Origin of the sequence: Duganella sp. BJB476 (assembly GCF_003416895.1) — a bacterium.
In the GTDB taxonomy this organism is placed as follows: Bacteria; Pseudomonadota; Gammaproteobacteria; order Burkholderiales; family Burkholderiaceae_D; genus Rugamonas.
On record NZ_QVIO01000008.1, the window covers coordinates 1 to 56,159 of the forward strand.

The 56,159-nt window shown below is 62.3% G+C and carries 61 protein-coding genes (1 of these 61 running past the window's edge); 52 read left to right on the forward strand and 9 right to left on the reverse strand.

Annotated elements, in window-relative coordinates:
* The 5 genes from D0T21_RS25790 to D0T21_RS25810 all read left to right on the forward strand — a co-directional run.
* The coding region (locus tag D0T21_RS25790) for an elongation factor Tu (RefSeq protein ID WP_116992814.1) at positions 1-312 on the forward strand (312 nt) is incomplete at its 5' end.
* Positions 313-440: 128 nt separating this feature from the next.
* Complete coding sequence (gene rpsJ / locus D0T21_RS25795) at positions 441-758, forward strand: 30S ribosomal protein S10 (protein ID WP_005663509.1); 318 nt, start codon at positions 441-443, stop codon at positions 756-758.
* 305 nt (positions 759-1,063) lie between these two features.
* On the forward strand, positions 1,064-3,895 hold the full coding sequence (locus D0T21_RS25800) for a TonB-dependent siderophore receptor (RefSeq protein WP_199538576.1): 2,832 nt from the start codon (positions 1,064-1,066) through the stop codon (positions 3,893-3,895).
* Between the two features lie 124 nt (positions 3,896-4,019).
* The gene (locus D0T21_RS25805; RefSeq protein ID WP_116992812.1) at positions 4,020-4,865 is read left to right on the forward strand and encodes a DUF817 domain-containing protein; all 846 of its coding nucleotides are present in this window, start codon (positions 4,020-4,022) and stop codon (positions 4,863-4,865) included.
* A gap of 62 nt (positions 4,866-4,927) precedes the next feature.
* Positions 4,928-6,508, forward strand: coding sequence for a sigma-54 dependent transcriptional regulator (locus tag D0T21_RS25810; RefSeq protein ID WP_116992811.1), 1,581 nt, complete (start codon positions 4,928-4,930; stop codon positions 6,506-6,508).
* Here D0T21_RS25810 and D0T21_RS25815 read toward each other — a convergent pair.
* Positions 6,442-7,032 (reverse strand): hypothetical protein, encoded by a 591-nt coding sequence (locus D0T21_RS25815; protein ID WP_116992810.1) that lies wholly within the window; start codon positions 7,030-7,032, stop codon positions 6,442-6,444. The two genes, D0T21_RS25810 and D0T21_RS25815, sit on opposite strands and share 67 nt — an antisense overlap.
* 27 nt (positions 7,033-7,059) lie before the next feature.
* Positions 7,060-9,237, reverse strand: coding sequence for a protein kinase (locus tag D0T21_RS25820; protein ID WP_158568053.1), 2,178 nt, complete (start codon positions 9,235-9,237; stop codon positions 7,060-7,062).
* Between the two features lie 307 nt (positions 9,238-9,544).
* Between D0T21_RS25820 and D0T21_RS25825 the strand changes: the two genes are divergently transcribed.
* From D0T21_RS25825 to dsbD, 30 genes are all read left to right on the forward strand, one after another.
* Positions 9,545-9,952, forward strand: a complete 408-nt coding sequence (locus tag D0T21_RS25825; RefSeq protein ID WP_116992830.1) for a DUF1842 domain-containing protein — start codon at positions 9,545-9,547, stop codon at positions 9,950-9,952.
* A 202-nt stretch (positions 9,953-10,154) separates the two neighbouring features.
* Complete coding sequence (gene rplC / locus D0T21_RS25830) at positions 10,155-10,811, forward strand: 50S ribosomal protein L3 (protein WP_020704370.1); 657 nt, start codon at positions 10,155-10,157, stop codon at positions 10,809-10,811.
* 3 nt (positions 10,812-10,814) lie between these two features.
* Entirely contained in the window at positions 10,815-11,435 is a 621-nt protein-coding gene (gene rplD / locus D0T21_RS25835; protein ID WP_026334873.1) for a 50S ribosomal protein L4, read from the forward strand.
* Positions 11,432-11,746, forward strand: coding sequence for a 50S ribosomal protein L23 (rplW, locus tag D0T21_RS25840; RefSeq protein ID WP_008444291.1), 315 nt, complete (start codon positions 11,432-11,434; stop codon positions 11,744-11,746). The genes rplD and rplW overlap by 4 nt, the downstream gene beginning before the upstream one ends.
* On the forward strand, positions 11,746-12,573 hold the full coding sequence (rplB, locus tag D0T21_RS25845; RefSeq protein ID WP_020704372.1) for a 50S ribosomal protein L2: 828 nt from the start codon (positions 11,746-11,748) through the stop codon (positions 12,571-12,573). The genes rplW and rplB overlap by 1 nt, the downstream gene beginning before the upstream one ends.
* Before the next feature lie 10 nt (positions 12,574-12,583).
* Positions 12,584-12,859: a 30S ribosomal protein S19 gene (rpsS, locus tag D0T21_RS25850; RefSeq protein WP_008444295.1), complete on the forward strand. Its 276-nt coding sequence runs from the start codon at positions 12,584-12,586 to the stop codon at positions 12,857-12,859.
* Positions 12,856-13,188, forward strand: coding sequence for a 50S ribosomal protein L22 (gene rplV / locus D0T21_RS25855; RefSeq protein ID WP_173595008.1), 333 nt, complete (start codon positions 12,856-12,858; stop codon positions 13,186-13,188). Before rpsS ends, rplV begins: the two co-directional genes overlap by 4 nt.
* 10 nt (positions 13,189-13,198) lie before the next feature.
* Positions 13,199-14,002 (forward strand): 30S ribosomal protein S3, encoded by an 804-nt coding sequence (rpsC, locus tag D0T21_RS25860; RefSeq protein WP_116992808.1) that lies wholly within the window; start codon positions 13,199-13,201, stop codon positions 14,000-14,002.
* A 2-nt stretch (positions 14,003-14,004) separates the two neighbouring features.
* On the forward strand, positions 14,005-14,424 hold the full coding sequence (gene rplP, locus D0T21_RS25865; protein WP_020704376.1) for a 50S ribosomal protein L16: 420 nt from the start codon (positions 14,005-14,007) through the stop codon (positions 14,422-14,424).
* A gap of 12 nt (positions 14,425-14,436) precedes the next feature.
* The gene (gene rpmC / locus D0T21_RS25870) at positions 14,437-14,628 is read left to right on the forward strand and encodes a 50S ribosomal protein L29 (RefSeq protein ID WP_020704377.1); all 192 of its coding nucleotides are present in this window, start codon (positions 14,437-14,439) and stop codon (positions 14,626-14,628) included.
* Complete coding sequence (gene rpsQ / locus D0T21_RS25875; protein ID WP_008444314.1) at positions 14,625-14,894, forward strand: 30S ribosomal protein S17; 270 nt, start codon at positions 14,625-14,627, stop codon at positions 14,892-14,894. The genes rpmC and rpsQ overlap by 4 nt, the downstream gene beginning before the upstream one ends.
* Positions 14,895-15,157: 263 nt before the next feature.
* Positions 15,158-15,526: a 50S ribosomal protein L14 gene (gene rplN / locus D0T21_RS25880; protein WP_008444317.1), complete on the forward strand. Its 369-nt coding sequence runs from the start codon at positions 15,158-15,160 to the stop codon at positions 15,524-15,526.
* A gap of 9 nt (positions 15,527-15,535) precedes the next feature.
* Positions 15,536-15,850, forward strand: coding sequence for a 50S ribosomal protein L24 (gene rplX, locus D0T21_RS25885; RefSeq protein WP_008444319.1), 315 nt, complete (start codon positions 15,536-15,538; stop codon positions 15,848-15,850).
* 6 nt (positions 15,851-15,856) lie between these two features.
* Entirely contained in the window at positions 15,857-16,396 is a 540-nt protein-coding gene (gene rplE / locus D0T21_RS25890) for a 50S ribosomal protein L5 (RefSeq protein ID WP_008444321.1), read from the forward strand.
* A 7-nt stretch (positions 16,397-16,403) separates the two neighbouring features.
* Positions 16,404-16,709 carry a 30S ribosomal protein S14 gene (gene rpsN, locus D0T21_RS25895; protein WP_008444324.1) on the forward strand — a complete coding sequence of 102 codons (306 nt, stop codon included), beginning with the start codon at positions 16,404-16,406 and terminating at the stop codon, positions 16,707-16,709.
* Positions 16,710-16,723: 14 nt separating this feature from the next.
* A complete protein-coding gene (rpsH, locus tag D0T21_RS25900) occupies positions 16,724-17,119 on the forward strand; it encodes a 30S ribosomal protein S8 (protein WP_008444325.1) in 396 nt (131 codons plus the stop codon).
* Positions 17,120-17,129: 10 nt separating this feature from the next.
* Entirely contained in the window at positions 17,130-17,663 is a 534-nt protein-coding gene (gene rplF / locus D0T21_RS25905; RefSeq protein ID WP_116992807.1) for a 50S ribosomal protein L6, read from the forward strand.
* 13 nt (positions 17,664-17,676) lie between these two features.
* Positions 17,677-18,039: a 50S ribosomal protein L18 gene (rplR, locus tag D0T21_RS25910; RefSeq protein ID WP_020704378.1), complete on the forward strand. Its 363-nt coding sequence runs from the start codon at positions 17,677-17,679 to the stop codon at positions 18,037-18,039.
* Positions 18,040-18,048: 9 nt separating this feature from the next.
* On the forward strand, positions 18,049-18,567 hold the full coding sequence (rpsE, locus tag D0T21_RS25915) for a 30S ribosomal protein S5 (RefSeq protein ID WP_026334874.1): 519 nt from the start codon (positions 18,049-18,051) through the stop codon (positions 18,565-18,567).
* Positions 18,568-18,577: 10 nt separating this feature from the next.
* Positions 18,578-18,760, forward strand: coding sequence for a 50S ribosomal protein L30 (gene rpmD / locus D0T21_RS25920; protein ID WP_036623375.1), 183 nt, complete (start codon positions 18,578-18,580; stop codon positions 18,758-18,760).
* 27 nt (positions 18,761-18,787) lie between these two features.
* Positions 18,788-19,219, forward strand: coding sequence for a 50S ribosomal protein L15 (gene rplO, locus D0T21_RS25925; RefSeq protein ID WP_116992806.1), 432 nt, complete (start codon positions 18,788-18,790; stop codon positions 19,217-19,219).
* 32 nt (positions 19,220-19,251) lie between these two features.
* A complete protein-coding gene (gene secY, locus D0T21_RS25930; RefSeq protein WP_116992805.1) occupies positions 19,252-20,586 on the forward strand; it encodes a preprotein translocase subunit SecY in 1,335 nt (444 codons plus the stop codon).
* An 18-nt stretch (positions 20,587-20,604) separates the two neighbouring features.
* Entirely contained in the window at positions 20,605-20,823 is a 219-nt protein-coding gene (infA, locus tag D0T21_RS25935; RefSeq protein WP_005663428.1) for a translation initiation factor IF-1, read from the forward strand.
* Positions 20,824-20,855: 32 nt separating this feature from the next.
* Positions 20,856-20,969 (forward strand): 50S ribosomal protein L36, encoded by a 114-nt coding sequence (gene rpmJ, locus D0T21_RS25940; protein WP_005663407.1) that lies wholly within the window; start codon positions 20,856-20,858, stop codon positions 20,967-20,969.
* A gap of 27 nt (positions 20,970-20,996) precedes the next feature.
* Positions 20,997-21,362, forward strand: coding sequence for a 30S ribosomal protein S13 (gene rpsM / locus D0T21_RS25945; RefSeq protein WP_020704383.1), 366 nt, complete (start codon positions 20,997-20,999; stop codon positions 21,360-21,362).
* 14 nt (positions 21,363-21,376) lie between these two features.
* Positions 21,377-21,781 carry a 30S ribosomal protein S11 gene (gene rpsK, locus D0T21_RS25950; protein WP_008444339.1) on the forward strand — a complete coding sequence of 135 codons (405 nt, stop codon included), beginning with the start codon at positions 21,377-21,379 and terminating at the stop codon, positions 21,779-21,781.
* A 225-nt stretch (positions 21,782-22,006) separates the two neighbouring features.
* The gene (gene rpsD, locus D0T21_RS25955) at positions 22,007-22,630 is read left to right on the forward strand and encodes a 30S ribosomal protein S4 (protein WP_008444341.1); all 624 of its coding nucleotides are present in this window, start codon (positions 22,007-22,009) and stop codon (positions 22,628-22,630) included.
* A gap of 110 nt (positions 22,631-22,740) precedes the next feature.
* Positions 22,741-23,718, forward strand: coding sequence for a DNA-directed RNA polymerase subunit alpha (locus D0T21_RS25960; RefSeq protein WP_008444343.1), 978 nt, complete (start codon positions 22,741-22,743; stop codon positions 23,716-23,718).
* A 180-nt stretch (positions 23,719-23,898) separates the two neighbouring features.
* A complete protein-coding gene (gene rplQ / locus D0T21_RS25965) occupies positions 23,899-24,297 on the forward strand; it encodes a 50S ribosomal protein L17 (RefSeq protein WP_008444345.1) in 399 nt (132 codons plus the stop codon).
* Positions 24,298-24,439: 142 nt separating this feature from the next.
* Positions 24,440-26,398: a protein-disulfide reductase DsbD gene (gene dsbD / locus D0T21_RS25970; RefSeq protein ID WP_116992804.1), complete on the forward strand. Its 1,959-nt coding sequence runs from the start codon at positions 24,440-24,442 to the stop codon at positions 26,396-26,398.
* 5 nt (positions 26,399-26,403) lie between these two features.
* Here the strand turns inward: dsbD and D0T21_RS25975 are convergent, their stop codons facing one another.
* Positions 26,404-26,889 carry a Spy/CpxP family protein refolding chaperone gene (locus D0T21_RS25975; protein WP_116992803.1) on the reverse strand — a complete coding sequence of 162 codons (486 nt, stop codon included), beginning with the start codon at positions 26,887-26,889 and terminating at the stop codon, positions 26,404-26,406.
* Positions 26,890-27,085: 196 nt separating this feature from the next.
* Between D0T21_RS25975 and D0T21_RS25980 the strand changes: the two genes are divergently transcribed.
* The 8 genes from D0T21_RS25980 to D0T21_RS26015 all read left to right on the forward strand — a co-directional run bounded on the left by D0T21_RS25980 (position 27,086) and on the right by D0T21_RS26015 (position 41,279).
* The gene (locus tag D0T21_RS25980) at positions 27,086-27,814 is read left to right on the forward strand and encodes a response regulator (RefSeq protein ID WP_116992802.1); all 729 of its coding nucleotides are present in this window, start codon (positions 27,086-27,088) and stop codon (positions 27,812-27,814) included.
* Positions 27,811-29,166: an ATP-binding protein gene (locus D0T21_RS25985; protein WP_199538575.1), complete on the forward strand. Its 1,356-nt coding sequence runs from the start codon at positions 27,811-27,813 to the stop codon at positions 29,164-29,166. Before D0T21_RS25980 ends, D0T21_RS25985 begins: the two co-directional genes overlap by 4 nt.
* 139 nt (positions 29,167-29,305) lie before the next feature.
* On the forward strand, positions 29,306-30,454 hold the full coding sequence (locus tag D0T21_RS25990) for an efflux RND transporter periplasmic adaptor subunit (RefSeq protein ID WP_116992800.1): 1,149 nt from the start codon (positions 29,306-29,308) through the stop codon (positions 30,452-30,454).
* Positions 30,455-30,456: 2 nt separating this feature from the next.
* Positions 30,457-33,603: an efflux RND transporter permease subunit gene (locus tag D0T21_RS25995; RefSeq protein ID WP_116992799.1), complete on the forward strand. Its 3,147-nt coding sequence runs from the start codon at positions 30,457-30,459 to the stop codon at positions 33,601-33,603.
* Positions 33,604-33,674: 71 nt separating this feature from the next.
* The gene (locus D0T21_RS26000) at positions 33,675-35,570 is read left to right on the forward strand and encodes an FAD/NAD(P)-binding protein (protein ID WP_116992798.1); all 1,896 of its coding nucleotides are present in this window, start codon (positions 33,675-33,677) and stop codon (positions 35,568-35,570) included.
* A 252-nt stretch (positions 35,571-35,822) separates the two neighbouring features.
* Positions 35,823-36,659 (forward strand): hypothetical protein, encoded by an 837-nt coding sequence (locus tag D0T21_RS26005; protein ID WP_116992797.1) that lies wholly within the window; start codon positions 35,823-35,825, stop codon positions 36,657-36,659.
* A gap of 131 nt (positions 36,660-36,790) precedes the next feature.
* A complete protein-coding gene (locus tag D0T21_RS26010) occupies positions 36,791-37,681 on the forward strand; it encodes an ABC transporter ATP-binding protein (RefSeq protein WP_116992796.1) in 891 nt (296 codons plus the stop codon).
* A 10-nt stretch (positions 37,682-37,691) separates the two neighbouring features.
* Entirely contained in the window at positions 37,692-41,279 is a 3,588-nt protein-coding gene (locus tag D0T21_RS26015; protein ID WP_116992795.1) for a M1 family aminopeptidase, read from the forward strand.
* A 97-nt stretch (positions 41,280-41,376) separates the two neighbouring features.
* Here the strand turns inward: D0T21_RS26015 and hemB are convergent, their stop codons facing one another.
* Positions 41,377-42,393 (reverse strand): porphobilinogen synthase, encoded by a 1,017-nt coding sequence (gene hemB, locus D0T21_RS26020; RefSeq protein WP_116992794.1) that lies wholly within the window; start codon positions 42,391-42,393, stop codon positions 41,377-41,379.
* Between the two features lie 25 nt (positions 42,394-42,418).
* Positions 42,419-43,147 carry a ribosome biogenesis GTP-binding protein YihA/YsxC gene (yihA, locus tag D0T21_RS26025; RefSeq protein WP_116992793.1) on the reverse strand — a complete coding sequence of 243 codons (729 nt, stop codon included), beginning with the start codon at positions 43,145-43,147 and terminating at the stop codon, positions 42,419-42,421.
* Between the two features lie 137 nt (positions 43,148-43,284).
* Here yihA and D0T21_RS26030 point away from each other — a divergent pair, with 137 nt between their 5' ends.
* From D0T21_RS26030 to D0T21_RS26055, 6 genes are all read left to right on the forward strand, one after another.
* The gene (locus tag D0T21_RS26030; RefSeq protein ID WP_116992792.1) at positions 43,285-43,965 is read left to right on the forward strand and encodes a cytochrome c; all 681 of its coding nucleotides are present in this window, start codon (positions 43,285-43,287) and stop codon (positions 43,963-43,965) included.
* Positions 43,966-44,087: 122 nt separating this feature from the next.
* Complete coding sequence (locus D0T21_RS26035) at positions 44,088-46,181, forward strand: cytochrome c biogenesis protein ResB (protein ID WP_116992791.1); 2,094 nt, start codon at positions 44,088-44,090, stop codon at positions 46,179-46,181.
* Positions 46,182-46,206: 25 nt separating this feature from the next.
* The gene (gene ccsB, locus D0T21_RS26040) at positions 46,207-47,361 is read left to right on the forward strand and encodes a c-type cytochrome biogenesis protein CcsB (RefSeq protein ID WP_116992829.1); all 1,155 of its coding nucleotides are present in this window, start codon (positions 46,207-46,209) and stop codon (positions 47,359-47,361) included.
* Positions 47,362-47,453: 92 nt separating this feature from the next.
* Positions 47,454-48,431, forward strand: a complete 978-nt coding sequence (gene msrP / locus D0T21_RS26045; RefSeq protein WP_116992790.1) for a protein-methionine-sulfoxide reductase catalytic subunit MsrP — start codon at positions 47,454-47,456, stop codon at positions 48,429-48,431.
* A gap of 4 nt (positions 48,432-48,435) precedes the next feature.
* The gene (locus tag D0T21_RS26050; RefSeq protein ID WP_116992789.1) at positions 48,436-49,065 is read left to right on the forward strand and encodes a sulfite oxidase heme-binding subunit YedZ; all 630 of its coding nucleotides are present in this window, start codon (positions 48,436-48,438) and stop codon (positions 49,063-49,065) included.
* A 198-nt stretch (positions 49,066-49,263) separates the two neighbouring features.
* Positions 49,264-50,004 (forward strand): PEPxxWA-CTERM sorting domain-containing protein, encoded by a 741-nt coding sequence (locus D0T21_RS26055; RefSeq protein WP_116992788.1) that lies wholly within the window; start codon positions 49,264-49,266, stop codon positions 50,002-50,004.
* Positions 50,005-50,103: 99 nt separating this feature from the next.
* On the opposite strand, the gene lysA is transcribed toward D0T21_RS26055, so the two are convergent.
* Complete coding sequence (gene lysA, locus D0T21_RS26060) at positions 50,104-51,381, reverse strand: diaminopimelate decarboxylase (protein ID WP_116992787.1); 1,278 nt, start codon at positions 51,379-51,381, stop codon at positions 50,104-50,106.
* A gap of 5 nt (positions 51,382-51,386) precedes the next feature.
* Positions 51,387-51,569, reverse strand: coding sequence for a lipoprotein (locus D0T21_RS32570; protein WP_229211644.1), 183 nt, complete (start codon positions 51,567-51,569; stop codon positions 51,387-51,389).
* 39 nt (positions 51,570-51,608) lie between these two features.
* On the opposite strand from D0T21_RS32570, the gene cyaY reads away from it, so the two are divergent.
* Complete coding sequence (gene cyaY, locus D0T21_RS26065) at positions 51,609-51,941, forward strand: iron donor protein CyaY (protein WP_116992786.1); 333 nt, start codon at positions 51,609-51,611, stop codon at positions 51,939-51,941.
* Here the strand turns inward: cyaY and D0T21_RS26070 are convergent.
* Complete coding sequence (locus D0T21_RS26070) at positions 51,925-52,308, reverse strand: hypothetical protein (protein ID WP_116992785.1); 384 nt, start codon at positions 52,306-52,308, stop codon at positions 51,925-51,927. The genes cyaY and D0T21_RS26070 overlap by 17 nt on opposite strands.
* A gap of 68 nt (positions 52,309-52,376) precedes the next feature.
* Positions 52,377-54,731 carry a penicillin-binding protein 1A gene (locus D0T21_RS26075; protein WP_116992784.1) on the reverse strand — a complete coding sequence of 785 codons (2,355 nt, stop codon included), beginning with the start codon at positions 54,729-54,731 and terminating at the stop codon, positions 52,377-52,379.
* Positions 54,732-55,070: 339 nt separating this feature from the next.
* On the opposite strand from D0T21_RS26075, the gene D0T21_RS26080 reads away from it, so the two are divergent.
* Positions 55,071-56,147 carry a pilus assembly protein PilM gene (locus tag D0T21_RS26080; RefSeq protein ID WP_116992783.1) on the forward strand — a complete coding sequence of 359 codons (1,077 nt, stop codon included), beginning with the start codon at positions 55,071-55,073 and terminating at the stop codon, positions 56,145-56,147.
* Positions 56,147-56,159 carry the beginning of a PilN domain-containing protein gene (locus D0T21_RS26085; RefSeq protein ID WP_116992782.1) on the forward strand. 641 nt of this gene lie beyond the right edge of the window, so the window shows 13 of its 654 coding nt (coding positions 1-13); it begins with the start codon at positions 56,147-56,149; its stop codon lies beyond the right edge, outside the window. Before D0T21_RS26080 ends, D0T21_RS26085 begins: the two co-directional genes overlap by 1 nt.

Genomic DNA, 56,159 nt, shown 5'->3' on the forward strand with positions numbered 1-56,159 from the left:
GTTCTGGCGAAGCCAGGCTCGATCAAGCCGCACAACCACTTCACCGGCGAGATCTATGTTCTGTCGAAAGACGAAGGCGGCCGTCATACTCCGTTCTTCAACAACTATCGTCCACAGTTCTACTTCCGTACGACTGACGTGACCGGTTCGATCGAACTGCCAGCGGACAAAGAAATGGTTATGCCAGGCGATAACGTGTCGATCACCGTCAAGCTGATCAACCCGATCGCGATGGAAGAAGGTCTGCGCTTCGCTATCCGCGAAGGCGGCCGTACCGTTGGTGCAGGCGTTGTTGCTAAAATCATCGCTTAATTTTTAAGCGCTGATGTAAAGCAGGGCCGACAAGGTGTGATACCATGTCGGCCCTGTTGTACGAAAACCGTTCTTTTAAATATTGCTGACGCTACATAGTTGTCAGTTCGCTCTTTTGAGGAAATATCATGTCCGCACCAAACCAGAAAATCCGTATCCGCCTGAAAGCTTTCGACTACAAGCTGATCGACCAGTCCGCACTGGAAATCGTTGACACCGCTAAGCGCACCGGCGCCGTTGTCAAGGGCCCAGTCCCACTGCCAACCCGCATCCAGCGTTTCGACGTTCTGCGTTCGCCACACGTCAACAAGACCTCGCGCGACCAGTTCGAGATCCGCACCCACCAGCGCCTGATGGACATCGTCGACCCAACCGACAAGACCGTTGACGCACTGATGAAGCTGGACCTGCCAGCTGGTGTTGACGTCGAAATCAAACTGCAATAATCGTTTTCAAGCCGGCCGGCGGAGCTGTTTTTTCCGCCGCCAGCTGATGATGGGGCCGGGCCTGTTCGCTAACGCGAGCGCGCCCGGCCCCATTGTCGTTTGGGCCATTGTTTTTGGCGGTAATTGTTCCAGAAAACAACAAACACACTAATAAACTAACTAAATTGTAATGTAACGTTCTGTATCACTTGTCACGTGCACCATGTGTGTGCAAAATTTGCGATAGACGTGAAAAGCTAGGTTCATCTTACCCCGGTGGACGATAGCGAACGCGCAGATTAAAACACCACATCTGGGAGCAGTTCTTGAAAAAACCACTTTTTAAAAAAAGTGCGATCGCTATCGCATTGACCGTCGCGTTCTCGCAGCACGCCTACGCTCAGCAAGCCGCTGAAGCCGAACCTAAACTCCAACGCGTCGAAATTACCGGTTCCAGCATCAAGCGGACCACGCTTGAAGCGGCCGGGTCGGTGCAGATCCTGAGCCGCGACGACATCGAGCGCACCGGCGAGCACACCGCGCTGGGTCTGCTGCGCTCCGCCTCCGCCACCAACACCAGCATCAGCTCGACAACGAGCAGCTCGGGCAGCTTCGCCACCGGTTCGTCCGGCGTCAGCATGCGCGGCCTGGGCAAGGCATCGACGCTGATCCTGGTTAACGGCCGCCGCATCGCTCAGTATGGCCTGGCCGACGGCGCGCAGGAAAACTTCACCAACCTGGACGCGATCGCCACCGAAGCCATCGAACGCATCGAGATCCTGAAGGACGGCGCGTCCGCGATCTACGGCTCCGACGCGGTCGCCGGCGTGATCAACATCATTCTGCGCAAAGATTACGAAGGCGGCAAAGTCACGGTCAACTACGACACCGCCGACGGCTTCCAGGACAACCGCAACCGCAGCGCTTCGGCGATCTACGGCTACGGCGACATCGACAAGCAGGGCTTCAACACCTACCTGACCTTCGAAGGTTACAAGAGCGACGGTTTCACCCTCGGCGAACTGCGCAACAAGGTTCCCGCCTGGCACCGTCAGACCCCCGGCCGCTCGACCTGGGATGCCAAGAGCACCTACTCGCCGACCGGCAACTACTTCTTCAACAGCGCCAAGATCGTCGCCGCGCCTGGCTGCCCTGCCGACCAGATCGACCCGGCCGACAACTTGTGCAAATGGGACGCGCTGCCGTACTCCGGCCTGGCGACCAACGCCAAGCGCTATGCCGCGGTCAGCAACACCCATTTCAAGATCGGCGCCAACATCGACGCCAACTTCGAAATCACCAACGCCGGCGCCACCAACGACTACATCGTTGCGCCGCTGAGCGTCAACAACGGCGGGACGACCACTGCGTCCAACATCTGGTACAACGCGATCGATGGCAAGATGGTCGGCCCATACTTCTATCCGAAGCTGCCAGTCGGTAACAACGGCAATATCAACTCGCAGCCGATCGAACTGCGTGCGCGCCTGATGGACACCGGCAACGGCTTCAACTTCAACCGCACCGAGTCCGACCAGACGCGCGCCATGCTGGCACTGAACGGCTCCGTTGGCGACTTCGACTGGAAATCGGCGGCTGGTTACATGACCTCGTCGGCCACCAAGGCCACCCGTGCGGTCAGCAAGGACGGCTACACCAATGCGATCCTCAACAACACCTACAAGTTCGGCCAGAAGAACGACACGGCGTTGCTGGAATCGATGTTCCCGGTTCGTACCACCAAGGGTAAATCGAAGATTTCGTTCTTCGACGCCACCGTGTCCGGTCCGGTCGCCCAGCTGCCTGCTGGTCCGCTGAGCCTGGCCGTAGGTACCGACCTGCGCCGCGAGTCGTATGAAATGACGAGCTCGGACAACGTGCTGCGCGGCGATGTGGTCGGCGTCTTCGGCCTGCAGGTCAAGGACACCATCAGCCACTATGCGGTCTTCTCTGAAGCGACCATCCCGGTCGTCACGAAGCTGGAGCTGAGCGCCGCCCTGCGCGCCGACAAGAACAGCGGCTCGGAAGCGCACGTTTCGCCTAAGCTCGGCCTGAAGTTCAACGCGACCGAAGCCCTGCTGCTGCGCGCTACGGCCTCGGGTGGCTTCCGCGCACCGAACATCGTCGAAGCCGGTAATGGCCTGGGCCGCAGCTCGGTCGCCACCAACGTCAACGACCTGCGTCGCTGCCCGATCGCCACCACGCTGAATAATCTGGTCCAGAATTCGTCGACCGCGACCACCTCCGACAAGGCGATCGCCAACACCTTCCTGAATAACGATTGCAAGGCACCACTGCCGAGCTTCGTGAAGTCGAATCCTGACCTGAAGCCTGAAACCTCGCGTACGTACACGCTGGGCATGGTGTTCGAGCCGGTCAAGAACTGGACACTGGCACTCGATTACTACAATATCGAGCGCAAGGATGAAATCGGCACCCGTAGCACCGGCGACATTCTGAAAGGCGAGGCTACGCTGCCAGCCGGCCAGCTGCTGCGCGTGGACAACACCGCCGCCGACAACGAGTTCCTGGCCCTGGTCAAGAAGTACGCACCGGGCACCACCACCAACTTCCAGGGCATCGGCAAGCTGGGCCTGGTCTACAACCCGTACGTCAACAGTGGCAAGACCAAGGCATCGGGCTTCGACTTCGACATGTCCGGTAAAGTGAAGATCCCGAACGTGGGCGATCTGCGCCTGAAGCTGGACGGCACTTACGCGCTGAGCTACAAGGCCTTCCTGGTGGCCGACAACGCCTACGGCATGAATGCGGCGGGCAACTATGACTCCGGCGGAGGCACCGGTGGTCCGCGTCTGCGCACCAAGCTGCGTGCATCGATGAAATTGGGTCAGTTCGACCACGGCGCTACGCTGAACTACTCCGGCGGCTACAGCCTGAACAGCGACGATACGCCGGACTACTGCACCGCCAACAAGGTGGCGCCGGAGAACATGGCTGCTTGCAGCCGCGTGCGTAGCACCACCACCGTGGACTACAACCTGGCCTACACCGGCATCAAGAACGTGAAGCTGAGCCTGTTCATCAGCAACCTGCTGAACCAGGATTCGCCGATCAACTATCGCGACGGCTACGCTGTTGCGGGCAATGCACTGCCGCTGTTCCGTACCTTCGGCGCCAGCGCTTCCTACAAGTTCTAATCGCTTAGAACTGGAAGTCTGAAAAACCGGGCACTTGCTGCCCGGTTTTTTTTCGCCTGTCGCGGCTGGACAGCGGAGCGCCGTAGCGCTAGAGTCGCTTGCCAAATACTCAACCCTGACGACCATGCTTGCTGCGCTGGACCACCACCTGCTCGACCACTCCGTCCGCCCCGGCCTGCGCGGCTGGCCGCGCTTCGCGACCGAATTCCTGTACTTCGGCCTGAAGCAGGCGAGGGCCTGCCTGTTCGTCGCGCTGTTCTTCGGCGCGGTGCTGCTGGTGCCGCGCGCCGGCGTGCTGGGCTTGCCGCGCTACGATGTGCTGCTGATCGTGGCGCTGGCGATCCAGCTCGGCATGCTGGGAGCCGGGCTGGAGACCTGGGACGAGCTGAAGGCGGTCAGCCTGTTCCATGTGGTCGGCTTCGCGCTGGAAGTGTTCAAGGTGTCGGGGGCGATCCAGTCGTGGAGCTATCCCGACTTCGCCTACACCAAGCTGTGGGGCGTGCCGCTGTTCTCGGGCTTTATGTACGCGGCGGTGGGCAGCTACATCATCCAGGCCTGGCGCCTGTTCGACTTGCGCATCCGACATCATCCGCCGTACTGGATGGCGGTGCTGATCGCCGTGCTGATCTATGTGAATTTCTTCACCCACCACTATATCGGCGACTACCGCTGGTACCTGGCGGCCTGCGCGCTGGGCCTGTACGCCCGCACCACGGTGGTGTTCCGGCCGCTGGACCGCGAGCGCCGCATGCCGATGCTGCTGGCCTTCGTGCTGATCGGCTTTTTCATCTGGCTGGCCGAGAACATCAGCACTTTCTGGGGCGTGTGGCGCTATCCCAACCAGCTGGGCGCCTGGTCGGCGGTGCACGTCAGCAAGTGGAGTTCCTGGTCGCTGCTGGTGGTGATGACCTTCACCATCGTCGCCCATCTCAAGCATATCAAGGCCAGCATCCACGTGCCCGAGCACTGAGCGCCGGCCGGCGCGTGAATCGTTGGTGACAAGCGTTGCCGGGCTGGTAAGATTGAACCCATATGAGCGATTCTGAACTGACACTAACCTCGCCGTTGAGCGCAGCGGCCATCCACGAACGGCCGCTGCTGGCGCTGACGATACTCTGGCATCCCGACCTGGGGCGGGTCGGCGAGCAGTTTATCGGCGGCACCGGCGCGCAGACGGTCGAGCTGAGCCGCTTCCTGCCGCTGTTCCAGCGGCCCGCCGCCGAGGGGCGGGGGCTGGGACATGGCGGCATCTCGCGCGATCCGGTGCATATCGCACGCGATGGCAACGACGGCATCCGCGTGTCGGTGCCGCACAGCCGCATGGTTGTCGAGCTGAACGGCGTTGAAATCGTCGACAGCGTCTTCGTCAATGCCGCGCAGGTCGAGGCGGGCGCCGTGCTGGGACTGGGGCGCAGCGTGCTGGTCTGTATCCACTGGATGACTTGCCTGCCCAAGGACAATGCGGTCGACGGCCTGCTGGGCGTCGGCGCCGCCGCGATCCGGGCGCGCGACCTGATACGCCAGGCCGCGGCCAGCGAGGCGCCGGTGCTGCTGCTGGGCGAAACCGGCACCGGCAAGGAAGTCGCGGCGCGCGCCATCCACGGTCTGGGCCGGCGCGCGTCGGCCGCGCTGGTCAGCGTGAACATGGCTGCGCTGAATGAGGCGCTGGCCGCGGCCGACCTGTTCGGCGCGGCGCGCGGCGCCTATACCGGCGCGCAGGTGGCGCGCGCCGGCCTGTTTGCCGAAGCCCGCGACGGCACCTTGTTCCTCGACGAGATCGGCAATGCGCCGGCCAGCGTCCAGCCCATGCTGCTGCGCGTGCTCGAGAACGGCGTCTACCGGCCGCTGGGCGCGGCGCAGGACGTGCGCTCGAACGCGCGCCTGATCGCCGCCACCGACCAGGATGTGTACGCCCCCTCGTTCAACCAGCCGCTGCTGCGGCGGCTGGAAAACCTGGTGATCCGCCTGGCACCGCTGCGCGCCCGGCGCGAGGACATCGGCGTGCTGATCGTGCATCTGCTGCAGGGCAATGCGGTGGCGCAGCAGGCCGGCGTGGTGTTGCCGCCGGCCCTGGTCGGCGCCCTGGCCAACTACGACTGGCCCGGCAATGTACGCCAGCTCGCGCATGTGGTCGGGCGCGCCGTGATGGGACTGGCGCAGGGTGAGTCGCCCTCGTTCGCGGCGCTGGTCGACGCGCCGCGCCTGCCGGCGCCTGCCGGCGCCGCGCCGGTCGCCGATGCCCCGGCGCCGTCGGCGCGCCGGCCCTTGTCGGCCATCGGCGAACCGGAGGTGCTGGCGGCGATGGAGGCCTGCGGCTGGACCATCCTGGCCGCCTCGGCCGCGCTGGGCGTGTCGCGGCCGTCGATGTACAAGCTGCTGGCGGCGCATCCGCAGATCCGCCGCGCCGAGCAGATCGCGCCGGAGGAGCTGCGCACCGCGCTGGCGGCCAGCGGCGGCGCGCTCGGCGCCTGCGCCTCGCTGCTCAAGACGCCGGCCGAGGCGCTGCGCCGCCGCCTCGACGCGCTCGGCCTGATCGCCTGGCCGGCCTACGGGCGTGGCGGCGTGCCGCCCGAGCTCGACGAGCTTTCCGGGTCGAAGCTGAAGACCCGGTAGACGGTCTGGTGGCCGCGCACCTTGATCGCCACGGTCAGCGCGAAGAGGGTGTCCCAACGGCCGGCGTTGACCACTTCGTGCAGGACTTCCGATTGCCAGCGCTGCTGGTGCAGGGCGGGCGGCATGTCCGGCAGCGGAACGAAGGGATTGGCGCTGTAGAAGGAGGTGCAGGCGCCGCCGATGCCGGCGAGCGGGTGCGCGGGATTGAAAAACGGCGACGGATAGGGATAGGTGCCGGGGATGCCGGGCAGCTTGTCGGGGCTGCTGCTGAGGGCAAACATCATCGGCAAGGTGATCAGCTGGCAGTCCAGCACATGCAGCTCGGCGCCGTCGGGCAGGCCGTCGGCCAACGCCGAGACGGTGAAGTTGGGGCTGGAATCGAGCGAGAACATGCCGGTCTGCAGGCCGTCCTGGGCCTCGGTAGGATGGCCGTCCTGGTCGAGCATTTGCCAGTACGGCGAGTCGGTGAGCTGGCGGTAGTCGAAGTGGATGTGCAGGGAGACGAACTTTTTGGCGGTGGTCATGATGCTTCCTTTAGAGTGGAGCAGCGGTTAAGGTGGCGCATTGGCGTGGTCGGCGCCCGCATAGCGCGGGTCGCGTCGCAACGCCGTCAAGTCAGGTTCGGACTCGACAAAGTGCCGTGGGTAGCCCAGCTGTATCGCCTTGGCGATTTCTGCCAGTGCTGCTGACCTGTCTTCTAGCAATTCATATGCCAGTCCGGCGCGGAAGCGCGTGCGCGCATCGGCCGGCGCCATCGCCAGCGCGCGCGCCATCTGCCGCCGGGCGTCGTCGCCGTCGCCGACCCGCGCGGCGTACAAGCCCATCTGTGATACCCAGGTCACCTCGCCCGGATCGGAGCTCAGCCGCGGCGCCAGCAGTTCGCGGGCGCGCTGGTGCGCGCGGCGCGCTTCGGCGCCGCGTCCCGGCACCCACAGCAGCGTGTCGCCGAGATTGGCCCAGTAGATGTAGTTGGCCGGGTTGCCGGTGGCGGGAGCGACGGCGTGGGTGAAGGCCTTGGCCGCGCCGACGTAGTCGCCGGCGCGAAACAGCGCGTTGCCCAGACTGTCGTAGAGGAAGCCGCTGGGCCGGATCTGCAGGCCCTGCTGCAGTATCTGCAGCGCTTCGGCGGTGCGGTTCTGGCGCAGCAGCGTGCCGCTCAGGTTGGCGTAGGCGAGCACCGCGTCGGGCTGCACGGCGATGCTTTGCCGGTAAGCCCGCTCCGCCGCCGCGCCGTCGTTTTGCAGTTCGTGGGTGTGCGCGATCTCGTCGTAGAACACGCGTTCCTGCGGATACAGGCGCAGGCCGGCGGCGGCGGCGGCCAGCGCCTGCGGGTAGCGCGCCAGGCGGTTCAAGCTCATGGCCCGGGTGTACAGCGCAAAGAAATCGCCCGGATCGAGGGCCAGCGCCCGCGTCGCCGCGGCCAGCGCCGGCTCGGCGCGGTCCTGGTTCAGCAGCACCAGCGCGGCCGCCGCGTGGCCCAGCGCCACCTCGTCGTTGAGCGCCAGCGCCTGCTGGGCGCCGGCGTCGGCGCGCCGCAGCCAGACGCTGTCCTGGCCGTCGCCGGCATAGCGGAAGCTGTAGGCCAGCGACAGGCCGGCCGCCGCCGCGGCGTTGCCGGCGTCATGTTCGAGCACGCTCAGAAAGCCCCGGCTGGCCAGGTCCAGGCTGCCCGGGCGGTCGAAGGTGTGCAGCGCCGCCAGGCTGCGCTGCAACTCCTGCGCCGCCGAATAGCCCGCCGCTGCCGGGCCGGGCGGCAGGGTGGACCCGTGCGGCGCCAGCTGCCACGCGGCCAGGCCCAGCAGCACGGCCGCGGCGCCGGCGGCCATCGCGCGCGCGGCCGGGCGCGGCCAGCGCCGGCGACGCCGCCGGGCCGGCGCCGGCAGGCCGGCGCCGATGGCGTCGATGCGCTCGCATACGGCGGCCATGCCGGCCAGCCGCTGTTCCGGCCGGCGCGCCGTCATGTCGCGCACCAGTTGCACGACGGCGGCGTCGGCCGCCGGCGGAAACGGCCACTGCGCCGACGACGACTGCATCTGCGCCGCCGCCAGCGCCAGGCCGCTGAGCTGGGCGAATGGCCGCTCGCCGCACAACAGTTCGTACAGCAGCACGCCCAGCGCATAGATGTCGCCGGGGACGGCGGGCGCCCCGCCCAGCAGCCGCTCCGGCGCCATGTAGGCGATCGTGCCCTGGGGATCGAGCAGGCTGAGCGAGGCGGTGGCCTGCGGGTCGCCGGTGCTGGCCAGGCCGAAGTCGAGGATGCGGGCGGCGCCCGACGGTTCGAGTATCACGTTCGAGGGCTTGAGGTCGCCGTGCACCAGCGTCGACGCATGGGCCTCGCGCATGGCCAGGGCCAGCTGGTGGACGATGCGCAGCGCCTCGTCCGGCGCCGGCCGGCGCTCGCGCAGCATGGCGCGCAGCGTCTGGCCGGGCACGAACTCCATGACGATGGACTGGACGTCCTGCTCGTCCTCGATGGCGTGGATCTTGACGAAGGCGGCGTGCTGCAGCGAGGCCGCCAGCCGCGCCTCGCGCACCAGGCTGGCGCCGTCGGCGACGCCGGTGGCGGCCGGGCGCAGCCGCTTGATCGCGACCGTCCGGCACAGCTTGCTGTCCCAGGCCTCGAACACTTCGCCGAAGCCCCCTTCGCCGAGCTTGCCTCGGATCTCGTAGTGCTTGATGGTGGCCGGGGCGAGGGTCATGGCGGCGGGGGCTGGGGGCGGGTGGTCCATCGGTTCAGTGCCTGCGGATGCAAGAAGAGGGCGCGCGGCCAGGGGGTGCAGGGCTATTGTCAGGCCTGGGCCGGCTGCCGACAAGTGAAATATTGTCCAATACATACGAGACGGGCCGGCCACGCCACATCGTTGACATGTCAGGCCTTGCGGTTGACATGTAAAGACCCGACAAAGACCCGACGCGGCCCGGCCGCGCCCGGGCCGCGCGCGCCAGCGGCGGCGGCGATGCGGGTGGCACGGCGCTTGCGATGGCAGGGGACAGCGTCGCCCCTTGCGCCGCCGTCCACCACCCGTACTGGAGAATATGATGTCATCTACCGAACTCAAGCCCATCCGCATCGATCTGAGCGCCGGCCTGGCGCTGCCCGGCGCCGCCCGCGTCAGCATGACGCTGCTCTACAACCCGCTGTCCGAGCCGCTGCCGGTCAGCGGCCAGGTGCTGATCACGCAGGCGATCGCCGGGCCGGCCAGCCACATCCTGATCAACCACGTGGCCGGCGAGCTGCACGCGCTCGGTTTCCAGCAGGGCCACCGCGTGCTGCGGCTGGAAGGCACGTACCAGGTGGCGCTGCCGCCGCCTGTCATCGGCGAACTGCCGCAGAAATTCAGCGCGCTGATCGTGGTCGATAACGATTGGGTCGGCCACGGCAGCTTCCGCTACGGCAGCCACACGCTGACCGATGTGCCGGTCCAGCCGGCGCCGCAGGCCTGAGCCGGGGCCGCGGCATGACAGCTGCCGGGCGTCGCCCGGCAGCTGTGGAAACTTCGACATACCTCCAACTAAGTTGTTGCGTCAACCCCTATTTCGCGCTACACTAGCCGGCTTCGGTATGGATACGTCTTTTTATTGGTCCGTACTAATTTTAGTAGTTCAACATATCCCCGCCCAATCGTAGGTGGGAATTGGAGAAAAAATGAGCCTTGGCCTTCTCGGTCGCAAGGTTGGTATGATGCGCATCTTCACCGATGACGGGGATTCGATCCCAGTCACCGTGTTGGACGTATCGAACAACCGTGTTGCGCAAATCAAAACTCCTGAAACCGACGGTTATACCGCGGTTCAGGTCGCATTCGGTCAACGTCGCGCTTCCCGCGTAACGAAGGCTGTTGCTGGTCACCACGCTAAAGCCGGTGTCGAAGCTGGTACTCTGTTGAAAGAGTTCCGCGTTGACGCAGCTAAAGCTGCCGAACTGAAAGCTGGCGACGTAGTTGCTGCTTCCCTGTTCGAAGTCGGTCAGAAGATCGACGTTCAAGGTGTCACGATCGGTAAAGGCTACGCCGGTACCATCAAGCGTCACCACTTTGCTTCGGGCCGTGCTACCCACGGTAACTCCCGTTCGCACAACGTTCCAGGTTCCATCGGTATGGCGCAAGATCCAGGCCGCGTGTTCCCTGGTAAGCGCATGACCGGTCACCTCGGTGACGTCACCCGCACGGTGCAGAACCTCGAAATCGCCCGTATCGATGCCGACCGTCAGCTGCTGCTGGTCAAAGGCGCGATCCCAGGCGCGAAAAATGGCCAGGTTGTTGTATCGCCTGCTGTCAAAGTTAAAGCAAAGAAGGGAGCTTAAACGATGGAACTCAAGCTCTTGAACGCTCAAGGTCAAGCCGCCTCTAACGTAGCTGCCGCCGATACCATTTTCGGCCGTGACTACAACGAAGCCCTGATCCACCAAGTCGTCGTTGCTTACCAAGCCAATGCTCGCAGCGGCAACCGTAAACAAAAAGACCGTGAAGAAGTCCACCACACGACCAAGAAGCCATGGCGCCAAAAAGGTACCGGCCGTGCTCGTGCTGGTATGTCGTCGTCGCCACTGTGGCGCGGCGGTGGTCGCATCTTCCCGAACTCGCCTGACGAGAACTTCACCCACAAAGTGAACAAGAAGATGTATCGCGCAGGTATCTGCTCGATCCTGTCCCAGCTGGCCCGCGAAGATCGCCTGACGATCATCGAAGACCTGACGATCGAAGCGCCAAAGACCAAGCTGCTGTCGCAAAAGCTGACCGGCATGGGCTTTGACTCGGTACTGATCATCACCGACGTCGCCAACGAAAACCTGGAACTGGCATCGCGTAACCTGCCTAACGTACTGGTTGTTGAACCACGTCACGCAGATCCAATGTCCCTGGTGTTCTACAAGAAGATCCTGGTCACCAAAGCTGCACTGGCTAAGATTGAGGAGATGCTGGCATGAGCGCATTGAAATTTAGCGAAGAGCGCCTGATGAAGGTGCTGCTGGCTCCGGTCATTTCCGAAAAGGCCACCATGGTCGCGGAAAAGAACGAACAGATCGTGTTCCGTGTAACCACCGACGCGACCAAGCCAGAAATCAAAGCCGCTGTTGAACTGCTGTTCAAAGTGGAAGTGGAATCGGTGCAGACCGTCAACCGCGAAGGTAAGCAGAAGCGTTCCGGTGCTCACACCGGCCGCCGCAACCATACCAAGCGTGCTTTCGTGTGCCTGAAACCTGGCCAGGAAATCAATTTCTCCGAGGAGGCTAAATAATGGCACTCGTTAAGATGAAGCCAACCTCCCCAGGCCGTCGCGGCATGGTGAAAGTTGTGAACCCGGACCTGTACAAAGGTCGTCCGTTCGCAGCCCTGGTTGAGAAAAAATCGAAAACTGCTGGTCGTAACAACAACGGCCACATCACCACCCGCCACATCGGCGGTGGTCACAAGCAGCACTATCGCCTGATCGACTTCAAGCGTCAGAAGGATGGCATTCCAGCGAAAGTGGAACGTATCGAATACGATCCAAACCGCACCGCGAATATCGCCCTGCTGTGCTACGCCGACGGCGAACGCCAGTACATCATCGCAACCAAGGGCATGTCCGTTGGCGATGCAGTGATGAATGGTTCGGAAGCGCCTATCAAGTCGGGCAACTGCCTGCCGATCCGCAACATCCCGGTCGGTACCGTCATGCACTGCGTCGAAATGCTGCCAGGTAAGGGTGCCCAAATGGCCCGTTCCGCCGGCGCCGGCGTGGTCCTGATGGCCCGTGACGGCACCTACGCTCAGGTTCGCCTGCGTTCGGGTGAAGTGCGTCGCGTGCACATCGAGTGCCGTGCAACCGTGGGTGAAGTCGGCAATGCCGAACACAGCCTGCGTAAAATCGGTAAAGCTGGCGCGATGCGCTGGCGCGGTGTTCGTCCTACCGTTCGCGGTGTGGTCATGAACCCGGTCGATCACCCGCACGGTGGTGGTGAAGGTAAAACTGCAGCTGGTCGTCATCCAGTGTCGCCTTGGGGCCAACAGACTAAGGGTAAGAAGACCCGCAGCAACAAGCGTACTTCTTCCATGATCGTCTCGCGCCGCGGCAAGAAATAAGGGGTAGCACATGACTCGTTCATTGAAAAAAGGGCCGTTCTGTGACGCCCACCTGGTGAAAAAAGTCGAAGCCGCGCAAGCTGCCAAAGACAAAAAGCCAATCAAAACCTGGTCCCGTCGTTCGACCATCATGCCTGACTTCATCGGCCTGACGATCGCCGTCCACAATGGCAAGCTGCACGTGCCTGTGTACGTTTCCGAGAACATGGTTGGTCACAAGCTCGGTGAATTCGCGCTGACCCGCACGTTCAAGGGCCATGCCGCTGACAAGAAGGCGAAGAAATAATGGAAACCAAAGCTATCCTCAAGGGTGTGCGCTTGTCGGATCAAAAAGGTCGCCTCGTGGCTGACCAGATCCGCGGCAAGAAAGTTGACGCTGCACTCAACATTCTGCAATTCAGCCCAAAAAAGGGCGCGACCATCATCAAGAAAGTGCTGGAGTCCGCAATCGCGAACGCCGAGCACAATGATGGCGCCGACATCGACGAACTGTTCGTAAAAGTCATTTACGTCGAAAAGGGCCCGATCCTGAAGCGCTTCACTGCACGCGCTAAGGGCCGGGGCGATCGCATCTCGAAACAATCGTGTCACATTTACGTGACCGTCGGCAACTAAGGAGCTAAAAATGGGTCAAAAAATTCACCCAACCGGCTTCCGCCTGTCGGTTACCCGTAACTGGGCATCGCGTTGGTACGCGGGCAACAGCAACTTCGCTTCGATGCTGAACGAAGATCTGAAGGCACGCGCTTACCTGAAGGCCAAGCTGAAGAACGCTTCGGTCGGCCGCATCGTTATCGAGCGCCCAGCCAAGAACGCACGTTTCACGATCTACAGCTCGCGTCCGGGCGTGGTCATTGGTAAAAAAGGCGAAGACATCGAAGTACTGAAGTCGGCGCTGACCAAGATCATGGGCGTTCCTGTCCACGTGAACATCGAAGAAATCCGCAAGCCGGAAATCGACTCGCAACTGATCGCCGATTCCATCGCTCAACAGCTGGAAAAACGCATCATGTTCCGTCGCGCCATGAAGCGCGCGATGCAAAACGCCATGCGTCTGGGTGCCCTGGGCATCAAGATCATGTCGTCGGGTCGTCTGAACGGTATCGAAATCGCTCGTAAAGAGTGGTATCGCGAAGGCCGTGTGCCACTGCACACCCTGCGCGCCGATATCGACTACGGCACCAGCGAAGCTTCGACCACCTACGGCATCATCGGTGTCAAGGTGTGGGTATACAAGGGTGACCGCGCGCCTAACGGCGATGCACCAGTCATCGATACCCCGCCGGACGAGAAGAAGCCACGTGGCCCACGTCGTGACGACGGCAAACCAGCTGGCCGTCCGCGTCCAGCAGGCGCCGGCGCCAAGCCAGCGGCTCCAGGCGCTCGTGTTCGCACTGCCGCCAAGCCGGCCGAGAAAGCAGGAGAATAATCATGCTGCAACCAGCACGCAGGAAGTATCGTAAAGAGCAGAAAGGCCGTAACACCGGCATTTCGCATGGCACCGGCACTTCGGTGTCGTTCGGTGAGTTCGGTCTGAAAGCCGTTGCCCGTGGTCGTATCACGGCACGCCAGATCGAAGCCGCACGTCGCGCCATGACCCGTCACATCAAACGTGGTGGCCGTATCTGGATTCGTATCTTCCCGGACAAGCCAATTTCGAACAAGCCTGCCGAAGTCCGTATGGGTAACGGTAAGGGTAATCCGGAATACTACGTCGCTGAAATCCGTCCGGGCAAAGTCCTGTACGAAATGGACGGCGTAGATGAAGTACTGGCGCGCGAAGCATTCCGCCTGGCCGCTGCCAAACTGCCACTGGCGACCACCTTCGTGGTCCGTCAAGTCGGCCAATAACAGGAGTGAAATATGAAAGCATCTGAACTCCGCGGCAAAGACCAGGCAGCTCTGCAAAAAGAGCTGAATGACCTGTTGAAGGCCCAGTTCGGCCTGCGTATGCAAACCGCTACGCAGCAGCTGAGCAACACTTCGCAGCTCAAGAAGGTACGTCGCGATATCGCACGTGTAAAAACGGTAATGAACACGAAGGAAGCCAAATGACCGAACCAGTAAAGTCGCTCAAGCGCACCCTGATCGGTAAAGTGGTGTCCGACAAGATGGACAAAACCGTCACCGTTCTGATCGAACGTCACGTCAAGCATCCTTTGTACGGCAAGATCATCGTGCGCTCGAACAAGTATCACGCGCACGACGAGACCAACCAGGTGAAAGCCGGTGACACGGTGGAAATCGTGGAAGGTCGTCCGATCTCCAAAACGAAGGCATGGACCGTGACGCGCGTGGTGCAAGCCGCGCAAATCGTTTAATTGATTGGTCGCCTCCGGCTTTCGGGCCGGGGGCGATTTTCAATTAGTTCTTGCAAGCCCGCGAGTTGTATGTAATACTTGCGGGCTTCGTTCATGTAACGCCGCAAAGTGTCTGGCCACAGACGCTGAACCGTGCGGTCAGTAGCAAGACGAAGGTCAAGCACCCAAACAGTGGGCTCTTCATGAGCGCTCTGGCGGGACCAAGACTGACCGCAGGTCCGCATTGTGTGGATTCTTCGGCTTAAGTTGGGAAAGAGAATACTATGATTCAAACTGAAAGCCGGCTCGAAGTGGCTGACAATACCGGTGCCAAAGAAGTAATGTGCATCAAGGTATTGGGCGGCTCCAAGCGCCGTTATGCTGGCATTGGCGACGTGATCAAGGTAACCGTTAAGGTTGCTGCGCCACGTGGCCGTGTCAAAAAAGGTGAAATTTATAACGCCGTGGTAGTGCGCACCGCTAAAGGTGTTCGCCGCCAAGACGGTTCCCTGGTGAAGTTCGACGGCAATGCTGCCGTTCTGCTGAACGCCAAGCTGGAACCGATCGGTACCCGTATTTTTGGACCAGTGACGCGCGAGCTGCGTACTGAAAAGTTCATGAAGATCGTGTCCCTGGCACCGGAAGTCCTGTAAGGAGTCGTAATGGATAAGATTCGTAAAAACGACGAAGTCATCGTTCTGACCGGGAAAGACAAGGGCAAACGTGGCGTCGTTCAGCAGCGTATCGATGCTGAGCATGTCGTGGTTGAAGGCGTCAACGTCGCTAAAAAAGCGACCAAGCCTAACCCAATGACTGGCGTACAAGGTGGTATCGTCGATAAGACTATGCCGATTCACGTGTCCAACGTTGCATTGTTCAATGCAGCGACTGGCAAGGCAGACCGTGTCGGTTTCAAAGAAGTGGATGGCAAAAAAGTCCGCGTCTTCAAATCGTCCGGCGAAGTAGTGAAGGCTTAAGAAATCATGGCACGTCTCCAAGAATTCTATAAAGAAAAAGTCGTCGCTGACCTGACCGCGAAATTCGGTTACAAGTCGGTGATGGAAGTTCCACGTCTGACCAAGATCACCCTGAACATGGGTGTTGGTGAGGCCATCGCGGACAAGAAAGTCCTCGAACACGCTGTCGGCGACCTGACCAAGATTGCTGGCCAAAAGCCAGTGACCACCAAGTCGCGCAAAGCTATCGCGGGTTTCAAAATCCGTGAAGGCTACCCGATCGGTACCATGGTCACCCTGCGCGGCGCTCGCATGTACGAGTTCCTGGATCGCTTCATCACCGTGGCTCTGCCGCGCGTGCGCGATTTCCGTGGTGTCAATGGCCGTTCGTTCGATGGTCGTGGTAACTACAACATCGGTGTCAAAGAGCAGATCATCTTCCCGGAAATCGAGTACGACAAGATCGATGCGCTGCGTGGTATGAATATTTCGATCACCACCACCGCCAAGACCGACGACGAAGCGAAAGCTCTGCTCGCCGCCTTTAAATTCCCGTTCAGGAACTAAGAAGATCATGGCAAAACTCGCACTGATTAACCGTGAGCAGAAACGCGTCGACCTGGCAAACAAGTTTGCTGCCAAGCGCGCTTCGCTGAAGGCCATCATTGATGACCAGTCGAAGTCGGAAGAAGAACGTTACGAAGCGCGCCTGAAACTGCAAGCGCTGCCACGTAACTCGGCTCCGACCCGCCAGCGTAACCGCTGCGCCGTCACCGGTCGTCCACGCGGCACCTTCCGTAAATTCGGTCTGGGCCGTATCAAGCTCCGTGAATTCGCCATGCGTGGTGAGATCCCGGGTATGACTAAAGCAAGCTGGTAATAGGAGAATATGCAATGAGTATGAGCGATCCTATCGCCGATATGCTGACCCGCATTCGTAACGCCCAAGGCGTGCAAAAGACGACCGTGGCCATGCCATCGTCGAAAGTTAAAATTGCGATTGCCAACGTCCTCAAGGACGAGGGTTACATTGAAGATTTCGCCGTAGCCGAAGCTGGTGGCAAAGCGGAACTGAAAATCGGTTTGAAGTATTATGTTGGCCGTCCCGTCATTGAGCGCCTTGAGCGCGTGTCCCGTCCGGGCCTGCGCGTCTACAAGGGCAAAGACGAGATCCCTACTGTGATGAATGGCTTGGGTGTGGCGATCGTGTCGACTCCGCAAGGCGTCATGACTGACCGCAAAGCACGCGCTACCGGTGTCGGCGGCGAAGTTATTTGCTACGTCGCATAAGGAGTTAGACATGTCTCGTGTAGCTAAAATGCCAATCGCTGTGCCAGCTGGCGCTGAAGTCGCCATCTCCGCAGCAGCGATCACCGTCAAGGGCCCGCTGGGCGTCTTGACCCAGGCCCTGAACGGCCAGGTAACGGTGGAAAACAATGCAGGAACCCTGAGCTTTGCCGCCGCTAATGACAGCCGCGAAGCCAATGCCATGTCCGGTACGCTGCGCGCACTGGTCAACAACATGGTCACTGGCGTGACCAAGGGTTTCGAGAAAAAGCTGAACCTGGTCGGTGTGGGTTACAAGGCGCAAGCGCAAGGCGACAAGCTGAATCTGTCGCTGGGCTTCTCGCACCCTGTCGTGCACTCGATGCCAGCCGGCGTCACCTGCGCAACCGCAACGCCGACGGAGATCATCATCAAAGGGATCGACCGTCAGCAAGTGGGCCAAGTGGCTGCTGAAGTTCGCGCTTACCGCTCCCCTGAGCCTTACAAGGGCAAGGGCGTCCGTTATTCGGACGAAGTGGTTAAGATTAAAGAAACCAAGAAGAAGTAACTAGGGGCTGACGATGGACAAGAAAGAATCACGTCTGCGCCGCGGACGCCAAACCCGGATCAAGATCGCGCAACAGAAAGTGAACCGCCTGTCGGTACACCGCACTAACCTGCATATCTACGCGAACCTGATCTCGCCGGATGCCAAAATTCTGGTATCGGCGTCCACGGCAGAAGTCGAAGTGCGCAACGAACTGGCTGGCAAATCGGGCAAGGGCGGCAACGCTGCTGCTGCCGCGATCGTCGGCAAGCGCGTCGCAGAGAAAGCACTGAAAGCAGGGATTACCGAAGTCGCGTTCGACCGCTCCGGTTTCCGTTACCACGGCCGTGTGAAGGCGCTGGCAGAAGCCGCGCGCGAAGCCGGTCTGAAGTTCTAAGGAACGATCATGGCAAAAATGCAAGCAAAAATGGCAAGCGACAAGCCGGATGACGGCATGCGCGAAAAAATGATCGCGATCAACCGCGTGACCAAAGTGGTCAAGGGTGGTCGTATCATGGGTTTCGCCGCGCTGACCGTGGTTGGTGACGGCGATGGCCGCATCGGCATGGGCAAGGGCAAGTCGAAGGAAGTCCCGGTTGGTGTGCAAAAGGCAATGGAAGAAGCCCGTCGCAACCTGATCAAGGTCAACCTGAAGAACGGCACCCTGCAGCACACCGTTACCGGTCGTCACGGCGCGTCGAAAGTAATGATGTCGCCTGCTAAACCAGGTACCGGCGTCATCGCTGGCGGCGCAATGCGCGCAATCTTCGAAGTAATGGGCGTGACCGACGTCGTGGCGAAATCCACCGGCTCGAGCAACCCTTACAACCTGGTGCGCGCCACGCTGGATGGTCTGGCAAAAATGAGTACTCCTGCTGAGATTGCTGCGAAACGCGGCAAGTCGGTAGAAGAGATCCTGGGCTAAGGTGGACATTATGACAACTAAAACCGTCAAAGTACAATTGGTCAAGGGCTTGATCGGCACGCGTGAAGACCACCGTGCCACCGTTCGCGGTCTGGGTCTGCGTCGTGTTAACTCGGTAGCCGAGTTGCAGGACACCCCATCCGTGCGCGGCATGATCAACAAAGTCTCGTACCTCGTTAAAGTAGTTGCGTAAGCCCCCGGGCTTACACACGGAGAAATCATGGAACTGAATACCATACAACCAGCCGATGGCGCTAAGCACTACAAGCGTCGCGTCGGCCGCGGTATCGGCTCCGGTCTGGGTAAAACCTCGGGCCGTGGTCACAAGGGTCAAAAATCGCGTTCGGGCGGCTTCCACAAAGTCGGTTTCGAAGGCGGTCAGATGCCTCTGCAACGCCGTCTGCCTAAGCGCGGTTTCAAGTCGCTCAACGCCACCTTCAAAGCTGAAGTGCGCCTGTCCGACCTGAACAACCTGGCCGTTGGCGACATCGACATCCTGGTCCTGAAGCAAGCTGGCGTACTGGGCGTGCTGGCACGCGACGTACGCGTCATTCTGTCCGGCGAGATCACCAAAGCGGTGAACCTCAAAGGCCTGAAAGTGACCGCTGGCGCGAAAGCCGCCATCGAAGCAGCCGGCGGCTCGGTAGCCTGAGTTGACCGCTAACAGCTTGATCGGAGCGAAAATTGGCGACTAATCCACAACTTGCTAAAAGTGCAGCGGCTGGTTTCCCTTGGGGCCGGCTCTGGTTCTTGCTTGGCGCATTGGTGGTTTATCGTATCGGCGCTCACATCCCGGTTCCCGGGATCGATCCGGTACAATTGGCCGCGCTGTTCAAGTCGCAAGAGGGTGGCATCCTGGGCATGTTGAACATGTTCAGCGGTGGCGCTCTCGCGCGCTTCACAGTCTTTGCGCTGGGTATCACGCCTTACATCTCGGCCTCGATCATCATGCAACTGGTGTCGATCGTGTCCCCGCAGATGGAAGCGCTCAAAAAAGAAGGCGAAGCAGGCCGTCGCAAGATCACCCAGTACACCCGGTATTTCACGGTGGTGCTGGCGACGTTCCAAGCGTTGGGCATTGCAGTCGCACTGGAGTCGCAGGCAGGTCTGGTGCTGGATCCAGGCTATGCATTCCGTTTCGTTACGGTCGTTACGCTGTTGACCGGAACCATGTTCGTGATGTGGTTGGGCGAGCAAATTACCGAGCGCGGTCTCGGTAATGGGATCTCGATCATCATCTTCGCGGGTATCGCTGCCGGTCTGCCGGGCGCACTGGGAGGCCTGGCCTCGTCGGTGAGCAACGGTGCGATCGGTGCGTTCTCCGCGATCATCATCATGATCCTGGTTGTGGCGGTGACGTTCTTCGTGGTATTTGTCGAACGTGGCCAACGCAAGATTCTGGTGAACTACGCGAAACGCCAGGTGGGTAACAAGATTTACGGTGGACAGACGTCACACCTGCCATTGAAGTTGAATATGGCCGGCGTGATCCCACCGATCTTCGCTTCGTCGATTATCTTGTTCCCGGCAACGATCGTGGGCTGGTTTACTGCGGGCGCCGATACGGCTAACCCGGTAGTCCGGTTCCTGAAAGATTTGGCAGCATCGATGGGGCCAGGCGAGCCCATCCACGCACTGTTGTACGCCATTGCGATCGTGTTTTTCTGTTTCTTCTATACAGCGCTGGTCTTCAACAGCAAGGAAACAGCGGATAACTTGAAGAAGAGCGGGGCCTTTGTGCCAGGGATACGTCCCGGTGAGCAGACTGCCCGCTACATCGACAAGATCCTGACACGTTTGACACTGGCTGGCGCCATCTACATCACTTTGGTGTGTTTGTTGCCGGAATTCATGCAAGCCGAGTGGAAAGTACCGTTCTATTTCGGCGGCACTTCTCTGTTGATTATTGTGGTTGTTACCATGGATTTCATGGCGCAAGTGCAAAACTACGTGATGTCGCAGCAATATGAATCGCTGCTGCGCAAAGCAAATTTCAAGGGCGGAATTCCGACGCGATAAGCGCGGTAAACATACCGAATGGCAAAAGACGACGTCATACAGATGCAGGGCGAGATTCTTGAGAATCTCCCGAATGCAACATTTCGAGTAAAGCTGGAAAACGGACACGTGGTGCTCGGGCATATTTCGGGTAAAATGCGGATGAACTATATCCGCATTCTTCCTGGCGACAAGGTGACGGTAGAGCTGACACCTTACGACCTGAGCCGTGCACGTATCGTGTTCCGGACCAAGTAACTTAAATAATCGAACCAAGAAGAGAGTGCAAAATGAAAGTTAACGCCTCAGTCAAGCGGATCTGCCGCAACTGCAAGATCATCAAGCGCAAGGGCGTTGTTCGCGTAATCTGCGTCGAACCACGTCACAAGCAGCGTCAAGGTTAATAACCGTTATTTATCGAGGAATAACGAATGGCACGTATTGCAGGGGTTAATATCCCCAATCATCAGCACACCGTAATCGGCCTGACGGCCATCTACGGTGTAGGCCGTCCACGCGCAAAGTTCATCTGCGCCGCAACGGGTATCGCGACCACTAAAAAGGTCAAAGATCTGGACGACAGCGAACTGGAAAAGCTGCGCGATGAAGTAGCTAAATTCATCGTCGAAGGCGACCTGCGTCGTGAGCTGTCCATGAACATCAAGCGTTTGATGGATCTGGGTTGCTACCGCGGCATGCGTCACCGTAAGGGCCTGCCGGTCCGCGGTCAACGCACCCGCACCAATGCACGTACCCGCAAGGGCCCGCGCAAAGCCGCTCAATCGCTCAAGAAATAATCTAGGGAAATCACATGGCTAAGCAACAAAGCAGCGCAGCAGCAGCGCGCGTACGCAAGAAGGTCAAGAAGAACGTTGCCGAAGGTATCGCACACGTTCACGCTTCCTTCAACAACACCATCATTACCATCACCGACCGTCAGGGCAATGCTCTGTCGTGGGCAACCTCCGGTGGTGCTGGCTTCAAGGGTTCGCGTAAATCGACCCCGTTCGCAGCGCAGGTTGCGGCCGAAGCAGCTGGTAAAGTCGCAGTCGAATGCGGCGTGAAGAACCTGGAAGTGCGCATCAAGGGCCCTGGTCCTGGTCGCGAATCCGCAGTGCGCGCACTGAACAACCTGGGCATCAAGATCACCGAGATCCAGGACGTTACCCCAGTACCGCACAACGGCTGCCGTCCTCCAAAACGTCGTCGTATCTAATAGTCCGGTCGGCGGCGAAGTTCGCTTCGCCTCCTTCCGACTAGAAGAAAACGCTGGAGCAGGAGACCGGAAACGGTTATACTGCCCGGCTGTTGTCGCCTGTCGAACAGCGTTCGGCGGGTTATTCGCATTTTGAGCCACCGTCTGGCCCACCCTGAGGATCAGACTAGCGCCTAACCATCGTTGCGATGGCTGGGGCGTTATTATTTAAAAAAAGGAAGCATCGTGGCACGTTATATCGGACCTAAAGCAAAACTCTCCCGTCGTGAAGGTACTGACCTGTTCCTGAAGAGCGCACGTCGCTCGCTGGACAGCAAGTGCAAACTGGACGTCAAACCAGGCCAGCACGGCGTGAAATCGGGTGCTCGCACCTCGGACTACGGCAACCAACTGCGCGAAAAGCAAAAAGTTAAGCGTATGTACGGCGTTCTGGAACGTCAGTTCCGTCGCTACTTCGCAGAAGCCGACCGTCGTAAAGGCAACACCGGCGAAACCCTGCTGAAGCTGCTGGAAACCCGCCTGGACAACGTTGCATACCGCATGGGCTTCGGCTCGACCCGCGCTGAAGCGCGTCAGCTGGTATCGCACAAAGCGTTCACCGTGAACGGCCAAGTGGTCAACATCGCTTCGTACGTGGTTAAAGTCGGCGACGTTATCGCTGTTCGTGAAAAATCGAAAAAGCAAGTGCGTATCGTTGAAGCGCTGTCGCTGGCTGAACAAGTTGGCATGCCAGCTTGGGTGTCGGTTGATGCCAAGAAAATGGAAGGTACCTTCAAGTCCCTGCCAGAGCGCAATGAGATCGCCAACGACGTCAACGAATCGCTGATCGTCGAACTGTACTCGCGTTAATCTGTAGTCTAAGTAGCACCAAAACCCGCCCGCTGTGACCAGCGGGCGTTTTCACTAATGCCATCAGCCTTATCGGCCTAACGCGCCGAGGGTATTGAAGAGGACATTTCATGCAAAACAGTCTGTTGAAGCCACGTATTATCGATGTAGAGGCGCTGGGCGCCGGCCACGCTAAAGTAGTGATGGAGCCGTTCGAACGCGGCTATGGCCATACATTGGGTAATGCGCTGCGCCGCGTACTGCTGTCGTCGATGGTGGGCTACGCGCCGACCGAAGTGACGATCGCGGGCGTTGTACACGAATACTCGTCGCTCGACGGCGTGCAGGAAGACGTCGTTGACCTGCTGCTGAACCTGAAGGGCGTGGTCTTCAAAGTCCACAACCGTGACTCCGTCACCCTGACCCTGAAAAAGGAAGGCGAAGGGGCCATCCTGGCTTCGGACATCGATCTGCCACACGACGTGGAACTGATCAACCCGGACCACGTGATCGCCCACCTGACCGCCGGCGGCAAACTGGACATGCAGATCAAAGTCGAAAAAGGCCGTGGCTATGTGCCAGGTAACGTACGCCGCCTGTCCGAAGACACCAACAAGACCATCGGCCGCATCATTCTGGATGCATCGTTCTCGCCAGTGCGCCGCGTTTCCTACTTCGTCGAGTCCGCTCGCGTGGAACAGCGTACCGACCTGGACAAGCTGATCATCAACATCGAAACCAACGGCGTCATCTCGCCGGAAGAAGCGATCCGTCAATCGGCCCGCGTGCTGGTCGATCAACTGAACGTGTTCGCCGCCCTGGAAGGCACCGAAGCCGCTGCCGAAGCTCCTTCGCGCGCTCCGCTGGTCGATCCTATCCTGCTGCGTCCAGTGGACGACCTGGAACTGACCGTGCGTTCGGCCAACTGCCTGAAAGCTGAAAACATCTACTACATCGGCGACCTGATCCAGCGTTCGGAAAACGAACTGCTGAAAACGCCGAACCTGGGCCGCAAGTCCCTGAACGAAATCAAGGAAGTTCTGGCATCCCGCGGTCTGACCCTGGGCATGAAGCTGGAAAACTGGCCGCCTGCCGGCCTGGAAAAATAACAGATTGGGTGACAGTGCTGGACATCGCGCAGCGATGTTCTGCCCTGTTACCAACTGATTTGTAGTTGCTGCACCGCCCGCTACATGTCGTAGCGGGCGTATATCCCTAGAACCGGTCCGCGCTCGCGGCTAATGTGAGCGATCGAAGAACTCGGATTTAAACACCTGAAAGGAAGTACCATGCGTCACCGTCACGGCCTCCGTAAACTGAATCGTACCTCGTCCCACCGTCTGGCAATGCTGCGCAACATGACCGTTTCCCTGCTGCGTCATGAAGCCATCAAAACCACGCTGCCAAAAGCTAAAGAACTGCGCCGCGTAGTTGAGCCGATCCTGACCCTGGGCAAGACCGACACCCTGGCTAACAAGCGTCTGGCATTCTCCCGTCTGCGCGATCGTGAAATGGTTCTGAAGCTGTTCGCAGAACTGGGCCCACGCTACGCAAACCGCAACGGCGGCTACCTGCGCATCCTGAAAATGGGTTTCCGTGTTGGCGACAACGCTCCAATGGCTTACGTTGAGCTGATGGACCGTCCAGAAGTCACCGACATCGACGCAGCGCCAACCGCTGAAGAGTAATCTTCGCCGTTGTCACCGTGTGATTGAAGAAAGCCAGGCTCTGCCTGGCTTTTTTTATGGCTTCACGGCTTAAGGCCTGGTTCAGGCGCAAACGGCAGGCCCGGTGTACTATGCTGGTGCTCGTTTCGTCGAAAGAAAACCCATGCTCCGTATCGCCCGCCTTTTACTGCCGCTGCTGTCGTTGATCGCCATGTTGATGGCCCGTCCCGCGCTTGCCGACGATGGCTTCCTGGAGCCCGAGCTAGCCTTCAAATTCTCAGCCCGCATGGTCGACGGCCATACGGTGTCGGTCAGCTTCCAGATCGCCGACGGCTACTATATGTACCGCGAGCGCTTCAAGTTCAGCGCCAACGGCGCCAAGCTGGGCGCGCTGTCCATCCCGGCCGGCACCGTGCACTTCGACGAGACTTTCCAGAAAAACGTCGAGACCTACCGCAAGACCGTCACCATGACGTTGCCGGTGGAGGCCGACGGTCCGTTCACGCTGATGGCCGTGGGGCAGGGCTGCTCGGACAAGGGCTTGTGCTATGCGCCGCAGGACTACAAAATCCAGCTGGTCGCCAGCGGTTCGGTGCCGTTGCCGGCCGCACCAGCCGGCGCCAAGCCCGCCGTCGCCGCCACCGCCGCAATCGCAACCAATCCAGTCAACGCCACGGCGGCGCCGCTGGCCGTGCTGCCGGCTGCGAGCACACCGGCCGCCAGCGCAGCGCCGGTTGCCAGCACCACAGTGGGCGAAGGCAAGCCTGCGCCGCTGACGCCGGGCGTCACCATCCGCGCCATCCCGATGCCGACCGCCACCATCCTGCCGCCGCTGACCCCGCCGACAGCAGCCGTGCCGGTCAGCGATTCCGGCCATCTTGAAGCGGCGCTCAAATCGGGCAAGCTGCTGGTCATCCTGCCTTTGTTCGCCTTGCTGGGCCTGGGCCTGTCGTTCACGCCGTGCGTGCTGCCGATGGTGCCCATCCTGTCCTCGATCATCGTCGGCGAGGGCGCCAACAGCAGTCGTGGACGCGGCCTGCTGTTGTCGGTTACGTATTCGCTCGGCATGGCCATTGTCTACACGGCGCTCGGCGTCGCCGCCGGCCTGGCGGGCGAGGGGCTGGCCGCCGCGCTGCAAAACCCGTGGGTGCTGGGCGCCTTCGGCCTGCTGATGGCGGCGCTGTCGCTGTCGATGTTCGGCTTCTACGAGCTGCAAGTGCCGGCCGCGCTGCAATCGAAACTGAGCACGGTGTCCAACCGCCAGTCTTCCGGCAAGCTGGCCGGCGTGTTCGTGATGGGCGCGATCTCGGCATTGATCGTCGGTCCTTGCGTGGCCGCGCCGCTGGCGGCCGCGCTGGTCTACATCAGCCAGAGCCGCGACATCGTCATCGGCGGCAGCGCCTTGTTCGCGATGGCGGTCGGCATGAGCGTGCCGCTGATGCTGGTCGGCGTATCGGCCGGCGCCTTGCTGCCGCGCGCCGGCATGTGGATGGACGCCGTCAAGCGCTTCTTCGGCGTGCTGATGCTGGCGATGGGCTGGTGGCTGGTGTCGCCGGTGCTGCCGGCCGCGGTGCAGATGATGGGCTGGGCCGCGCTGCTGGTCGGCTACGGCATGTACCTGCTGATGAATCGGGGCAAGTGGGTGGCCAAGGCGGCCGGCGTCATCGTTGCCGTGCTGGGCCTGATGCAGCTGGTGGGCGTGGTCAGCGGTGGTCGCGATCCGCTGGCGCCGCTCGCGCATCTGACCGGCGGCAAGCATGAAGCGCCGCTGGCCTTCCAGCGCATCAAGACCGTGCAGCAGCTCGACGCCGTGCTGGCCCAGACTGGCGGCAAGAGCGCCGTGCTGGACTTCTACGCCGACTGGTGCGTGTCCTGCAAGGAGATGGAAAAACTGACCTTCGTCGATCCGCAAGTGCGCGCCCGGCTGGCCAACAGCGTGCTGCTGCAAGTGGACGTGACCGCCAACGACGCCGACGACAAAGCCATGCTGAAGCGCTTCGGCCTGTTCGGCCCGCCGGGCATCATCCTGTTCGACCAGCAAGGCAAGGAAATCGACGGCGCCCGCGTTATCGGCTTCCAGGATGCGGCCAAGTTCACCGCATCCCTGGCGCGACTGAACTAGGCAGCTCAGCCGCGGTGGCCGTTCCAGCCGCCGCGCGGACCGGCGTGGCCGCCATGCGCGCCGCCCATGCTGTGGTCGTCGAAGATGGCTTTCTGCTCGGCCGTCAGCTGGCTGTAGAACGCCGTCAGCGCGGCCAGGTGCGCTTCCATCTTGGCCTGATGCTGCTTGCTCAGGTCGAGCATCTTGGCCATGCGGTCCGGCGCCGACATCTTGGCGATGGCCGCGCGGTCCGGCAAGGTGCCGCCGGTCGCGGCCGGCGTGATGGCCGCCTGGTAGGTGGCCCAGGCCGATTCCTGCTGCGTCGTCAGCTTCAGCAGATCATGCATCTTGGCCTGGCGCTTGGCGAACATCTCCGCCATCTTGGCCTGCATCTGTTCCTTGTTGACAGCGGCGCCGTGGCGGCCGGCCGGCGGGGCCGTGTCCTGGGCCTGCGCTGCCGCCATGCCCAGTACGGTAAAACCGATCAATATGCTTTTGCGTAAGACGTTCATGGTCGTTCCTCTATCATTGAAAGTTAGGTATCGCGATGCGGTGGCGCCGCGCTTGAATGCATAGTGGCAGGGCAAGGTTGCCGCCAAGTTTCGCGGGGCGGGGATTTTGTATCCAGATGTTTCGCCCCTAGGGGGATATACAAGACGATACAATTGGTGATTGGTCACGCACTGTCTAACTGGGGATAATTAGCACATGGAACCCACATCAACTATCTTGATCGTAGACGACGATCGCGACATCCGCACCCTGCTGGCCGACTACCTCGAATCGAATGGCTACCGCGCCCTGTGCGCCGCCGACGGCACCGCCATGTGGAAGCTGCTCGACGAAGGCCGCCCCGACCTGGTCGTACTCGATCTCAACCTGCCCGGCGACGACGGCCTGACCCTGTGCCGCAAGCTGCGCGCCCACTCCACGCTGCCCGTCATCATGCTGACCGCCCGCAACGAACCGCTGGACCGCATCCTCGGCCTGGAAATGGGCGCCGACGATTACCTGCCGAAACCGTTCGAGCCGCGCGAGCTGCTGGCGCGCATCCGCAGCGTGCTGCGTCGTAGTAACGCCATGCCGGTCGGCAGCGGCGCCGAGAAGGCGCAACAGCTGCGCTTCTCCGGCTGGACGCTGGACCTGACCGCGCGCCACCTGCTCAATCCGGACGGCATCGTCATCATGCTGTCGGGCGCCGAGTTCCGCCTGCTCAAGGTCTTCCTCGAACATCCGAACCGGGTGCTCAACCGCGACCAGCTGCTCAACCTGACCCAGGGCCGCGACGCCGATCCCTTCGACCGCTCGATCGACATCCAGATCAGCCGCCTGCGCCAGAAACTGGGCGAGGACGCGCGCCTGCCGCAAATCATCAAGACCGTGCGCAACGGCGGCTACGTGCTGGCCGGCACCGTCACCGTGGAGCCGCAAGCGTGAAAGCCTTCTTCGGATCAATGACCGGGCGCGTGTTCCTGATACTGCTGCTCGGTATCGTCGCCTCGGCGGCGCTGACCCAGTGGCTGGCGGTGGGCGAACGCACGCGCGCGCTGGAGCGCTACCGCGACTTCCACGCGCTGGAGCGTGCCGAACAGTTGATCACCACGGCGGACGTGCTGCCCGAAGCCTCGCGTCCCACCTACCTGCGCATGGCCAACCGCGGCACCGTCCGGTTGGAAGCGACCAGCGTGTCGCTGACCACCGCGCTGCCGCCGACCGAGTTTTCCGCCACCTTGCAGCAGCGCCTGGGCGCGGGACTCAAGCTGGGGCCGCTGGACGAACATCCGGCCGCGTGCGACCTGCCGCGCAAGAGCAACAACATCTTCGCACCCAGCCAATGGCGCGGCACCTGCGAAACCATGAATGTGCAGCTGCACGACGGCCAGGTGCTCAAGCTGTCCGTGCTGCCGCCGCGCGCGCCGCCGCCGTCGGGCCATAGCGAACTGCTGCCCATGCTGCCCTTCCTGTTCAGCATTGCCGCGCTGGCCTACCTGGTCACCCGCATGACCGTGCGTCCGCTCAAGCAGCTGGCGCAGGCCGCCAAGGACCTGGGCAACGACATCAACCACGCGCCGCTGGTGCTGAGCGGCGCGGCCGAAATCCGCCAGGCCAGCGCCGCCTTCAACGCCATGCAGGCGCGCATCCGGCAGCACATCATGCAGCGCACCCAGATGCTGGCGGCCATCACTCACGACCTGCAAACCCCGCTGACGCGTTTGCGCCTGCGGCTGGAAAAAGTCGGCGACCAGGAATTGCAGCAGCGCCTGATCGACGACCTGTCGGCGATGCAGCAAATGGTCAAGGAAGGCCTGGACCTGGCGCGCAGCATGGACACCACCGAAACCATGCAGGCGCTGGACCTCGATGCGCTGCTCGACAGCGTGTGCAGCGACGCCACCGACGGCGGCCAGCAGGTCGAACTGCGCGGCCGCGCGGCGATGGCGCTGATGGGCCGGCCGCTGGCGATCCGCCGCTGCCTGGTCAACCTGATCGACAACGCCGTCAAGTACGGCCACTACGCCAACGTGACCGTCGAGCGCATGGTGGGCGCGGCCCGCATCCGCATCCGCGACGGCGGCCCCGGCATCGACCAGGACCAGATGGCGCGCGTGTTCGAACCGTTCTACCGCATCGAAACCTCGCGCTCGCGCGAATCGGGCGGCACCGGCCTGGGTCTGACCATCGCCCGCAACATCGCCGAACAGCACGGCGCCAATGTCATGCTGTCCAACCACGCCGAAGGCGGCCTGGAGGTCACGTTGATCGTGCCCGAATACTACGCCGGCGCCTAAACCCCGCGCCCAACTCCAGCCCGGAAAAAAGCGCCCGCCGATGGCCACGGCGCGGTTTTCCCGGCAAATACTATGCGACAATATTCCGCCTAATGCAGGGCGGCAATGTTTTCCGACAGTAAACCTAGTTCAAAGAATAATGAAAAAATCTTCCTTAGCATTCCTGGTCGGCGCCATCGTGGTGGCAGGCGGCGGCGTCTGGACCACGACGCATCAAACGGCCGAACAGCCGAAAACTGCCAACGGCGCGGGCGTACAAGGCCCCACCACTGTCAGCGTCATCGCGCCGGTGCGCCAGGATGTGCCCGTGGTACTGCAAGCGAATGGCACCGTCACGCCGATCAGCACGGTGGATCTGCATCCGCAAACCACCAGCACCATCGCCAAGGTGCATATCAAGGAAGGCCAGTTCGTCAAATCTGGCGAGCTGATGTTCACGCTGGACGACCGCAGCGAGCGCGCCAATGTCGACAAGGCCCAGGCCCAGGTCGCGCGCGACCAGGCCGCGCTGGCCGACTACGAGCGCCAGTACAAGCGCTCGATGGAACTGCTGTCCAAAAACTTCATCGCCCAGGGCGCCGTCGACACGCTCAAGAGCCAGGTCGATTCGGCGCGCGCGCTGCTGCAGTCCGATGTCGCCGCCGCCCGCTCGGTCGGGGTCGACGCCAGCTACACCGCGATCCGCGCGCCGATGAACGGCCGCGTCGGCGCCATCAACGTCTATCCGGGCAGCCTGGTGCAACTGGCCACCTCGCTGACCACCATCACCCAGCTCGATCCGATCACGGTGTCCTTTACCTTGCCGGAGTCGGCGCTGGCCGGCCTGCTGCAAGCGCAACATGAGGGCGCGGTGCCGGTCAAGGTCGCGCTGGGCAACTCCGACAAGGAAATCAGCGGCGCCCTGAGCTTCATCGACAACACCGTCGATCCGGTCGCCGGCGTGATCCGCGTGAAAGCCCAGTTCGACAACAAGGACACCATGTTGTGGCCGGGCCAGTACGTCAACACCAAGCTCATCTCGCAAGTGTTGAAAGACGCCATGGTGATACCGCAAAACGCCATCATCAGCAATACCCGCGGCACCTTCATCTACGCGGTTGATGCCGACCAGTCCGCCAAGGTGGTGAACATCAAGCGCCTGTACGCGTTTGGCGAAAGCGCCGCCGTGTCCGGCCTGAGCGGCAATGAGAAAGTCATCGTCGACGGCAAGCAGAACCTGCGGCCGGGCGGCAAGGTGCGTATCGCCGGGGCCGACAAGGCCACGGACGCGACCAAGCAGAAGGGCTAAGCATGAACCTCTCCGAGTTATGCATCCGCCGGCCGGTGATGGTGGTGCTGCTGTCGCTGACCTTGATACTGGCCGGCGTACTGTCGTACTTCTACATCCCGGTCGCCGCACTGCCGAGTTACAACACCCCGGTCATCAACGTCTCGGCCGACCTGCCGGGCGCCGCGCCGGACACGATGGCCTCGTCCGTCGCGCTGCCGCTGGAAAAGCAGTTCTCCACCATCGCCGGCCTGGCGCTGATCACCTCCACCAACACGCTGGGCAATTCCTCGTTGACGCTGGAGTTCGACCCCAGCGTCAACGTCAATGAAGCGGCGGTCGATGTGCAGGCGGCGCTGCTGCGCGCCCAGCGCCAGTTGCCGATCGAGATGACCGACCTGCCGTCCTACCGCAAGGTCAACCCGGCCGACGCGCCGGTGCTGTTCATGACCATGAACTCGCCGTCGCTGACCCTGGCCGAACTGAACGACTACGCCGAAAACCTGATCGCGCCGTCGCTGTCGACCCTGCCGGGCGTGGCCCAGGTCAGCGTCAACGGCCAGAAGCGTTTCGCCGTGCGCGTGCGCGCCAAGTCCGAGCTGATGAACGCCCGCAACCTGACCCTGGATGAATTGCAGCAGGCGATCAAGTCGGCCAACGCCAACACGCCGCTGGGGATTTTGGACGGCCCGAGCCAGACGCTGACCATCCAGGGCAACGCCCAGCTGATGAAGGCCTCCGAATTCGCCGAACTGATCGTCGCCCAGCGCAACGGCCAGCCGGTGCGCCTGAAGGATGTGGCGACGGTGGAGGACAGCTTCCAGTCGGTCAAGACCGCCGGCAGCTACAACGGCGAGCGCTCCATCGTGCTGCTGGTGCAGCGCCAGCCGGACGCCAACACCGTGCAGGTGGTGGACGGCGTGCGCCGCCTGCTGCCGCGCTTCAAGAACCAGTTGCCGGCCTCGATCAACATCAACCTCGTCAACGACCGTTCGGTGTCGATCCGCGAAGCCATCCACGACGTCAACCTGACCCTGCTGCTGACCATCTTCCTGGTGGTGCTGGTGATCTTCCTGTTCCTGCGCCGCGCGGCCGCGACCTTCATCCCGGCCATCACGATGCCGATCTCGCTGCTGGGCGCGCTGGCCTTGCTGTACGCCTTCGGCTACAGCCTCGACAACGTTTCCCTGCTCGGCATCACGCTGGCGGTCGGCCTGGTGGTCGACGACGCCATCGTGGTGCTGGAGAACATCGTCCGTCACATCGAGCTGGGCAAGAAGCCCTTGCAAGCCTCGCTGATCGGCGCCAAGGAAATGGGCTTCACCATCATCTCGATCTCGGTCTCGCTGGTGGCCGTGTTCATTCCGATCTTCTTCATGCCGGGCGTGATCGGCTTGATGTTCCATGAATTCGCCGTGGTGGTGGCGCTGTCGGTGCTGGTGTCGGCGGCGGTGTCGCTGATGCTGGTGCCGATGCTGGCCAGCCGCCTGCTGCCGGCCGACGCCATCGATCCCGAGCACGACAAGGGCGGCTTCATCGGCCGCTGGTTCGAGACCGGCTTCACCGCGCTGCGCAACGGCTATGTGCGCACGTTGGACATCGCGCTGCACCACCGCTACATCGTGCTGATGGCGGCGATCGGCACCTTCGCGCTGACGGCGGTGCTCTACATCACCATCCCGAAAGGCTTCTTCCCCGAGGAAGACCTGGGCCAGATCCGCGTCACCACCGAAGCGTCGGAAGACATCTCGTCGGCCTCGCTGATGGACTTGCAGGAGCGCGTGGCGGCCGTCATCAAGGCCGATCCCAATGTGCAGGACGTGACCTCGTTTGTCGGCGGCGGCAACAGCGGCCGCATGTTCCTGGTGCTCAAGCCGCGCGACCAGCGCCAGAAAATGCCGCAGGTATTGGACAGCCTGCGCAAGGCCACCAAGACGGTGGCCGGCATCTCGGTCTACCTGAGTCCGGTGCAGAACTTGCAGCTGGGCGGACGCCAGTCCAAGAGCCGCTACCAGTACACGCTGCAATCGGTCAGCCCAGGCGCGCTCAACGACTGGGCGCAAAAGTACCTCGACAAGCTGCGCGCCGATCCCGACTTCCGCGACGTCACCAGCGATTCGCAGAATAAGGGCTTGCAGGCATCGCTGAAGATCGACCGCGACAAGGCCAACAACCTCGGCGTGGCTATCGGCGACGTCCGCACCGCACTCTACCTGGCCTTCGGCGAACGGCAGGTGTCGACCATCTACTCGCCCGCCGCCAGCTATTACGTGATCCTGGAAGCGGCCACCGCCGACCGCCAGTTCGACGATGCGCTGACCCGCATCTCGGTGCGCAACAAGAGCGGCAACCTGGTGCAGCTGTCCAGCTTTGCCACGGTCGAGCGCACCATCGGCCCGACCGCCGTCAACCACCAGGGCCAGCTGCAGGCGATCACCTTGTCGTTCAACCTGGCGCCGGACGTCCCGCTGGGCAAGGCCACCGCCAAGATCGACCAAATGGGCGCCGACATGCATTTGCCGCCGTCCATCATCACCAACTACGGCGGCGACGCGGCGGTGTTCCAGAGTTCGCAAAGCAGCCAGCTGATCCTGATCATCGCCGCGCTGGGCGTGATCTACGTGCTGCTGGGCGTGCTGTACGAGAGCTACATCCATCCGCTGACCATCCTGGCCGGCCTGCCGTCGGCCGCGGTGGGCGCCTTGCTGACCTTGCGCCTGTTCAACCTGGACCTGACGATGATCGCCATCATCGGCATCCTGATGCTGATCGGTATCGTCAAGAAGAACGCCATCATGATGATCGACTTCGCGCTGCACGTGCAGCGCAACGAAGGCCGCACGCCGGCCGAGGCGATCCGCGAAGCCTGCGTGCTGCGCTTCCGCCCGATCATGATGACCACCATGGCGGCGTTGATGGGCGCCTTGCCGATCGCGCTGGGCCTGGGCGCCGGCGCCGAGCTGCGCCAGCCGCTCGGCCTGGCGGTGGTGGGCGGCCTGATCTTCTCGCAAGTGATCACGCTGTACATCACGCCGGTCATCTACCTGTTCCTCGACAAGTACAGCGGCAGCGGCCCGATGAGCGACGCCGAGCTGGTCGCCGACGACATCCCGGCAGTTGAAGGTGTGCACGCCGTACCACTGAAGGCCGTGAACACGGTTAAGCATTGAGCGGTAGCAAGTTGCTTTAAAGACCGTTTCTTTATCATGGGCAAGTTGACCACGATAAAGGACGGTTGCCCATGAAACGCTACAGTGTCACCATCATCGGCATGGGCCCGCGCGGGCTCAGCGCGTTTGAGCGCATCGCCGCCATCGCCGCCGGCCGCCAACTGCCGCTGGACCTCCACCTGATCGAACCGGGCGACTGCGGCCCAGGCGTGCACAGCACGCGCCAGCCGCAGCATTTGCTGATCAACACCATCGCCAGCCAAGTCACGCTGTTTCCCGCTCCCGGCGCCGTGCAGTATCCGCCGGTGTGCGCCACGCCCTCGCTGACGGCGTGGGCGCGCCAAGCCGGCTACCGTCGCGTCGGCGAGCGCTACTACCAACTGGGCGAACACGGCGGCGTCGACATCACCGAAGCAGACTACCTGCCGCGCAGCCTGCTGGGCGAATACCTGGCCTGGGCTTATCGCCAGATCGCCGCCGCGCTGCCGTCCAGCGTGCGCCTGAGCCACCACCGCCTGCGCGCCCGCGACATGTGGCGCCTGCCCGATGGCGGTTACGCCGTCGAGCTCGACACCGGCTATCTGGTGCACAGCGATTTCGCCTTCCTGACCACCGGCCACGGCCGCAACCAGCCCAGCGAGCAGGACGAGAAGCTGGCCCAGTTCGCCCGCGAGCAGGCGCGCCACAACAGCCGGCTGGCCTTCGTCCGCCATGCTTATCCGCTGGAGCAGCTCAACGGCATAGCCGCCGGCGCTCGCGTCGCCATCCAAGGCCTGGGCCTGAGCGCGCACGACATCATCGCCGAGCTGACGGTGGGGCGGGGCGGGGCCTTCGTGCGCGGCGAGCACGGCTTGCGCTACGAACGTTCCGGCGGCGAGCCGCAGCTGACCCTGTGCTCGCGCAACTGCCTGCCGGCCGCCGCGCGCGGCGTCAACCAGAAGGGGCTGGACGGTCGCCACCAGCCGCACTATTTCACTCCGGACGCGGTGGCCGCGCTGCGCCGCCTGGCGCTGGCCTCGCGCGGCAGCCGCCAGTTGGACTTCGAGCGCGAACTGCTGCCGCTGCTCAAGCGCGAAATGGCCTGGGTCTACCGCGGCACGCTGGCCAAGGCCATCCCCGATCCCGCCAGCTTCGTGCTGACAGCGGACGACGACGCGCTGATAGCCCAGCTGCTGTTCCCGCTGCGCGGACGCCAGTTCGCCACGCTGGATGAGTTCCGCGCATTCTTCAACGGCTGGCTGCGCGAGGACCTGGCCGAAGCCAGGCTAGGCAATGTTGGCAGCGCGATCAAGGCCGCCACCGACGTGCTGCGCGATGTGCGCGCCACCTTGCAGGCGGCGATCGAACATGGCGGGCTGACGCCGGCCTCGCACCGCCAATTTTTGGAGGTCTACCACCCGGCCATCAACCGCAGCGCCTTCGGGCCGCCGCTGCGGCGCAACCAGGAACTGCTGGCGCTGCTGGACGCCGGCGTGATCGAAATCCTGTCGGGACCCCACAGCAGCATCGAGCTCGACGAGCGCAACGCGTGCTACGTGCTGAGCACCCAATTCGGCGGCGGGGTCGTCAAACATGCTGTCGATGTGTTGCTGATTGCCCGCCTGGACGGCTTTTTCCCGGCCAGTGACGATTCCTTACTCATCCGTAATATTCTCAAAAGGGGCCTGGCGCGACCGTATTTCAACGGCAGTTTCCACCCCGGCGGCCTCGACATCGACTCCGCCGGCCGGCCGCGCGACGACTTCGGCCAGCCTGCCCGCAACCTGTGGGCGCTGGGCTACCTGGTCGAAGGGGCGCACTACTACACGCACGCCTTGCCCCGGCCGCAAATGCGCTCGCGCCAGGTGCTGGACGCGGACCGCAGCGTGCACGCCATGGTGGCCCTGATGGACGCCATCCCCCAGCCCGACATCCACCACACGGCCGCCCCGGCCTCCTCGACGGCGCTGCCCCACGTCACTTTGTAAGGCCGATTGATACATACGGTAACACCCGTCAAGACACGGAACTTGTAAGCTATTCCTGATAAATTCCCTGGAGCGCACGCGCCGCTGTCCGGCGCGTTATCATGGCCTTGCACGGCGGTTCCCAAAACGGTGGGACTCTGGCACTATGGCCGCATTTTGTCGACTTCGTTCCAACCAAGGTTTGCTATTTTGCATCACGATTCCCATATACTCTCTGCAAATTCCGAATATTGCGAAACTTGCGGCCAGCGTTTGCCTGAAGCTGGGGAGCGGTTCGCCGCATGGGATCGTAAGTCGCAGTCCAACCGGATCGGCGTCGGCATCTCCATCGCCCTGCACCTGCTGGGCGTGCTGTACTACTTCCTCTCGCCCACGCCGAAGAACACCCATTCCGCGCCGCCCAAGGGTGGGGTGATGGTCTACATCGCGCCGTTGCCGGACAAGCCGCAGAACAAGCCGCAGCAGAAGAAACCGGAAGTGAACAAGGCCACCAAGCCGCCGCCGCCGCGCAAGCAGGTGGCGACCAAGGATGCGCCGGCCGCCATCCGTCCCAAGCTGGAGACCTATGTGCCGCCGGTGCAGGCGACGATGACGCCGCCGCCCGAGCAGGACATGTCCGAGATGATCGCCAAGCGCCGCGCCGCGCGCGAGGCCAACAACCCACAACCGGCGCCGAGCGCCCCGGCCGAGAGCGACGCCGAACGCTCGCTGCGCATCGCCAAGGGCAACATCGCCGGCGCACAGGGCCGCACCAGCGGCGCCGACAAGGACGACACCGGCGGCATCTTCCAGGTCGACAAGAGCTACCACAGCGCCGACGTGAAGTTCCGCGGCTGGAACACCAACTTCAAGCGCCGCTGGCTGCAGCAGATCCACGTCGAGCAGGGCGCCGAGCAGGACATCGAGACCGCCGTGGCCAAGGAAATGGTCAAGATCATCCGCAAGGAAAAGCCGGGCGACTTCGAATGGGAATCGCGCCGCCTGGGCAAGGTGGTGACGATGAGCGCACGCAAGGAAGACGAAAAGGAGCTGATCGCCTTCTTGCTGAAGGAAATGTTCCCCGAGTACGCGCGCGGCGCCGGGCGCTGATTTGTCAAAAAACCACGGTTCGCTCCCAAAAATCCGCCGTTGGTCGCAAAAACCCTGATAGCTTGGCAACTTTATCTTAAGGTAACGTTGCCGCGGACTGTGTCCGTTTCCCTATCAGGAGATTGTGTTCCATGCTATCGATCAAACAGCTGAGCAAGACCTACGCCAACGGCGTCAAGGCCATCAACGACGTCACCCTCGACATCCCCAACGGCATGTTCGGCCTGCTTGGCCCCAACGGCGCCGGCAAATCGTCGCTGATGCGCACCATCGCCACGCTGCAAGACCCCGATAGCGGCAGCATCCATTTCGACGGCCTCGACGTGCTGGCCCAGCCCGAGGCGCTGCGCCGCCAGCTCGGCTATCTGCCGCAGGACTTCGGCGTCTACCCCAAGGTCACGGCCGAAGTGCTGCTGAACCACTTTGCCGTGCTCAAGGGACTGACCGCGCGCGGCGAGCGCAAGGAAGCGGTGGAAGCGCTGCTGCAACAGACCAATCTGTGGGAAGCGCGCAAGCGCGGCCTGGGCACATATTCGGGCGGCATGCGCCAGCGCTTCGGCATCGCCCAGGCGCTGCTGGGCGCGCCGAAGCTGGTGATCGTCGATGAACCCACCGCCGGTCTCGACCCCGACGAACGCAACCGCTTCCTCAACCTGCTGGCCAAGATCGGCGAGCAGGTGGTGGTGATACTGTCGACCCATATCGTCGACGACGTCACCGACCTGTGCCCGCGCATGGCGATGATCGTCAAGGGCGAGGTGCTGCTGCAGGGCGAGCCGCAGGCCGCCATCGACACGCTGCGGAACAAGGTCTGGCGCCGCAGCGTCAGCGCCGAGGCCTTGCCGGAATACCAGCAGCGCATGAATGTGCTACACACCCGCCTGGTCGGCGGCAAGCCGCAGATCAACGTGTTTGCCGACAGCCAGCCGGACGACGGTTTCGTTGCGGTGGAGGCGGACCTGGAAGACGTCTACTTCCTGCATGTGCGCAACGCGAGCCGCGCCGCGGCGGCTGCGGTCTGAGGGGCGCGCCATGTTAATGGAATTCTTTAAATTCGACTTGCGCTACCAGTTGCGCCAGCCGCTGCTGTGGGTCACCGGCATGATCCTGGGCCTGATGGCCTTCGGCGCCGCCACCAGCGACGCCATCCAGGTCGGCGGCGCCATCGGCAATGTGCACCGCAACGCGCCAGTGGTCGTGGCTCAGCTGATGGGCTCGTTCACGGTGATCTCCACCTTCATCGTCACCATCTTCATCGCTGGCACCGTGCTGCGCGACAGCGAGGTCGGCATCTCCGACATGCTGTTCGCCACGCCGATGCGCAAATACCAGTACCTGGCCGGGCGCTTCATCGCCGGCCTGGTCGCTTGTCTGGCCATCTTCGTGCTGATCGCCGTCGGCCTGCTGCTGGGGCCGTTGATGCCCTGGGTCGACACCGCCCGCGTCGGCCCGCAGCCGCTGTTCGCCTACCTGTGGGCCTTCGGCTTCTTCGTCATCCCCAACCTGGTGTTCATCGGCGCCTTGCTGATGCTGCTGGCCTCCACCACGCGCTCGATGATGCTGGTCTATGTCGGCGTGCTGGGTTTCTTCGTGCTGTGGATCGTCGCCGGCGTGTTCACCCGCGACATCAACAACGAATGGACCGCCGTGCTGCTCGATCCGTTCGGCGTGCGCGCCTTCAGCCGCGCCGTGCGCTACTTCTCGACCGCCGAATCGAACGCCGGCCTGCCGCCGTTCAGCGGCTTCCTGCTGGCCAACCGCGCGCTGTGGCTGGCGGTGGCGCTGGTGTTCTTCGGCGCTACGCTGGCGCTGTTCAAACCGCAGCGCGCCGGCACCGGCCGCCGCTGGTTCGGCAAGGCCAAGCCGGATGCCGCCGGCGCGGCTCCGGCGCCGTCCAACCTGGCGCTGCCGCGCACAGTGGCGCGCTTCAGCGCATCGACCGGATGGATCCAGTGCTGGCACATCCTGCGCTTCGACGCCATGGGCGTGTTCAAGAGCGTGCCCTTCCTGGTGATGCTGCTGTTCGGCGTGCTGAACTTCGTCGGCGGCGCCACCCAGGCCGGCGCCAACTTCGGCACCACCGTCTATCCGGTCACCGGCCTGATGCTGCGCACCCTGTCCGGCAGCTTCAACTTCATGCTGATCATCGTGCTGACCTTTTATGCCGGCGAACTGATCTTCAAGGAGCGCCAGGTCAAGATCGCCGACGTCAGCGACGCCATGCCGGTGCCGGACTGGGCGCCATTGCTGGCCAAGTCCATCGCGCTGGTCGGCGTGATCTTCGGCTTCCTGCTGGCCGGCGTGCTGGCGGCCGCGTGCTTCCAGCTGGTCAAGGGCGGCACGCCTATCGAGGTGGGCCTGTATCTGAAAGGCATCTTGCTGGAATCGGCGTTCTTCGTGCTGATGGGCATGATGGCGCTGGCGCTGCAGGTGCTGACCAACAACAAGTTCCTCGGCTACCTGCTGGTGATCGTGCTGATGGTGTCGCAGATCGTGCTGAACATCATGCACTTCGACCACAACCTGTACAACTTCGCCTCCCTGCCGGGACTGAGCTATTCGGACATGAACGGCTACGGCCACTTCCTCAAGGGCTGGTCGTGGTTCGGGGTCTACTGGGGGCTGTTCACCCTGGCGCTGCTGGTGCTGGCGCAGGCGTTCTGGGTGCGCGGCCTGGCGCGTCCGTGGCGCGAGCGCGTGCGCGTGGCGGCCGGCCGCCTGAAGGGCCGGTCCGGCTTCACGCTGGCGCTGCTGCTGGCCGGCTTTGTCGGCAGCGGCGGCTGGATCTTTTACAACACCAACGTGCTCAACAAATACGAAGCGTCCGATGTGGCGATGGACAACCTGGCCCGCTACGAAAAGCTGTACCGCCAGTACAAGGGCTTGCCGCAGCCGCGCATCACCGACGTGCGCGCCGATGTCGACATCTACCCGGACCAGCGCCGGGTGGCGATCCGCGGCCGCTACCTGATGGAAAACAAGACCGGCGCGCCGCTGGACGTCTTGCGCATCCAGAGCAATCCCCTTATCGAAACGCGCTTCGACAACCTGCCGCCGCACCAGGTGGTGCTGGACGATAAGATCGCCGGCTTCAGCATCATCAAGCTGGCGCAGCCGCTGGCGGCGGGCGCGCGGCTGGACCTGTCGTTCAACGTCGACGTGCGCAACCAGGGCTTCACCAACAGCGGCGCCGCCGACAACATCAACCTGAACGGCACCTTCTTCAACAACGCCGCGTTCTTCCCGCACTTCGGCTACAACCAGCAGGTCGAACTGACCGACCGCAACGAACGCCGCAAGCGCGGCCTGGGCGAGCCGGAGCGCATGGCCAAGCTGGAGGACGAGAAGGCGCGCGCCAACGCCATCTTCAGCAACGAGGCGGACTGGATCAATTTCGAGACCACCGTCTCGACCAGCGCCGACCAGATCGCGATCGCCCCCGGCTACCTGCAGAAGCGCTGGGAGCAGAACGGCCGCCGCTACTTCCACTACAAGATGGACCGGCCGATGGTGCCGTTCTTCGCCTACCTGTCGGCCCGCTGGGACGTGCGCAAGGGCGAGTGGCATGGCTTGCCGATCGAGATCTACTACGACAGCAAGCACGCCTACAACGTCGACCGCATGATCACCTCGGCGCAGAAGTCGCTCGACTATTTCGAAGCCAACTACACGCCGTACCAGCACAAGCAGGTGCGGGTGCTGGAGTTCCCGAACTACCAGCGCTTCGCGCAGTCGTTCGCCAACACCATTCCGTATTCGGAAGCGATCGGCTTCATCGCCGACCTGCGCGACAAGGACGACATCGACTACGTCTACTACGTCACCGCGCACGAGATGGCGCACCAGTGGTGGGGCCACCAGGTGGTCAGCGCCAATATGCAGGGCTCGACCATGCTGATCGAATCGCTGGCACAGTATTCGGCGCTGATGGTGATGGAGAAGGAATACGGCCGCGACAAGCTGCGCCGCTTCCTGCGTTTCGAGCTGGACCAGTACCTGCGCGAACGCGGCGGCGAACTGGTGGAAGAGCAGCCGCTGATGCGCGTGGAAAACCAGCAATACATCCACTACCGCAAGGGCAGCCTGGTGTTCTACCGCCTGCGCGACGAGATCGGCGAGGCGGCGCTCAACCGCGCGCTCAAGCGCTTCCTGACCGACAAGGCTTACCAGCAGGCGCCGTACACCACCAGCCGCGAGCTGCTGGCCTACATCCGCGCCGAGGCGCCGCAGGACAAGCAGGCGCTGATCACCGACCTGTTCGAGAAGATCGTCTTCTACGACAACCGCGTGACCGAGGCCAAGGCGCACAAGCGCGCCGACGGCCGCCAGTGGGACGTGACGATGACGCTGCACCTGGCCAAGATGGAGGCCGACGGCAAGGGCAAGGAGACGCCGCGCGCGTACGACGAGCCGGTGGAGATCGCCGTGTTCGCCCGCGCCAAGGGCGCCAAGGAGCGCGACGAGCGGGTGCTGTTCACGGACAAGCGCGTCTTGCAGGGCAGCGATCCGGTGGTGACCGTCACGGTCAGGGAGCAGCCGTTCGAGGTCGGCGTCGATCCCTACAACAAGATGATCGACCGCGTCTCGCACGACAACCGCAAGGAAGTCACGCTCGACTAAAACCAATCCGGGGTCAAGTCTGACATTCGGACACGAGCTCTGCCGTAACGCTGCTTACGGCGGAGCTCGTGTCCGAATGTCAGACTTGACCCCGGTGTTATTTTTGCGCCTTGAGCAGGCGTGCCACGTCGAGGGCGAAGTAGGTGAGCACGGCGTCGGCGCCGGCGCGCTTGAACGCCAGCATCGATTCCATCATCACCTTGTCGTGATCCAGCCAGCCGTTTTGCGCGGCGGCCTTGATCATCGCGTATTCGCCGCTGACCTGGTAGGCGAAGGTCGGCACCTTGAACTCATCCTTCACGCGGCGCACGATGTCCAGGTAAGGCATGCCCGGCTTGACCATCACCATGTCGGCGCCTTCGGCCAAGTCCAGTCCCACTTCGCGCAGGGCTTCGTCGCTGTTGGCCGGGTCCATCTGGTAGGTGTTCTTGTCGCTCTTGCCCAAGTTCTTGGCCGAGCCGACCGCGTCGCGGAACGGGCCGTAGAACGCCGACGCATACTTGGCCGAATACGCCATGATGCGGGTGTGGATGTGCCCGTGCGCTTCGAGCGCCGCGCGCACCGCGCCGATGCGGCCGTCCATCATGTCCGACGGCGCCACCACATCGACGCCGGCGTCCGCCTGGCACAGGGCCTGGCGCACCAGCATGTCGGTGGTGACGTCGTTGATCACATAGCCGTTGTCGTCGATCAGGCCGTCCTGGCCGTGGCTGGTGTACGGGTCCAGCGCGACGTCGGTCAAAATGCCCAGCTGCGGGAAAGCTTGCTTCAATGCGCGCACGGCGCGCGGCACCAGGCCGTCCGGATTGGTCGCTTCGATGCCGTCCGGCGTCTTCTTGGCAGCGTCGATCACCGGGAACAGCGCCAGCACCGGGATGCCCAGTTCCACGCATTCCTGCGCCACTTTCAGCAGCACATCCACCGATACCCGTTCCACGCCTGGCATCGACAGCACCGGCTCGCGCTGCTGCGTGCCCTCCAGGATAAACACCGGATAGATCAAGTCCGAGGCCGTGACGTTGTTTTCACGCATCAATGCGCGCGAGAACGGGTCGCGGCGCATGCGGCGCATGCGGATGGCGGGGAATTGGGCGGAAACGTGTGGATTGTGCATCGCTAAAAACTTTCCTAAGTGAGGGTTATTGCTCGTCAGGCTCGACGTCGTCTTCCATTTCGATCAATTGCACCTGGGCGGCGGCTTCGTCGTCGGTGACGCCGGCCAGTTCCAGGATCTTGTCGTTGGCTTCGTCGATGCCGACGCGCTTGAGCGCGGAGAACAGTTGTACGGTGAACGGGAAACCTTCGCCGTCTTCGTCGACATAGCTGGCCAGCTTGGCTTTCGCCTGGCGCAGCACGTTGACGGATTCGTTGCGGTTCAATTTGTCAACCTTGGTCAGGATGCAATGAATCGGCTTGCCGGTCGGGGCAAACCATTCCAGCATCTGGATGTCGAGGTCGGTGAACGGGCGGCGCGAGTCCATGATCAGGATCAGCGCGGCCAGCTGTTCGCGGCGCTGGACGTAGTCGCCCAGCAGGCGCTGCCAGTGCAGCTTGGCCGAGCCGGACACTTCCGCGTAGCCGTAGCCCGGCAAGTCGACCAGCAGGCACTCGATTTCCTCGACGATCGTCGGGTCCTTGCGGTGCTGCGCGACGTGCGCGCCGCCGATCGAGAAGTAGTTGATGTGCTGGGTACGGCCAGGGGTCTTGGACGCGAATGCCAGGCCTTTCTGGTTGCACAGGATGTTGATGGCGGTCGATTTGCCGGCGTTGGAGCGACCTGCAAAGGCGATTTCCGGCACTTGCGTGTCGGGTAGGTCGCGCAATTGGTTAACGGTCGTAAAGAAGCGGGCTTGCCAGAGTTTGGACATGGGATGGGGGAAAATGCAACAAAAGGGAGCAAATATGCTGGAAAGCTATTGTACAATGAGTGGTTACGAAGTGTTGCCATAGCATCTCGTGCCAAGCCTGCGGCAAACTTTCGACAAACTTTTTTGAGGGTGCTTGAATGAATCGTGCGTTTTCACCGTTTGTAACTTCCTTGTTGGTCGGCCTGCTGGCAATTGCGGGCACCGCATCCGCCTCAGAAGAAAAAAAACCGGCCCACGCCGAAGCGGCAGCGCCCAAAGTCGACGCGGCCAAAGGCGGCACCCTGTTTGACAGCGGCGACAACGCGCGCGGCCTGCCGGCATGCGTCTCCTGCCACGGCGCCGGCGGCAACTCCACCATCAGCGTCAATCCGAAACTGGCCGGCCAGCACGAAGGCTATATCTACAAGCAGCTGGTGAACTTTTCGGGCGATGACCGGAATCAACCGGTCATGACGACCTACGCGAAGATGCTGACGGACGAGGAAAAGCACAACATCTCGGCCTGGCTGTCCACCCAGGCGCAAAAGCCGGGCGCAGCGAAAAACAAGGACACGGTTGAACTGGGCAAGAAGATCTATCGCGGCGGCATCGCCGAGAAGAACGTTCCAGCCTGCGCCAGCTGCCACGGCGCGGCCGGCGCCGGCATCCCGGTGCAATATCCGCGCATCGGCGGCCAGCACCAGGATTACACGGTAGCCCAGCTGGGCCTGTTCAAGGCCGGCGGCCGCAAGAACAGCGCGCAGATGACCACCATCGCCAAGCGCATGTCGGACGAGGAAATGAAAGCCGTGGCCGATTACGTCGCCGGCTTGAAATAAGCAGCTGGCCGCGCCCCCGGGTTGCGGCGTAGCTGATAGTGCATAGAGGGCGGCAGCGTAAGCGGGCTGCCCTTTTTGTTGATATGCTGCCGGCAGCATACTTTTTTTGAGATAGTTCCAGCATGAGCAGCAGCCCCAGCACCACCGGCATCGAACTGAAGACCCGCCGTCCCATCGTCGGCGAGATGGTCGAACTGATTTCCTCCATGCGTTTCGCCATCGCGCTGCTGGCGATGATCGCGATCGCCGCCATCGTCGGCACCGTGATGAAGCAGGGCGAGGCGACCAACAACTACATCAACCAGTTCGGGCCGTTCTGGTTCGAGGTGTTCGGCAAGCTGGGCCTGTACGGCGTGTACTCGGCCTGGTGGTTCCTGTTGCTGATGACCGCGCTGGTGACGTCGACCACGCTGTGCATCATCCGCAACGCGCCCAAGATGCTCAAGGACATGCGCAGCTGGCGCGAGAACGTGCGCGAGAATTCGCTGCTCAATTTCCACCACAAGATGCAATGGCGTTCGCCGCTGGCGCGCGCCGCGCTGGCGCAGCAGACCGCGGCCCGCCTGGCCGACACCGGCTACAAGGTCAAGCTGGTCGACAAGGATCACGGCACCCTGGTGGCCGCCAAGCAGGGCGCGGCCAACAAGTTCGGCTACATCTTTGCGCACTCGGCCATCGTCATCATCTGCATCGGCGGCCTGCTCGATTCGGACGTGCCGATCCGCCTGCAGGAATGGTTCCTCGGCAAGGTGCCGTTCAACGGCAGCGGCCTGATCTCGGCGGTGCCGGCGCAGAGCCGTCTCGGCCTGGGCAATCCCACGTTCCGCGGCAACACCATGATCCCGGAAGGCCAGTCCAGCGAAAGCGCCATCATCACCCGTCCCGACGGCGTGCTGATCCAGGACCTGCCGTTCACCATCAAGCTGAAAAAATTCACCATCGACTTCTACACCACCGGCATGCCCAAGCTGTTCGCCAGCGAGGTGGAAGTGCGCGACCACGCCAGCGGCGAGGTGGTCAAGGCCGTCATCGAGGTCAACAAGCCCTTGCTGTACCAGGGCCTGGCGATCTACCAGTCCAGCTTTGACGACGGCGGCAGCAAGCTCAAGCTGACCGGCTTCCCGATGGTGGGCAGCAGCACCGCCAGGTTCGACATCGCCGGCGAAGTGGGCGGCAGCACGCCGATGGGCGATGCCTACAGCGTTGAATGGTCGGGCTTCCGTCCGTTCAACGTCGAGAACCTGGCCGCCACGCAGGACGCGCGCGCCGTCACCAAGGGCAAGAGCCTGGAAGAGCAGTTCGCCAACAGCCTCGACAAGCACACCGGCTCGGCCGGCCGCAACGCCAACAACAAGGACCTGAAGAACGTCGGCCCCAGCGTGACCTACAAGCTGCGCGACAAGACCGGCCAGGCGCGCGAATACCAGAACTACATGCAGCCGGTGACGGTGGACGGCGCCACGGTGTTCCTGGCCGGCATGCGCGTCAATCCATCGGACCAGTTCAGCTTCCTGCGCATTCCGGCCGACGATGCCCACAGCGTGACCGAATGGATGCGCCTGCGCGCCGCCCTCAGCGACGCCGGCCTGCGCGCCGCCGCCGCCAGGCATTACGCCGAACGCGCCACGCCGCAGTCGGCCAACGGCGACGCGCTACGCGGACAGTTGCAAGCCTCGGCCGAGAAGAGCCTGACCATCTTCGCCGGCAACGACAAGGCGGCCGGCTTCGTCGCCATTTCGCAATTCCTGGAAAAGATCCCGGGCGCCGAGCAGGAAAAGGCCGCCGACGTGTTCATGAAGATCCTCAACGGCAGCCTGTGGGACCTGTGGCAGGCCGCGCGCGCCAAGGACGGCCTGGAGCCGGTCAGCGCCGACGAGAACCACGCCCGCTTCCTGCAACTGGCCACCAACGCCTTGTCGGACGCCTTCTTCTACGGCGCGCCGGTCTACCTGCAGCTGGACGATTTCACCCAGGTCCAGGCCTCGGTGTTCCAGGTGACCCGTTCGCCGGGCAAGAAGGTGGTCTACCTGGGCTGTGTATTCCTGGTGCTGGGTGTATTCTCGATGTTCTACATCCGCGAACGCCGCCTGTGGGTCTGGATCAAGGACGACGGCAACGGCGCCGAAGCGCTGATGGCCATGAGCACCCAGCGCAAAACGCTGGACTTCGAACGCGAGTTTGAAACTTTGAAAGAAAAGCTGCCGCAATCGGCGTAAGCTGTAGCGGCCACGGAGACAAATGATGGAACTGACGCAATCGACCCAAACCTATACCCAGGCGCCCGGCTACTTCAAGCGCCTGACCGCGTTCGACTGGTTGTTCGCGCTGGCGCTGCTGGCCGGCTCGCTGTACGGCCTGGCCACCTACGGCCACTACATGGACGTCTACGAGAAAGGCATCCTGCTGGCCGCCGCGCCGGCGTTTGCCGCGCTGGGCTGGCACTGGAAGCCGGCGCGCTGGCTGATGCCGCTGGTGGCCCTGCTGGCGCTGGGCGCGATCGCCATGTACGCCGGCGAGCTGGATAACGGCACCAAGAAATTCTGGCTGCGCATGATGCTGTCGAGCCAGTCCGCGATCCTGTGGATGAGCGTGATGTTCTGCCTGTCGACGCTGTTCTACGTGATCGGCCTGGCCGCGCGCTCGGATTCGGCCTCCAGCATCGGTTCCAAGCTGTGCTGGGCCGCCGTGGTGCTGGGCCTGACCGGCATGATGGTGCGCTGGTACGAGTCCTACCTGATCGGCGCCGACGTCGGCCACATCCCAGTATCGAATCTGTATGAAGTGTTTATCCTGTTCTCGCTGATCACCGCGATGTTCTACCTGTACTTCGAGCAGCGCTACGCCACCCGCCAGCTGGGCGCCTTCGTCACCATGGTGATCACCGCCGCGATCGGCTTCCTGTTCTGGTACACCACCTCGCGCGACGCCGCCGACATCCAGCCGCTGCTGCCGGCGCTGCAAAGCTGGTGGATGAAGATCCACGTGCCGGCCAACTTTATCGGTTATGGCAACTTTGCCCTGGCTGCAATGGTGGCGGCGGCCTATCTGCTGAAAACCTCGGGCCGCCTGGTCGACCGCCTGCCGTCGGAAGAAGTGCTGGACGACGTCATGTACAAGGCCATCTCGGCCGGCTTCGCCTTCTTCACCATCGCCACCATCCTCGGCGCGCTGTGGGCGGCGGAAGCGTGGGGCGGCTACTGGTCGTGGGATCCGAAGGAGACCTGGGCGCTGATCGTCTGGCTCAACTACGCGGCCTGGCTGCACATGCGCCTGATGACGGGCCTGCGCGGCCGTCCGGCGGCCTGGTGGGCGCTGGTGGGCCTGCTGGTGACCACTTTCGCCTTCTTGGGCGTGAATATGTTCCTGTCCGGTTTGCACTCCTACGGCAAGTTGTAAACGCAATGTGAACTTTTGCTGGCCAAGATTGGTGTAAGGTTCAGGCTATTGGGGCGACCAAGTCTCAACCTTGCACTTTCTTTGGAGTCAGCATGCTGATCAAGCGTAGCCCCAACGGCATCGAGTTGCCGTTTTCATCAGAAATCACCTCGCGCGAAGTCTACGAATCGCGCCGCAGCTTCATGAAGCAGATCGCCGCCGGCGCCATCGGCAGCGCCGCGCTGCTGGAGATGGCCAACCGCGAAGCCTTCGCGCAGGGCGTCAATCCCAAGCTGGCCGCCAAGCTCAATCCTTCCTATTCGGCGCTCGACAAGCAGACGCCCTACAAGGACGCCACCAGCTACAACAACTACTACGAATTCGGCACCGACAAGAGCGAGCCGGCGATGTACGCCAACACGCTGAAAACCCGGCCGTGGACGGTGACCATCGAAGGCGAAGTGAAGAAGCCGATGACCCTGGACATCGACGCGCTGCTGAAGCTCGCGCCGCTGGAAGAGCGCGTCTACCGCCTGCGCTGCGTCGAGGGCTGGTCGATGGTCATTCCTTGGATCGGCTATTCCTTCTCCGAGATCATCAAGAAGGTCGAGCCGACCGGCAACGCCAAGTACGTGGAGTTCGTCACGCTGGCCGACAAGAAGCAGATGCCGGGCGTGGGCAGCCGCGTGCTGCAATGGCCGTACACCGAAGGCTTGCGCATCGACGAAGCCAATCATCCGCTGGCCTTGCTGACCCTGGGCATGTACGGCGAAACGCTGGCCAACCAGAACGGCGCGCCAGTGCGCATGGTGCTGCCGTGGAAGTACGGCTTCAAGTCGGCCAAGTCCATCGTCAAGATCCGCTTCGTCAAGGAGCAGCCGCGCACCTCGTGGAATCTGTCGGCGCCGAACGAGTACGGTTTCTATTCGAATGTGAATCCGGAAGTGGATCACCCGCGCTGGTCGCAGGCGTCCGAGCGCCGCATCGGCGAGGACGGTTTCCTGGCCCGCAAGCGCAAGACCTTGATGTTCAACGGCTATGCCGACGTCGCGCCGCTGTATGCCGGCATGGACCTGAAGAAGTTCTTCTAAGCGTATGGCGTTCAATCCTTCCGCGCGGCAGGCCAGCCTGATCAAGGCCGCGATTTTTGTGCTGGCGCTGTTGCCCTTGGCGCGCATGGTGTACCTGACCTTGACCGGGCAGCTGGTCGAGCCACTGGAGTTCATCACGCGCGGCACCGGCGACTGGACCTTGTACTTCCTGTGCTTCACGTTGGCGGTGACGCCGCTGCGCAAGCTGAGCAAATGGAACTGGCTGATCAAGCTGCGCCGCATGCTGGGGCTGTACATGTTCTTCTACGGCTTTCTGCACTTCATGACCTTCCTGTGGTTCGATCATTTCTTCGACGTGCAGGAGATGTGGAAGGATGTGCTGAAGCGGCCGTTCATCACGGTGGGCTTCATCGCCTTCGTGCTGCTGTTGCCGCTGGCGGCGACCAGCACCAACGCCATGGTCAAGCGGCTGGGCGGCAAGCGCTGGCAGTGGCTGCATCGCCTGATCTATGTGATCGCGCCGCTGGCCATCCTGCACTTCTGGTGGATGAAGGCTGGCAAGCACAACTTCACGCAGCCGATCATCTTTGGCCTGATCCTCGGCGCGCTGCTGCTGATGCGTGTGTATTGGGCGCGCAGCAAGGCGCTGACGGCGGCGACGGTGGCGCGCTAGCGCCGATCTGCCGCGCATCTGCCGCTGCGCCGCCAAGCCCGGATGCCGGACCGTAAAGACATTTCCCCTGAGCTGACGCTGGTCCAGTGCCTTAGCGCTCGATAGTTGCCTTTGTGATACTTGAAAATAAAGAATGTCGTTATACTAATAACCTCATCAACCAAGGCCCAATTTTCGGCCTATTTTCAGGAAACCACAATGCGAACCATCCTTGCCGCGCTGGCGTTGGCGACGCCACTCATGTCTTATGCAGCCATACCGAATGTACACACAAGCACTCTGGACCTCACGTCAATCACGGAAGATTCTGTGTCGGCATCCCAGCCGGCGTCGACAGCTCTTACCGTCCTGAGCGACCACGGAGGCGCCACCAAAGTGACGACTGCAGCCTGGGGACCGACACACAACACCTCATCCGGCGGCTACGCCGAATACGATTATTATCAAATGTCGATGGCGATCACGCCCGCTGCGGGCTACGTCATCACGGGTTATTCCGTTTCAGCATATGTATCAGGTACCTTGGAGACTCCGGAAAAACCGGCGGAGGCCAATGGATCGTGGGTGCCGGGTTCCGCCAAAAATAGTGCCGTCGTCTATCTGCCGGATGGTCATGGCGGGACAGTCAGCAAGACAATTGACAATGCCACGACGCCCAAGCTGCTGGAATTCGATGTTCATGGTTTATCGATAGAGCAGACCACCAAATTCTCTTTCGCCACATTTACTGGGGCCAGGGCATCGTACGCGAGTTGGTGGGGCCTCACAGATGGGATGCCCGATGAGCACATGCTTGGCTCGTATTCCCATATCGCTTTAACGGCGCCATCGTTGACGATCTATACGGCGCTGGCTGCTGTGCCTGAACCTGAAACCTGGGCAATGCTCTTGGCCGGCATCGCGCTGGTTGGCGTCGCCAAGCGTCGTGGCAAGCGTTAGCGGTTGCTGGCGCCCTGCATGTAAAAGGGCTTAGCGCCGACACCAACAAAAAAGCCGCCAGCGCTAAGCTTGGCGGCTTTTGTTCGAGGGCTGAACGGCTTACTTGATCAGCGACTCCAGCGCGTACAGATCGGCCGGATTCTCGCGCTTGCGCACCACGTGGCACACCTCGCCGTCGACGATGATCTCCGCCGCCCGGCCGCGCGTGTTGTAGTTGGACGCCATCGTCATGCCGTAGGCGCCGGCGCTGTGCATCACCAGCAGGTCGCCGGCTTCCACCGCCAGTTCGCGGTCGCGCGCCAGCCAGTCGCCGGATTCGCAGATCGGACCGACCACGTCATACGTCAACGCGCCAGCCTTGCCTTGCACCACAGGCTGCATGTCCATCCACGCCTGGTACAGCGCCGGACGCGCCATGTCGTTCATCGCCGCATCGACCACGCAGAAATTCTTCTCTTCGCCATGCTTGATGAACTCCACCTTGGTCAGCAGCACGCCGGTGTCGCCGACGATCGAGCGGCCCGGCTCGAAGATCACCTTGATCGGCTTGCCTGCGTAGCGCGCCGCGCGCCAGGCGTCGATCTTGGCGAACAGGCGGCCCAGGTAGTCGCCCACCGGCACCGGCGCCGCTTCGCCCGCTTCGCCGTAGTTGATGCCGATGCCGCCGCCGATGTCCAGGTGGTGCAGCACGATGCCTTCGTCGCCGAGCTTGTCGATCAGCTCGATCAGGCGGTCCAGCGCCTCCAGCAGCGGCGCGTCGTCCAGCAGCTGCGAGCCGATGTGGCAGTCGATGCCGGCCACTTCCAGGTGCGGCAGCCTGGCGGCCGCGCGGTAGGTGTCCAGCGCGTCGTCGAAAGCCACGCCGAACTTGTTGGCCTTCAGGCCGGTGGCGATGTAGGGATGGGTCTTGGCGTCCACGTTCGGGTTGACGCGCAGCGATACGCGCGCGGTCTTGCCCATGGAGCCGGCCACTTCGTTCAGGCGGTGCAGCTCGGGAATCGATTCGACGTTGAAGCACAGGATGTCGTGCGACAGCGCCAGGCGCATCTCGTCGACGCTCTTGCCGACGCCGGAGAAGATCACCTTGCGCGGATCGCCGCCCGCCGCCAGCACGCGCAGCAGCTCGCCGCCGGAGACGATGTCGAAACCGGCGCCCTGGCGCGCCAGCAGGTCGAGGATGGCCAGGTTGGAGTTGGCCTTCATGGCGTAGCAGACCAGGGCGTCGCGGCCGGCGCAGGCGTCGGCGTAGGAGGCGAAATTGGTCAGCAGCTGCGCCTTCGAGTACACATAGGTCGGGGTGCCGAACTGCTCGGCGATGGCGGCAAGCGACGCGCCCTCGGCGTGCAGCACGCCATTTACATAGGAAAATTGCGACATAAGAATTATTGTTGGGGTACTGGAGTGGATGGAACCGGGGCAGCTTCAGTGCTCTTGGCAGGCTTGGCCGGTGGAGCCTTGGGCAGGTACAGCGGGCCGGGTTGGCCGCAGCCGCTCAACAAGACGGTCAGGCACAGGGCGGTTATGCCGCAAACTGGGCCGATAAATAAACGGAATGTGGACTTCACGATAAAATCATGGATTGACTATAGATACTGGAGTGTAGCATGGGCGAATCAGAATTCCTGGCGCAGGCCGAGGCCACCCTTACCGCCATCGCGGCCGCGCTGGACCGTCTGAACGACGAAGACATGCTCGACGTCGAGTGCAGCCGCAGCGGCAACGTGCTGGAAATTGAGTTTATCGACAATGGTTCCAAGATCATCGTCAACAGCCAGGCCGCGATGCTGGAGCTGTGGGTGGCCTCCCGTTCGGGCGGCTACCACTACAAGCAGAAGGACGGCAAGTGGCTCAATACCCGCGACGGTTCCGAGCTGTTCACGTCGCTGTCCGAGATGGTCAGCGTGCAGGGCGGCAGCCCGGTCAGGCTGGAACAATAAGGTTCGCGGGCTTGGCTGAGTCGCGGCACTGCTCGATATGGTTGTCCACCTTGGGGAAGAACGTTACGGGTTCGCAAAGCGTGCCCGGAGGTGAAATCTTGCACAGGCCGACAATCAGAAAATCGCTGATCGCCCGGGAGCAGGCCGGATAGCGTTCCAACTGGTCACCGCTCCAGCCACTGAAAAACAGCTGCACACGGTCGAGTGCCGGGCCAAAATAGGCGCGGTCCTTGTCCGCCACGGCTTTGTCCATCTGCGGAAGCTCGGTGTCCAGAAACGCCACCGCCTCCGTGGCAAATGTACTCTCATCCGCAGCGGAGGCGGACAGCGCACAGAGCAAGGCAATAAAAGCAAACAAAAACTTCATAGATCTTCCTGAAAATGGACTGTCAATAAACAAGGAGCCTTGCGGCCCCTTGCTTGTGCTTCAGCTTTTTAGAACAGCTCGTTCTTGACGGCGTCCTTGGCTTTTTCCTCGGCCGGCGTGCCGTGCGAGGCGCCGTCGATGTTATGCACGCCGGTGCCCGGCGGATTCTCCGCGTAGTAGTACTCGTCGCCCACCAGCATCACGCCTTCCGGCACCGCCCGCTCCTCGATCGGGATATTCTTCAGCGCCTTCTGCATGTAGCTGATCCAGATCGGCAGCGCCAGGCCGCCGCCGGTTTCCTTGTTGCCCAGGTTCTTGGGCTGGTCGTAGCCGATCCAGGCGATGCCCACCAGATGCGGCTGGTAGCCGGCGAACCAGGCGTCGATCGAATCGTTGGTGGTGCCGGTCTTGCCCGACAGGTCGGGACGCTTGAGCACCAGCGCCTTGGTCGCCGTGCCGAAGCGCACCACGTCTTTCAACATGCTGTCCATCAGGAAGGCGTTGCGCTCGTCGATGACACGGTTCTTCTCGTCGCCGGCCTTGTCCGGATTGGCTTGCGACAGGACCTTGCCGTCCGCGTCGGTCACCTTGGAAATCAGGTAAGGGCTGACCTTGTAGCCGCCGTTGGCGAACACCGCGTAAGCGCCGGCCATCTGCAGCGGCGTGACGTTGCCCGCGCCCAGCGCCAAGGTCAGGTAGGGCGGGTTCTTGTCGGCGTCGAAGCCGAAGCGGGTGGTGTATTCCTGGCCGTACTTGGCGCCGATCTTGTGCAGGATGCGGATCGAGATCATGTTCTTGGACTTGGTCAGGCCGCGTCGCATGGTCATCGGGCCTTCGTACTTGCCGTCGTAGTTCTTCGGCTCCCAGGCCTGGCCGCCGGTCTGGCCGGCGTCGAACGAGATCGGCGCATCGTTGATGATGGTGGCCGGCGACAGGCCGCGCTCCAGCGAAGCCGAATAGATGAAGGGCTTGAACGACGAGCCCGGCTGACGCCAGGCCTGGGTCACGTGGTTGAACTTGCTACGGTTGTAGTCGAAGCCGCCCACCATGGCCTTGATGGCGCCGTCGTGGGTGTCGGCCGCGACGAAGGCCGATTCGATCTCCGGCAGCTGCGTCACTTGCCAGTCCTTACCCTCTTGCATGACACGGATCACCGCGCCGCGACGGATGCGCTTGTTCGGCGCGGCCTTGTCGGACAGCCACGAGCGGCCCATCTCCAGCCCCGGCCCGGTGATCTTGATTTCCTCGCCGGTGGCGGTGACGGCGGTGATCAGCTGCGGCGTGGCGGCCAGCACCATGGCGGCCACGATGTCGTCGCTGTCCGGGTGGTCGGCCAGTTCGGTCTCGACCGCGTCGTCCGCCTCTTCCTTGTTCTGCGGGATGTCGATGTAGGCTTCCGGGCCGCGGTAGGCGTGGCGCTTCTCGTAGTCCATCACGCCCTTGCGCAGCGCCAGGTAGGCGGCGTCCTGGTCGGCCTTGGTGATGGTGGTGAAGACGTTCAGGCCGCGCGTGTAGGTGTCCTCCTTGAACTGCTCGTACACCAGCTGGCGCGCCATCTCGGCCACGTACTCGGCGTGCACGCCGAACTCGCTGCTGTCGGTCTTGACCTTCAGTTCCTCGGCCTTGGCGGTTTCATATTGCTTGTCGGTGATGTAGCCGAGGTCGTGCATGCGTTGCAGGATGTACTGCTGGCGGGTGCGCGCGCGCTTCGGGTTGACCACCGGGTTGTAGGCCGACGGCGCTTTCGGCAGGCCGGCCAGCATGGCCGCTTCGGCCACGCTAATGTCTTTCAGATTCTTGCCGAAATAGATTTGTGCGGCCGACGAGAAACCATAGGCGCGCTGGCCCAGGTAGATCTGGTTCATATACACCTCGAGGATCTGGTCCTTGCTGAGGTTCTTCTCGATCTTCCAGGCCAGCAGCACCTCGTAGGCCTTGCGCTTGAGCGTCTGTTCGCTCGACAGGAAGAAGTTGCGGGCCACCTGCTGGGTGATGGTGGAGGCGCCCTGCTTGGCGCCGCCGGTGGCGTTGTGCACGGCCGCGCGCAGGATGCCGGTGTAGTCGACGCCGCCGTGCTCGTAGAAGCGGTCGTCCTCGATCGCCAGCACGGCCTTCTTCATCACATCGGGGATGTCCTTGATGCGCACCAGGTTGCGGCGCTCCTCGCCGAACTCGCCGATCAGCACGTTATCGGCCGAGAAGATGCGCAGCGGCATTTTCGGCCGGTAGTCGGTCAGCGTGTCGAGCTCGGGCAGGTTGGGGTAGGCCATCGCCAGGCCGAACACCACCAGCAGCAGCCCGACCAGTCCCAGTCCGACCACGGACAGGCCGGCCAGCAGGAAGAAACGGGATGCGGGTTTGCCTTTGGAGGAAGCGTCGGGCGGATTCGATGGTGGAGGTGCCGAATTGGAAGAAGAAGCCATGCAGTTCGATCTTTCTGTTATGTATGCGGGCCATTATAAGCGAGCGGCAAGTGCCACGGCGCGCGCTGCCAGACGTCAGGGATTTTTGCTTGTAAGTAACAAAACAACTGAGTTGTTTTTGAGGCTACAGGGTGTCAAAAAAGTGTGGTGAAACCCTCACACCAAGGCAATTGTGCACAATAGAAATACCTTTACACTTGTATAGGCAGGATTTAATGTACGGTCTTACATAAGCAGTCTAAACGCTGGTTTTCAAACGAGTTCCTAAATGCAAACTGTTCGAATGTTGATTCGGCGGCAAAGAAGCACGGGCGCCAGCCATGGCGCCGGGAGGCTCGTATGATCGATATCAAGGCGTTGCTGGGGCAGGGTAATCCGCCGCTGGTGGGCATCGATATCAGCACCTCCAGCGTGCGCCTGGTCGAGCTGGCCCAGGGCGGCAAGGGCGAATACCGGCTGGAACGCTATGCCGCCGAGCCGCTGCCGCGCGGCGCCGTGGTGGATGGCAATATCGAAAACATGGATCAGGTGGTCGACGCCGTGCGCCGGGTCTGGAAGAAAAGCGGCACCCGCACCAAGCTGGTCGCGCTGGGCATGCCGCCCGCTTCCGTCATCACCAAGAAAATCATCCTGCCTGCCGGCATGTCGGAAGACCAGCTGGAAGTGCAGGTCGAATCCGAGGCCAGCCAGTACATCCCGTTCGCGCTCGACGAGGTCAGCCTGGACTTCGACGTCATCGGCCCGGCCGCCAATTCGCCGGAAGACATCGAAGTGATGCTGGCCGCCTCGCGCCGCGAGAAGGTCGAGGACCGCGTCGCCATCGCCGAAGCGTCCGGCCTCAAGGCCACCGTGATGGACATCGAATCCTACGCCGCCCGCGCCGCGCTGGACCGCGTGACCGCCCAGCTGCCCGAAGCGGGCGCCGGCCAGGTGGTGGCGCTGTTCCAGGTCGGCGCCCAGGTCACCCATATTTCCGTGATGCTGGACGGCGTCACCGTCTACGAGCGCGAGCAGCCCTTTGGCGGCAACGCGCTGACCCAGGACATCGTGCGCTCCTACGGCATGAGCTTTGACGAGGCCGAGACGCGCAAGAAATCCGGCGACCTGCCCGACAATTACAGCGCCGAGCTGCTGTCGCCCTTCCTGGAAAGCGCGGCGCTGGAAGTGACGCGGGCGATCCAGTTCTTCTACACCTCCACCCCCTACACGCGGGTCGACCAGCTGTTCCTGGCCGGCGGCTGCGCGCTGCTGCCGGGCCTGCTGGAACTGGTGGCCAGCCGCACCAAGATCTCCAGCGCCGTGATCTCGCCGTTCAAGGGCATGCAGCTGGCCGCCTCGGTGCGCGAGTCGCAGCTGCGCAGCGACGCCCCGGCCTACCTGGTGGCCTGCGGCCTGGCCATGCGGAGGTTCGGCTGATGATTAAAATCA

Coding starts and splice junctions, on each gene's coding strand:
- rpsJ (WP_005663509.1), top strand. CDS start 441: ATGTCCGCACCAAACCAGAAAATCCGTATCCGCCTGAAAGCTTTCGAC.
- D0T21_RS25805 (WP_116992812.1), top strand. CDS start 4,020: ATGCTTGCTGCGCTGGACCACCACCTGCTCGACCACTCCGTCCGCCCC.
- D0T21_RS25810 (WP_116992811.1), top strand. CDS start 4,928: ATGAGCGATTCTGAACTGACACTAACCTCGCCGTTGAGCGCAGCGGCC.
- D0T21_RS25815 (WP_116992810.1), bottom strand. CDS start 7,032: ATGACCACCGCCAAAAAGTTCGTCTCCCTGCACATCCACTTCGACTAC.
- D0T21_RS25820 (WP_158568053.1), bottom strand. CDS start 9,237: ATGGACCACCCGCCCCCAGCCCCCGCCGCCATGACCCTCGCCCCGGCC.
- D0T21_RS25825 (WP_116992830.1), top strand. CDS start 9,545: ATGATGTCATCTACCGAACTCAAGCCCATCCGCATCGATCTGAGCGCC.
- rplC (WP_020704370.1), top strand. CDS start 10,155: ATGAGCCTTGGCCTTCTCGGTCGCAAGGTTGGTATGATGCGCATCTTC.
- rplD (WP_026334873.1), top strand. CDS start 10,815: ATGGAACTCAAGCTCTTGAACGCTCAAGGTCAAGCCGCCTCTAACGTA.
- rplW (WP_008444291.1), top strand. CDS start 11,432: ATGAGCGCATTGAAATTTAGCGAAGAGCGCCTGATGAAGGTGCTGCTG.
- rplB (WP_020704372.1), top strand. CDS start 11,746: ATGGCACTCGTTAAGATGAAGCCAACCTCCCCAGGCCGTCGCGGCATG.
- rpsS (WP_008444295.1), top strand. CDS start 12,584: ATGACTCGTTCATTGAAAAAAGGGCCGTTCTGTGACGCCCACCTGGTG.
- rpsC (WP_116992808.1), top strand. CDS start 13,199: ATGGGTCAAAAAATTCACCCAACCGGCTTCCGCCTGTCGGTTACCCGT.
- rplP (WP_020704376.1), top strand. CDS start 14,005: ATGCTGCAACCAGCACGCAGGAAGTATCGTAAAGAGCAGAAAGGCCGT.
- rpmC (WP_020704377.1), top strand. CDS start 14,437: ATGAAAGCATCTGAACTCCGCGGCAAAGACCAGGCAGCTCTGCAAAAA.
- rpsQ (WP_008444314.1), top strand. CDS start 14,625: ATGACCGAACCAGTAAAGTCGCTCAAGCGCACCCTGATCGGTAAAGTG.
- rplN (WP_008444317.1), top strand. CDS start 15,158: ATGATTCAAACTGAAAGCCGGCTCGAAGTGGCTGACAATACCGGTGCC.
- rplX (WP_008444319.1), top strand. CDS start 15,536: ATGGATAAGATTCGTAAAAACGACGAAGTCATCGTTCTGACCGGGAAA.
- rplE (WP_008444321.1), top strand. CDS start 15,857: ATGGCACGTCTCCAAGAATTCTATAAAGAAAAAGTCGTCGCTGACCTG.
- rpsN (WP_008444324.1), top strand. CDS start 16,404: ATGGCAAAACTCGCACTGATTAACCGTGAGCAGAAACGCGTCGACCTG.
- rpsH (WP_008444325.1), top strand. CDS start 16,724: ATGAGTATGAGCGATCCTATCGCCGATATGCTGACCCGCATTCGTAAC.
- rplF (WP_116992807.1), top strand. CDS start 17,130: ATGTCTCGTGTAGCTAAAATGCCAATCGCTGTGCCAGCTGGCGCTGAA.
- rplR (WP_020704378.1), top strand. CDS start 17,677: ATGGACAAGAAAGAATCACGTCTGCGCCGCGGACGCCAAACCCGGATC.
- rpsE (WP_026334874.1), top strand. CDS start 18,049: ATGGCAAAAATGCAAGCAAAAATGGCAAGCGACAAGCCGGATGACGGC.
- rpmD (WP_036623375.1), top strand. CDS start 18,578: ATGACAACTAAAACCGTCAAAGTACAATTGGTCAAGGGCTTGATCGGC.
- rplO (WP_116992806.1), top strand. CDS start 18,788: ATGGAACTGAATACCATACAACCAGCCGATGGCGCTAAGCACTACAAG.
- infA (WP_005663428.1), top strand. CDS start 20,605: ATGGCAAAAGACGACGTCATACAGATGCAGGGCGAGATTCTTGAGAAT.
- rpmJ (WP_005663407.1), top strand. CDS start 20,856: ATGAAAGTTAACGCCTCAGTCAAGCGGATCTGCCGCAACTGCAAGATC.
- rpsM (WP_020704383.1), top strand. CDS start 20,997: ATGGCACGTATTGCAGGGGTTAATATCCCCAATCATCAGCACACCGTA.
- rpsK (WP_008444339.1), top strand. CDS start 21,377: ATGGCTAAGCAACAAAGCAGCGCAGCAGCAGCGCGCGTACGCAAGAAG.
- D0T21_RS25960 (WP_008444343.1), top strand. CDS start 22,741: ATGCAAAACAGTCTGTTGAAGCCACGTATTATCGATGTAGAGGCGCTG.
- rplQ (WP_008444345.1), top strand. CDS start 23,899: ATGCGTCACCGTCACGGCCTCCGTAAACTGAATCGTACCTCGTCCCAC.
- dsbD (WP_116992804.1), top strand. CDS start 24,440: ATGCTCCGTATCGCCCGCCTTTTACTGCCGCTGCTGTCGTTGATCGCC.
- D0T21_RS25975 (WP_116992803.1), bottom strand. CDS start 26,889: ATGAACGTCTTACGCAAAAGCATATTGATCGGTTTTACCGTACTGGGC.
- D0T21_RS25980 (WP_116992802.1), top strand. CDS start 27,086: ATGGAACCCACATCAACTATCTTGATCGTAGACGACGATCGCGACATC.
- D0T21_RS25990 (WP_116992800.1), top strand. CDS start 29,306: ATGAAAAAATCTTCCTTAGCATTCCTGGTCGGCGCCATCGTGGTGGCA.
- D0T21_RS25995 (WP_116992799.1), top strand. CDS start 30,457: ATGAACCTCTCCGAGTTATGCATCCGCCGGCCGGTGATGGTGGTGCTG.
- D0T21_RS26000 (WP_116992798.1), top strand. CDS start 33,675: ATGAAACGCTACAGTGTCACCATCATCGGCATGGGCCCGCGCGGGCTC.
- D0T21_RS26010 (WP_116992796.1), top strand. CDS start 36,791: ATGCTATCGATCAAACAGCTGAGCAAGACCTACGCCAACGGCGTCAAG.
- D0T21_RS26015 (WP_116992795.1), top strand. CDS start 37,692: ATGTTAATGGAATTCTTTAAATTCGACTTGCGCTACCAGTTGCGCCAG.
- hemB (WP_116992794.1), bottom strand. CDS start 42,393: ATGCACAATCCACACGTTTCCGCCCAATTCCCCGCCATCCGCATGCGC.
- yihA (WP_116992793.1), bottom strand. CDS start 43,147: ATGTCCAAACTCTGGCAAGCCCGCTTCTTTACGACCGTTAACCAATTG.
- D0T21_RS26030 (WP_116992792.1), top strand. CDS start 43,285: ATGAATCGTGCGTTTTCACCGTTTGTAACTTCCTTGTTGGTCGGCCTG.
- D0T21_RS26035 (WP_116992791.1), top strand. CDS start 44,088: ATGAGCAGCAGCCCCAGCACCACCGGCATCGAACTGAAGACCCGCCGT.
- ccsB (WP_116992829.1), top strand. CDS start 46,207: ATGGAACTGACGCAATCGACCCAAACCTATACCCAGGCGCCCGGCTAC.
- msrP (WP_116992790.1), top strand. CDS start 47,454: ATGCTGATCAAGCGTAGCCCCAACGGCATCGAGTTGCCGTTTTCATCA.
- D0T21_RS26050 (WP_116992789.1), top strand. CDS start 48,436: ATGGCGTTCAATCCTTCCGCGCGGCAGGCCAGCCTGATCAAGGCCGCG.
- D0T21_RS26055 (WP_116992788.1), top strand. CDS start 49,264: ATGCGAACCATCCTTGCCGCGCTGGCGTTGGCGACGCCACTCATGTCT.
- lysA (WP_116992787.1), bottom strand. CDS start 51,381: ATGTCGCAATTTTCCTATGTAAATGGCGTGCTGCACGCCGAGGGCGCG.
- cyaY (WP_116992786.1), top strand. CDS start 51,609: ATGGGCGAATCAGAATTCCTGGCGCAGGCCGAGGCCACCCTTACCGCC.
- D0T21_RS26070 (WP_116992785.1), bottom strand. CDS start 52,308: ATGAAGTTTTTGTTTGCTTTTATTGCCTTGCTCTGTGCGCTGTCCGCC.
- D0T21_RS26075 (WP_116992784.1), bottom strand. CDS start 54,731: ATGGCTTCTTCTTCCAATTCGGCACCTCCACCATCGAATCCGCCCGAC.
- D0T21_RS26080 (WP_116992783.1), top strand. CDS start 55,071: ATGATCGATATCAAGGCGTTGCTGGGGCAGGGTAATCCGCCGCTGGTG.